Source organism: Paraburkholderia sp. HD33-4 (assembly GCF_021390635.1).
Taxonomy (GTDB): domain Bacteria; phylum Pseudomonadota; class Gammaproteobacteria; order Burkholderiales; family Burkholderiaceae; genus Paraburkholderia.
The window spans coordinates 3,028,457-3,085,388 of record NZ_JAJEJS010000002.1 but is presented as its reverse complement, the minus strand read 5'-3'; the positions used below and the strand labels follow the sequence as shown (position 1 = coordinate 3,085,388).

Genomic DNA, 56,932 nt, shown 5'->3' with positions numbered 1-56,932 from the left:
GCGAGGTGAGTTCGTTGTTCATATCGCGAGCTTCGAGTATCAGCTGAGCAGGTTAGCGCCGAACGGCAAACGTGCACAACGATTTGTTCCGCAATCCGGTTGACAGTAAGCGCACTGCAAACTGATCTGCGAAACGAAAGCGGGCAGCCCGAAGGCTGCCCGCCATGTGCGCGACCCGATGTGTACGCAATGCATCGCGCCACGCGTTACGCGTGGCGCGCAGCGTCATGCCATCACAGGTAGAACATCCGGTCTTCGTCCGACTTGACCGGATGTGCTTCGCCTTCCTCGCGGTCTTCGTAGAACTTGAGCACCGCTTCGAGCACCTGGTCGGGATTGTCGATCACCTGCATCAGATCGATGTCGGTCGGGTTGATCAAACCCATCGGGATCAGCGAGCTCTTGAACCACGCGAGCAGACCCTCCCAGAACTCGGCGCCGACCAGAATGATCGGCACGTGGCGCGACTTCTTGGTCTGGATCAGCGTGAGCACTTCGGCCAGTTCGTCGAGCGTGCCGAAGCCGCCGGGCATCACGATCACCGCGTCCGAATTCTTCACGAACGTGACCTTGCGCGTGAAGAAATGGCGGAAGCGCAGCGAGATGTCCTGCCACTGGTTGCCCGACTGCTCGTGCGGCAACTCGATGTTCAGACCGACCGACGGCGCCTTGCCCGCATGCGCGCCCTTGTTGGCCGCTTCCATGATGCCGGGGCCGCCGCCGGAGATCACCGCGAAGCCCGCATCCGACAGTTTGCGCGCGATCTGCGTGGCGAGTTTGTAGTATGGCGAGTTCGGTTTCAGACGCGCCGAACCATAGATGCTGACCGCCGGCCGAATCTCCGACAGGTACTCGGTCGCCTCGATAAACTCTGCCATAATCGTGAACATCTGCCACGATGCGCGGGCTTTCTTGGCCGTTGCGCGCTCTTGATCTGCGAGCGATCGCAGACTCGGAATCACTTTTCTCTTAGTCATAATGCCTGAAGAACGAAGCCTTGAAGGTAAGACCCTGCTGTTGGTCGACGGTTCGAGTTATCTGTACCGGGCCTATCATGCGATGCCTGATCTGCGCGGTCCCGAGGGCGGCCCGACGGGTGCGCTCTACGGGATGATCAACATGCTGCGGCGCATGCGCAAGGAAGTCACAGCAGAGTATAGCGCGTGCGTGTTCGACGCCAAGGGCAAAACGTTTCGCGACGACTGGTATCCGGAATACAAGGCGAATCGTCCGTCGATGCCGGAAGATCTTGCCCGTCAGATCGAGCCGATTCACGTCGCGGTGCGTGCGCTCGGCTGGCCGCTCGTGATGATCGAGCGCGTCGAAGCGGATGACGTGATCGGCACGCTGTGCACCGAGGCGGAAAAGCTCGGCATGAACGTGGTCGTGTCGACCGGCGACAAGGATCTCGCTCAGCTCGTATCGAACCGGGTCACGCTCGTCAATACGATGACCAACGAAACGCTCGATCGCGACGGCGTGGTCGCGAAGTTCGGCGTGCCGCCGGAGCGCATCATCGATTACCTGTCGCTGATCGGCGATACGGTCGACAACGTGCCGGGCGTCGAGAAGTGCGGCCCGAAAACGGCAGTCAAATGGCTGACGCAATATGACTCGCTCGACGGCATCGTCGAGCATGCGAGCGAGATCAAGGGCGCCGTCGGCGAGAATCTTCGCCGCGCGCTGGACTTTTTGCCGATGGCGCGCAAGCTCGTCACGGTCGAGCGTCATTGCGATCTGAATGGCCATATCGAGTCGATCGAGGAAAGTTTGCCGAGCCTTCCCGAGTCGCGCGAAGAGTTGCGCGACGTGTTCACGCGCCACGGCTTCAAGACGTGGCTGCGCGAAGTCGAAATTGCCGATGCGGTCGAAGGTCCGGAAACCGACGTGCCGCCCGCGCTCGCTGTCGATCACGAGCGCCACTACGAGACCGTGCAGACATGGGAGCAACTCGACGCGTGGCTCGATAAGATCAACGCGGCCGAGCTGACCTCGTTCGATACCGAGACCACCTCGCTCGATCCGATGGTCGCGCAGATCGTCGGCTTGTCGCTATCGGTCGAGGCGGGCCGCGCCGCGTACGTGCCGCTCGCGCATCGCGGCCCCGACGCGCCGGAACAGCTGCCGCGCGACGAAGTGCTCGCGAAGCTCAAGCCGTGGCTCGAAAGCGCGGAGCGCAAGAAGGTCGGCCAGCATCTGAAGTACGACGAACAGGTGCTCGCGAATTACGGCATCGAAATGCGCGGCGTCGAGCATGACACGCTGCTCGAATCGTACGTGCTCGAGTCGCATCGCACGCACGACATGGACAGCCTCGCGCTGCGTCATCTCGGCGTGAAGACGATCAAGTACGAAGAGGTCGCGGGCAAGGGCGCGCAGCAGATCGGCTTCGACGAAGTCGCGCTCGACAAAGCCGCCGAATATGCGGCCGAAGACGCCGACATCACGCTGCGTTTGCATCAGGCCTTATATCCGCAGATCGCCGCGGAGAAGTCGCTCGACCATGTGTATCGCGAGATCGAAATACCGACCTCGCGCGTGCTGCGCAAGATGGAGCGCACCGGCGTGCTGATCGACACGGAGAAGTTGCGTCAGCAGAGCAGCGAGATCGCCACGCGCCTGATCGAACTCGAGGGCGAGGCGTACGAATTGGCCGGCGGCGAATTCAACCTCGGATCGCCGAAGCAGATCGGTCAGATTTTCTTCGAGAAGCTCGAACTGCCGGTCATCAAGAAGACGCCGAGCGGCGCGCCGTCCACCGACGAAGAGGTGTTGCAGAAGCTCGCCGAAGACTATCCGCTGCCGAAGATCCTGCTCGAACATCGCGGCCTGTCGAAACTGAAGTCCACCTATACCGACAAGCTGCCGCGCATGGTCAATGCGCAAACCGGCCGCGTGCATACGAACTACGCGCAGGCCGTCGCGGTGACGGGGCGGCTCGCGTCGAACGATCCGAACCTGCAGAACATTCCGGTGCGTACCGGCGAAGGCCGGCGCATTCGCGAGGCGTTCATCGCGCCGCCGGGATACAAGCTCGTGTCCGCCGACTATTCTCAGATCGAATTGCGCATCATGGCGCACATCTCCGGCGACGACTCGCTAATGCGTGCGTTCTCGCAGGGCGAGGACATTCACCGCGCCACTGCGTCGGAAATCTTCAACGTGACGCCGCTCGAAGTGTCGAGCGATCAGCGGCGCGTCGCGAAGGTCATCAACTTCGGGCTCATCTACGGCATGAGCGCGTTCGGCCTCGCGTCGAACCTCGGCATCACGCGCGATGCGGCGAAGATGTATATCGACCGCTACTTCGCGCGCTATCCCGGTGTCGCGCGCTATATGGACGAGACGCGCTTGAGCGCGAAGGCGAAAGGCTACGTGGAAACGGTGTTCGGCCGCCGTCTGTGGCTGCCCGAGATCAACGGCGGCAACGGTCCGCGCCGCCAGGCCGCCGAGCGGGCCGCGATCAACGCGCCGATGCAGGGCACCGCGGCCGACCTCATCAAGATGTCGATGATCGCCGTGCAGAACTGGATCGAAGACTCGAAGATCGGCACGCGCATGATCATGCAGGTACACGACGAACTGATCCTCGAAGTGCCCGACGCTGAGTTGTCCGAAGTCCGCAAGCGCCTACCAGAACTGATGTGCGGGGTCGCCGCACTGAAGGTGCCGCTCGTCGCCGAAGTCGGCGCGGGGCTGAACTGGGAGGAGGCGCATTGACATGCCCGTGACACGCGCACGATAACGTCGTGCGCATGTCACACATGGGTTTTGGCGACTTGTGACTTCCCGGGCGGGTCGGGGACAATCGGTTCAGGACGGCGCATTCGTGCGCAGCGTCGCGACAGATAATTCATCGGCTACACGGAGAAGTGCAATGCATCGATTTATCGTCGTTGGCGGAGGTGCGGGAGGACTGGAACTGGCGACACGCCTTGGCGATCGCTATGGCGCGGGCAAGAAGGGCAGCCCCACGCAGGCTCAGGTCACGCTGGTCGACCGCTATCCGACCCATATCTGGAAGCCGCTGCTGCACGAGGTCGCGGCAGGCAGCATGGACCCGTTCACGCAGGAGCTCGAATACGCTGCGCAGGCGCGCTGGCATGGCTTCGAGTTCCAGCAGGGCGAGCTGACCGGGCTCGACCGCGCGAACCGGCGTATCACGCTCGGCATCGTGCTCGACGACGACGGTGCCGAACTGCTGCCCGAGCGCGAGCTCGAGTACGACACGCTGGTCATCGCGATCGGCAGTACCACGGCCTTCTTCGGCGTCAAGGGCGCGGCCGAATTCTCCATTGCACTCGATACCGTTGGCCAGGCCGAGCGTTTCCGCAAACGCCTGATCGCGGCGTGCATGCGCGCCGAGCATCAGGCGCACGAGCCCGTCGAATCGAGACCGGGACCCGGCACCTGGTCGTCCAGCGAGCCGCGCATTCAGGTGGCGATCGTCGGCGGCGGCGCGACGGGGGTCGAGTTGTCGGCGGAGCTGCGCAATACCGCGCAGGTTTTGTCCGCGTATGGCTTGCACAAGCTCGATCCGCGGCATGACGTCGGCATCGTGTTGATCGAGGCGGGTCCGCGTATTCTGCCCGCGTTGCAGGAGCGCGTTTCCACGGCAACCGCCGAACTGCTGACCAAGCTCGGCGTGAAGCTGATGATCGGCGAGACCGTGGCCGAGGTCGCGCCGGGCTACATCCGTACCGCGAGCGATCACACCGTGCGCGCCGATCTGACCGTGTGGGCGGCGGGCATCAGGGCGCCGGCGGTGCTGGGTCAGCTCGACGGCTTGCCGGTCAACCGGCTCGGTCAACTGCTCGTGCGCCGTACGCTGCAAACCGAAATCGACGACAACGTCTTCGCGCTCGGTGATTGCGCGGCCTGCGAGTGGCCGGGCAACGAGCGCAACGTGCCGCCGCGCGCCCAGGCCGCGCATCAGCAGGCGAGCTTTCTGCTGAAGGCCCTGGCGGCGCGCCTCGACAACAAGCCGCTGCCGGAATTCACCTATCGCGACTTCGGTTCGCTGGTCTCGCTCGGGCACTTCAGCGCGGTCGGCAATCTGATGGGCGGAGTGATCGGCGGCAATATGCTGATCGAAGGGCTGTTCGCGCGCTTCATGTACATGTCGCTGTACCGGCTGCATATCGCTGCGCTGCACGGCTATCCGCGCATGGTGCTCGACACCTTTGCGCACTGGTTGCGCCGTACCACGCTGCCGCGCGTCAAGCTGCACTGACGCGCGCGGACGCTCTCCTCAGTTGAATCTGCAACGGGATACGCGCGAGGCGTATCCTGTTGCCTCTAACAATTCATCGAGGAGCGCCACATGCTGAAGCCTGAAGTCGATTGTCTGGTCCCGCACGTTCCCTTCGACCGCCGCACCTTCATCAAAGCGGCGCTGGGCACCGGTTTCGCGGCGGCGGTGCTGCCGGTCTCGGCGCAGACCATCCATACCGACAGCGACGGCCTCGAAGCAGGAGAAGTGGCGTTCCATTCGGGCGGCACGCTGATCCCGGCTTATCGCGCGCAGCCGAAGGGCAAGACGCATCTGCCGGTGATCCTCGTCGTGCATGAGGCCTTTGGCGTGCACGAGCATATCGCCGACGTCTGCCGGCGCTTCGCGAAACTGGGCTATCTGGCGATCGCGCCGGACCTGTTCGAGCGCGAGGGCGATCCGATGGTCTACACGAGCATCCAGCAACTGAGCGAGCAGATACTGAGCAAGGTACCCGACGAGCAGGCGATGGCCGACCTCGACGCGGCCGCCGCGTGGGCCGGCGAAAACGGCGGCGACCTGAATCGGCTCGGCGTGAACGGCTTCTGCTGGGGCGGGCGCATTTCATGGCTATATGCCGAGCACAATCCGCGCGTGAAGGCGGGCGTCGCCTGGTATGGTCGCGTGACCGGCGCGAAGAACGCGATGACGCCGGCCAATCCGATCGATCTCGTCGCCGACCTGCATGCGCCCGTGCTCGGACTGTATGGGCGTCAGGATTCAAGCATTCCGCAAGACACGCTCGAGCAGATGAAGCAGGCGATCGCGCAAGGTCCGCAGGCGGGGCGCGGCTCGCAGTTCGTCGTGTACGACGACGCGGGCCACGCGTTTTTCGCCGATTACCGGCCGAGCTACAAGAAGGCCGATGCTGAGGATGGCTGGCGTCGCACGCTCGTGTGGTTCAAACAGCACGGCGTGGCTTGAGGCGCTGCTCGAAATCTTCACGGCTCGTTGAGCCAACGATAGATCCGATGAAAAAAAGGCCGTTGCCGCTTTCGAGCGGCAACGGCCTTTTTGCCTGGTTACGACTTGCAGCGGATCGCGCTCAAGGTTGCGCGCCCGTCGCCACCGGCCGTTTCGGATCGGAACTCCATTCGCTCCACGAGCCAGCGTACAACGCTGAACCATGCAGGCCGGCAACCTCCATCGCGAGCGAATTCACGCACGCAGTCACGCCCGAGCCGCATTGCAGCACCACGTGTTCCGGCGGCGTATCGCCGAGCAGCGCGTGGAATTCCTCGCGCAGTGTGTGCGCCGGCTTGAAGCGGCCGTCGGCGGTCAGGTTGTCTTTGAAGAAGCGATTCAGCGCGCCCGGGATATGGCCGCCGACGCGATCGAGCGTCTCGTTTTCGCCTCGATAGCGATCGGCCGCGCGCGCATCGACCACGGTCCGCTCCTTCGAGCCGAGATTGCGCTCGAGCGCCTGCACATCGATGGTCACGGCGAGCGGTGCAGCCGCCTTGAAGTCGCCGGTGTTCTGCGCTGGCACATCCTGCGTCAGCGGTTGGCCGGCCGCTTCCCACGCCTGCAGTCCGCCGTCGAGCAGCGCGACCGCGTCGTGTCCGAGCCAGCGCAACAGCCACCAGACGCGTGCCGCGTACATGCCGCCTTGCGCGTCATAAGCGACGACCTGCTGACCTTGCTTCAGCCCCCGCGACTCCAGCGTTTCGACGAGCCGCGCGCGATCGGGCAGCGGATGCCGGCCGTTCGTGCCGTTCTTCGGCCCGGACAGATCGCGATCGAGATGCAGATAGTGCGCGCCCGGCAGATGGCCGGCCAGCCAGGCTTTCTCTCCCGCGTCGGTATCGGCGAGGTCGAACCGGCAGTCGATCACGAACACGCTGCCCGGCGCGGCCGTGAGCCGTTCGGCAAGATTGGTCGCGGAGATCAGGGTGGTGTAATGAGTGTGGGGCATGAGCGTCTCCTCGATACGGGCGATGGCGGCTGCGGGCCGCGCCATTCACGCGGCTGGCGCATGGCCGGTCTATGTCGGTAGTCTAAACAAAAAAGACGGGTCGAAGCCCGTCTTTCCTTGAGTCGACCGATGCGCCTCGCGGCGCGGCTCAGATCGTGCCGAGTTCGCGCCGCAAAAACTCGTGGAAGTGCTGCATGCCGTCTTCCATCGGGCTCTGATATGGACCGACCTGCGATTCACCGCGCTCCATTAGCGCAAGACGGCCGGCGTCCATGCGCTCGGCGATCTCGTCGTCTTCGCGGGCCGTCTCCATATAGGCGGCGCGCTCTGCTTCGACGAATTCGCGCTCGAACAGCGCGATTTCCTCGGGGTAGTAGAACTCCACCACGTTGGTGGTCTTCTGCGGGCCGCGCGGAATCAGCCACGACACGACCAGCACGTGCGGATACCACTCGATCATGATGCCCGGGTAGTACACCATCCAGATCGCGCCGAACTCGGGCGGATTCCCGTCGCGAAAGCGCAGCACTTCGTCGTGCCACTTGCGATACGTCGGGCTGCCCGGTTGCTCGAGCGCCTTGTGCACCCCGACCGTCTGCACGCTGTACCAGTCGCCGAACTCCCACGTCAGATCGTCGCAATTGACGAAGCTGCCGAGGCCCGGATGGAACGGCGCGACGTGATAGTCCTCCAGATAGACCTCGATGAAGGTCTTCCAGTTGTAGTTGCACTCGTGGACTTCGACGTGATCGAACATGAAGCCCGAGAAGTCGAAGTGGCGCTTGGTGCCGAGGCGTGCGAGATCCTTCGCGACGTCGCGACCCTGGGTCTCGAACAGCAGCCCCTGCCAGTTTTGCAGCGGCGTGGCGCCGAGATTCAGGCACGGGTTGTCGGCGAAATGGGGTGCGCCGAGCAGTTCGCCCTTCAGGTCGTACGTCCAGCGATGCAGCGGGCAGACGATGTTCTGCGTCTGCCCGCGACCGTTGAGCATGATGGCTTGCCGGTGGCGGCACACGTTTGACAGCAAGTCGACTTGCGACTGCTGGTTACGGACGAGTACCCGCCCCTCGCGTTCGCTGGGCAAGGCAAAATAATCCCCTGCTTCGGGCACCATGAGATCGTGGCCGATGTAGCGAGGACCTTTCTTGAAAAGGGTGTCGATTTCGCGCGTAAGAAGCGCTTCGTCAAAGTAAGCCGTGACTGGCAGCTGGCTGTGAACAGACCGCAACTGCAATGCATTGCTCAGATTGGACATTCCCACTCCCGATGAAGACGTGAAAGCAGTGAACAACCCAACCATCGAAGATTCGATTTAGGGAGCCGGCGATTATACCCGTTTCCCTGTGACAGGGGCACTTAAGTCCCTGATTTGGGTTAAAAATGTCAAGAAAGTTCGGCATTTTCGCCGCAGACCTCGCGCTTTTTTTCTGCGAGACTTCAGGGTCGAAGCGGGGCAAAGGTAGGCATCCGCCAGGCTCGAAGCGATGTGGCACGGCGGGGCGCAGGCTGGCGAGCGGATCGAAAATGTCGCTTTTGCCGTAGAATGTCCGACTTGTTTTAATTTTGCGACTATTCATGGCGAAGACCGCATCGAACGATTCCGCCGCCGCGCCAGCCGAAAGCGGCGATAGCGCGCCGCTGCCGGCGAACTACGAGGCCGCGCAGGCGGAGCTGGAAGAGCTCGTCGCGCGCATGGAAGGCGGCAGCCTGAGCCTCGAGGAATCGCTGGCCGCGTACCGTCGCGGGGCGGCACTTGTCGCATTCTGTCAACAGCAGCTCGAAAAGGTCGAGCAGCAGGTGAGGGTCCTCGATGGCGAGACCCTCAAGCCGCTGCCCATGAATACCGCAGGCACAGCCGCGACTGAGAGCGGGGACGACCTATGACATTCGAACAATGGACGCGCTCGGTGCTCGAACGCGTCGAAATGGCTCTGGAACACTATCTGCCGGCCGAGACGACCGAACCCGCCAGGCTGCACGAGGCGATGCGCTATGCGGTGCTCGGCGGCGGCAAGCGGGTGCGGCCGCTGCTGTGCCACGCGGCCGGCGAGCTGACCGGCGCGCGCGCCGATTGCCTCGATGCGGCGGCGGCGGCGCTGGAAATGATCCACGTGTACTCGCTCGTGCACGACGACATGCCGTGCATGGACGACGATGCGCTGCGCCGTGGCAAGCCGACGGTCCACGTTAAGTATGACGAAGCGACCGCGCTGCTGGTAGGCGACGCGCTGCAGTCGCAGGCATTCGTGGCGCTGACGTCCGAGGTGATGGGCGTGGCGCAGCAGGCGTCGCTCGTGCGCGAACTCGCGCTCGCAAGCGGCTCGATCGGCATGTGCGGCGGCCAGGCCATCGACCTGGCTAGCGTCGGCCATACGTTGACCCGCCCGCAGCTCGAGACCATGCATCGCATGAAGACCGGTGCGCTGCTGCGCGCGGCCGTGCGCATGGGCGCATTGGCCGGCGAGACGCCGGACGCGCAGGCTCTGGCCTCGCTCGACGCCTACGCTGCCGCCGTCGGCCTCGCGTTTCAGGTCGTCGACGACATTCTCGACGTTACGACCGACTCCGCAACGCTCGGCAAGACTGCAGGCAAGGACGCGAAGGACGGCAAGCCGACCTACGTGTCGATTATCGGGCTCGACGCGTCGCGCGCGCTCGCGGCGCAACTGCGCAGCGACGCGCACGCCGCGCTTGCACCGTTCGGCGCTCGCGCGCAGCGTCTTGCCGAACTGGCCGACCTGGTGGTGAACCGGGTCAGCTGAACGCGAAAGCCCGCCGCCGCGCACCCTCCATCCCCGGGGTGCCTGTATGAAGTGCGGGCGCGTAAGTTTTCCTACAATGGAACGACGATGTACGACTTGCTGAAAACCATCGACGACCCGGCAGCCCTCCGCCGCCTCGATCGCCGCCAATTGCAACCGCTTGCCGACGAGTTGCGCGCCTTTGTGCTCGACAGCGTATCGCAGACGGGCGGCCATCTCTCGTCCAACCTCGGCACGGTCGAATTGACCATCGCGCTGCATTACGTGTTCGATACGCCGCACGACCGGATCGTCTGGGACGTCGGCCATCAGACCTATCCGCACAAGATCCTGACCGGTCGTCGCGACCAGATGCACACGCTGCGTCAGTTGGGCGGCATCTCGGGCTTCCCGAAACGCGACGAATCGGAATACGACACCTTCGGTACCGCGCACTCGAGCACGTCGATTTCGGCCGCGCTCGGCATGGCGGTCGCGAGCAAGCTGCAGGGCGACAACCGCATGGGCATCGCCGTGATCGGCGACGGCGCGATGACGGCCGGCATGGCCTTCGAGGCCATGAACAACGCGGGCGTCGAAGACGACGTGCCGCTGCTCGTGATCCTCAACGACAACGACATGTCGATCTCGCCGCCGGTCGGCGCGCTCAATCGCCATCTCGCGCGTCTGATGTCGGGTCGTTTCTATGCGGCCGCTCGCGCGGGCGTCGAGCGCGTGCTGCGCGTCGCCCCTCCGGTGCTCGATCTCGCGCGCAAGCTCGAGGAGCACGCGAAGGGCATGATCGTGCCGGCCACGCTGTTCGAGGAATTTGGCTTCAACTACATCGGACCTATCGACGGTCACGATCTCGATTCGTTGATCCCGACGCTGCAAAACATCAAGGAACTGCGCGGGCCGCAATTCCTGCACGTCGTCACGAAGAAAGGTCAGGGCTACAAGCTGGCCGAGGCCGATCCGGTGCTGTACCACGGCCCGGGCAAGTTCAACCCGGCCGAGGGCATCAAGCCGGCCGCGACGCCGTCGAAGAAGACCTACACGCAGGTGTTCGGCGAATGGCTGTGCGACGCGGCCGAACTCGACTCGCGCGTGGTCGGTATCACGCCGGCGATGCGAGAAGGCTCGGGCATGGTCGAGTTTGAAAAGCGTTTCCCGGATCGTTACTTCGATGTCGGCATCGCCGAACAGCACGCGGTGACGTTCGCGGGCGGCCTCGCCGCGGACGGCATGAAGCCGGTCGTCGCGATCTATTCGACATTCCTGCAGCGCGCGTACGACCAGCTGATTCACGACGTCGCGCTGCAAAACCTGCCGGTGGTGTTCGCCATCGATCGCGCGGGTCTCGTCGGCGCGGACGGCGCGACGCACGCGGGCGCGTACGACCTCGCGTTCATGCGTTGCATCCCGAACCTGACCGTGATGGCGCCGTCGGACGAAAACGAGTGCCGGCAGATGCTGTACACCGCGTTGCAGCAGTCGCATCCGACTGCGGTGCGCTATCCGCGCGGCGCGGGCACCGGTGTCGCCACCGTCAAGCAGATGACCGCGTTGCCGCTCGGCAAGGGTGAAGTGCGTCGCGAGACCTCGGCGCCGGCCGGCAAGCGCATCGCGATTCTCGCGTTCGGCACGATGGTCGCGCCGTCGCTCGCGGCGGCCGAGCAACTCGACGCCACTGTCGCGAACATGCGCTTCGTAAAGCCGCTCGACACCGAGCTCGTGCGCAAGCTGGCCGAGACGCACGACGCAATCGTCACCGTCGAGGAAGGCTGCATCATGGGTGGCGCGGGTTCGGCCTGCGTCGAAGCCCTGCTCGCAGGCGGGGTTATGCGCCCCGTACTACAATTGGGCCTCCCCGACCGGTTCATCGATCATGGGGACCCGGCCAAGCTGCTCGCCGCGTGCGGTCTCGACGCCGCGGGTATCGCCCGGTCGATCCGCGAACGCTTCCTCGCGAGCGGCGCGGTCGCCGGCCAGTCGTCGGTGAAGCGCGTCGCGTAAAGCGCTGTCGCCTGTCGTGCCGCCGTAGGCGCGACCCATGTCGCCGTCATGCGACGGCGGCTTCGGCAATCTCCAGTTTGAACCGACGGGCGTTGCGGCCCGTCACCCAACGCCGGCGCAGCCGGCGTTCGCCGTTATGCGCGCTGATCCGCACGGCCGCTGGGCGCTTCGAACTCGCTGCGCGATAGTCGCGGATGCAGCGAGACCTTGGCGCAGCCCGGCGCTTTCCAGAAAGGACAAAAGAATGAATCAGATGAATCCCGCCTTCGTGATGCCCGACGTGCAAAGCACCCCCGACACGCGCCAGATTCCGATCCAGCGAGTCGGCGTGAAGGGCGTGCGTCATCCGTTGACGGTTCGTACGCCCGTCGGCGAGGTGCGGCCGACGGTCGGCACGTGGAATCTCGACGTGCATCTGCCCGCCGAACAGAAGGGCACGCACATGTCGCGCTTCGTCGCGCTGCTCGAGGAGAACAAGGCGCCGCTCGAACCGGCCACGTTCCGCACGATGCTCGCGGCTATGCTCGAAAAGCTCGAGGCCGAGGCGGGTCGCATCGAAGTGTCGTTTCCGTACTTCGTGAACAAGACCGCGCCGGTGTCGGGCGTGCAGAGCCTGCTCGACTATGAAGTCACGCTGACGGGCGAAACTCGCAATGGCGCGACGCGGCTGTTCCTGAAGGTGCTGGTGCCGGTCACGAGCCTGTGCCCGTGCTCGAAAAAGATTTCGCAATACGGCGCGCACAACCAACGCTCGCATGTGACGATCGACGCCGAGCTTAACGGCGACGTCCCAGTGGAAGAGTTGATCCGTATCGCCGAGGAAGAAGCGTCGTGCGAACTGTGGGGCCTGCTCAAGCGTCCGGACGAGAAGTTCGTCACCGAACGCGCGTATGAAAATCCGAAGTTCGTCGAGGACCTCGTGCGCGACGTCGCGCAGCGTCTGAACGCCGATGAGCGCATCGTCGCGTATGTGCTCGAAGCCGAGAATTTCGAGTCGATTCACAACCACAGCGCTTACGCGGTGATCGAGCGGGACAAGCGCCTCGCCTGATACGTTCTACATCGCTCCACACCGTTTCGTTGCGGCAGCATCGAAGCAAAAAAGCCGCTTTAAAAGCGGCTTTTTTATCGTCTTGCGGCGTTGGCTCAGTGCGCGAGCGAAGTCAGATCCCAACGCGGCTTTACGGTGAATGCGTAGTCGTTGCCGGCCTGCTCGGGCCAGCGTTGCAGGCGCAGCGCGCCGGCCAGCGCGATCATCGCGCCGTTGTCAGTGCACAGCGACAGGTCGGGGTAGTGCACGTAGAAATTGCGCCTTTGCGCGGCGGCCGACAGCGCTTCGCGCAACTGCCGGTTCGCTCCGACGCCGCCCGCCACCACCAGCCGGTTCAGCTTCGTGCGCTTGAGCGCCGCGAGTGATTTCGTGGCCAGCACTTCGACGGCCGCATCGACGAAACCGCGCGCGAGATCGGCTTTCGCCTGCTCGCAGATGTTCGCGCCGCCGAGCCGGTTCGCGTGCGTGAGCACGGCGGTCTTCAGGCCGCTGAAGCTGAAATCGAGGTCGCCGGAATGCAGCATCGGGCGCGGCAGCACGACCGCGCCGGGGGTGCCAAACTCGGCCATGCGCGAAACTTCGGGGCCCCCCGGATATCCGAGGCCCAGCAGCTTGGCGGTTTTGTCGAAGGCTTCGCCGGCGGCGTCGTCGAGCGTTTCGCCGAGCGTCTCGTAGACGCCGACGTCCGTCACGCGCATCAATTGCGTATGCCCGCCCGACACCAGCAGCGCGACGAACGGGAACGGCGGTGGCTCGTCGACGAGCAACGGCGACAGCAGATGCCCTTCGAGATGGTGAATGCCGACGGTCGGCTTGTTCCACGCCATCGCCAGCGAATTGGCGACGCTCGCGCCCACCAGCAGCGCGCCCGCGAGCCCAGGCCCTTGCGTGTAAGCGATCGCGTCGATGTCGCCGGGCGCGACGCCGGCGCGCTCCATCACCTCTTCGAGCAGCGGCAGCGCGCGGCGGATATGGTCGCGCGATGCCAGCTCCGGCACAACGCCACCGTACTCCCGATGCATCGCAATCTGCGAATGCAGCGCGTGCGCGAGCAGGCCGCGCTCCGTGTCGTAGAGCGCGAGACCGGTTTCGTCGCAGGAGCTTTCGATGCCGAGAACGAGCATGATGAATCGCTTGAGACGGGCGCGCGCGACGCGCGTCCGAAAGTGAAAGGTAAGCCTCAAAGTATAGCAGCGCGGACCAGCAGGCGCAGGCGGCCGGCAAAGCGCGGGCCAGGGCCCGAGGGCCCGGCAGGTACAATGCGGCCCCATGGAATCCTTCGATATCGCGGTGATCGGCGCGGGCGCGGCCGGCATGATGTGCGCGGCCGTGGCCGGGCAACTCGGCCGGCGCGTGGCGCTGATCGACCACTCGCAACGTCTCGCGGAAAAAATCCGCATTTCCGGCGGTGGCCGCTGCAACTTCACGAATCTGTATGCGGGGCCGGCCAATTATCTGTCGGCGAATCCGCATTTTTGCCGCTCGGCGCTCGCGCGCTATACGCCGCGCGATTTCATGGCGCTGCTGAAGCAGCATCGCGTGACGTGGCATGAGAAGCACAAGGGCCAGCTGTTCTGCGACCAGTCGAGCGACGCTGTCATCGACGTGCTGAAGATCGAGTGCGACGCCGGTGGGATTGCATGGCGCACGCCGCTGTCCGTCGAAGAAGTGCGCCAGGACGCCGAAGGGCGATTCCTGCTCGACACGACGGCCGGCACAATCGCCGTCCGGGCGCTCGTGATTGCGACGGGCGGTCTGTCGATCCCGAAGATCGGCGCGACCGATTTCGCATACCGGATCGCCAAGCAGTTCGGCCATAAGTTGATCGACACGCGCCCCGCGCTGGTGCCGCTGACGTTCGCGCCGGCCGACTGGGAGCCGTTCGCGGCGCTGTCGGGTGTGTCGCTCGAAGTACAGCTGTCGACTGGAAATAAAAAGACCGGCACCGAGTTCACCGAGGATCTGCTGCTCACGCACCGCGGCCTGTCGGGCCCAGGCGTGCTGCAGATCTCGAGCTACTGGCAGCCGGGCGAGCCGATCCACATCAATCTGCTGCCGGAGCGCGACGCCGCGGCCGCCCTCATCGACGCGAAAAACGGCACCAGGCGGCAGATCGCCAATCTGCTCTCGGAATGGGTGCCGCAGCGGCTCGCGCATGCGTGGCTCGACACTCATCAGGTGGCCGCGGAGGCCCGCGTCGCCGATCTGCCGGACAAGACGCTGCGCCGCATCGGTGAAGCGCTGTCGCGCTGGACGCTCACGCCGAACGGCACCGAGGGTTATCGCAAGGCCGAAGTGACGCGCGGCGGTGTCGATACGCGCGGTCTGTCATCGACGACGATGATGAGCGCGCGGGTGCCGGGCCTGTACTTCATCGGCGAGGCGGTCGACGTGACAGGCTGGCTTGGCGGCTACAACTTCCAGTGGGCCTGGGCGTCGGGTGTCGCGGCGGGCGAGGCAGCCGCCGACTATGTCCGGGGGGCTTGACGGCGCAATGGCTTTGTGAGAAAGCTCTGCTATACTCCTGAACCTTTACAAAGTTCCGTTATTGAAAAATGACGACCATCCGCGTAAAAGACAATGAGCCGTTCGAAGTCGCCATGCGCCGTTTCAAGCGCACCATGGAGAAAAACGGCTTACTGACGGAACTTCGCGCTCGCGAGTTTTACGAGAAACCCACAGCTGAACGCAAGCGCAAGAAAGCGGCGGCGGTGAAACGTCATTTCAAGCGTCTGCGTGGCCAGATGCTGCCAAAGAAGCTCTACTGATTCTGATGTTGCCGCACTCCGCTTCGCACGGCGCGGCAGCATCCAAGCCGATGGCGGCACGACAGGTGTCATCACGGCAAACCCGGCCCATCGGGCCAGCCGGCAAGGTCGCATCCACTACGCACATTGCGCCAACCCGCTTGAGGAAGAAGTCCCAAGCGGGTTTTCGTGCTGATGCGCCGGTATCGCCGCCGTCGACCGGCCGGTTTTTCAACTTTTCAACGCAATTCAGGTGAGTGATGAGTCTCAAGGACCGGATCAACGACGAAATGAAAGCTGCCATGCGGGCGCGCGAGACCGAGCGTCTCGGTACGATTCGCCTGCTGCTCGCCGCGATCAAGCAGCGTGAAGTCGATGAGCGGGTCACGCTCGACGATGCCGGCATAACCGCCGTCGTCGACAAGATGATCAAGCAGCGCAAGGATTCGATCAGCCAGTTCGAGGCCGCCGGACGCACGGATCTCGCGGACAAGGAAAAGGCCGAGTTGGCCATTCTTTCCGCGTACATGCCCGAGCAGATGTCCGAAGCGGAAATCGTTGCCGAAGTGCAGGCGGCAGTCGCGCAAACCGGCGCCGCCGGCCCGCAGGACATGGGCAAGGTGATGGGCGTACTGAAGCCGAAGCTGGCCGGCCGGGCCGACATGACCGCGGTCTCGGCACAGGTCAAGGCTGCGCTCGCGAAGTAACTCTGTCGGTTTGTCCGGGTCGCGCGCGCCTCGCGAAGGCGACGCGCGGTGCCCGGTCGCGGTGTCGAGCCCGGACTCCGGGCTTGGATTTTGAAGCTTTCCAGGCAGCGTCATTTACTGTGATCCCACCGTCATTCCTGCAGGACCTGCTCAACCGCGTCGATATCGTCGACGTGGTCGGCCGGTATGTGCAGCTGAAAAAGGGCGGCGCGAACTTCATGGGGCTGTGCCCGTTTCACAACGAGAAGAGCCCCTCGTTTACGGTTAGTCCGACTAAGCAGTTTTATCACTGCTTCGGCTGCGGTGCGCATGGCACGGCCATCGGTTTCCTGATGGAACACGTGGGCGCGTCGTTTCCCGAAGCGGTCAACGAGCTCGCGCAATCGGTGGGTCTTACCGTGCCGAACGAGCCTTCGCCCGGATATGGCGGTGGTGGCGGGGCTGGCGGCTACGCGCCGGCGGCATCGAAGGCCGTCACCACGGCGCTGTCCGATCTCATGCAGACCGCCTGCGACTACTACCGTAAGCAGCTGCGCGGTGCGCCGGGCGCGATCCAGTATCTGAAGAAGCGCGGCCTGACCGGCGAAATCGCGGCCCGCTTCGGTCTCGGCTATGCGCCCGAAGGCTGGCAAAACCTCGAGGCGGCATTCCCGAATTATCGCGACGACGCACTGGTCGAAGCGGGTCTCGTGATCGTCAGTGAAAAGGCCGACGCGCAGGGTCAGAACCGCCGCTACGACCGCTTCCGCGAACGGATCATGTTCCCGATCCGCAACGTCAAAGGGCAGGTGATCGGCTTCGGCGGCCGCGTGCTCGACGGCGGCGAGCCAAAGTATTTGAATTCGCCCGAAACGCCGCTATTTAACAAGGGCAGCGAGCTGTACGGGCTGTTCGAGGCGCGTCTTGCGATTCGAGAGCAGCATTACGTGCTGGTCGTCGAAGGCTATATGGACGTGGTTGCGCTGGCCCAATTGGGCTTCCAGAACGCGGTCGCGACTCTCGGAACCGCTTGCACGCCGATTCATGTGCAGAAACTGATGCGCCAGACCGACACGGTCATCTTCAGTTTCGACGGCGACGCGGCCGGCCGGCGCGCGGCGCGCCGCGCGCTGGATGCGTGCCTGCCGCATGCCGCCGACAACCGGACGATCCGTTTCCTGTTTCTGCCGACCGAGCACGATCCCGACAGTTACGTGCGCGAGTTCGGCACCGAGGCTTTCGCCGAGCAGGTCGAACGGGCGATGCCGCTGTCGCAATTCATGCTCAACGAGGTGCTGACCGGCAAGGAGCTCGATCAGCCCGAAGGCCGGGCCCGCGCGCTGTTCGACGCGAAACCGCTGCTGCAGGCACTGCCGGCCAATGCGCTGCGCGCACAGATCATGCATATGTTCGCGGACCGGCTCGACGTGCCGTTCAGCGAAGTCGCGGCGCTGTGCGAGGTCGACGCGCGGATCGCGGCCGCGGCGCGCGAGGCTCCGGCACGCAAAGACCGGCGCAGCGTCACCGGCATCGAGGAAAAGACGCTGCGCAATCTGGTGATGTATCCGCGCACGGTCGCCATGCTCGACGAGGAGGCCGAAGAGGCGCTGCTCACCGTGACCCGGCACGGCGAATTGTTCGCCGAAGTGACGACGCACGCGCGCGCCCTCGGCGATTCGGCGGCGTTCCAGTTGTTGTCCGATCTCTTGCGAAATGGCGCGAACGCCCCAACTTTCGAGGAAATCTTTCGCAAAATTCTAGACTATGATGAAAACGTCCGGGATTTGCTGCTGAAAGACCCGCAGGACGCGGCCGTCATCGAGGAACGGCGCGAGCAGGAACGAATTGTCGGCGAGGAGCTGAAGGCCGCGATTTTGAAGATGCGATACGACGCTTATTGCGATCGTCTCGAGCAGCTTTCGCGACAGTCCCGGCATACGCCGGAAGAATTTGCCGAGTTTTCGGAGCTCAACCGGAAGCGGGCCGACATGAAGCGTCAACTCGGCCTGTAGCGGAGGGGCCAAAACCTCGGGTGGTATAATCAAAAGTTTCTAGCGGTTTGTTTTTTCAAGGGTTTTCCTTCCTAGCAAAGGCGAAAGGCGATGCGATGGCAAAGACGACAGGCGGAAATCAGGCAACAGGCTCACGCGCCAAAGAGCGCACCGGAAAAGTTACCGAAGCCAAGCTGACTGCATCCGCCAGAAGAACGTCTGCCGTTAGTGTTGCACCGGCTGCCGGGAAGAAGTCGTCGACCACTGCGGCCGCGCAGGCCGCACCGGTTCGGGCGGCGAAAGCTGTAGCACCGCCGGCTGTCAAGCGGGCGGGTATCAGAAGCGCCAGGGAAGCGGCTGCCGTTGAGGACGATTCGGCAGCGCGCGTGACTTCAGTATCCACGGTTCATCCGGCTGTTGTCCAACAGCCGGGGGTCGAGACTACAGCCGGTACGGCGAACTCCATGACGAAAAAGCTGAATGAAGTACCCGTCGATGACGATGCAACCCAGACCGAAGAAACCGCTGCCGCCGCGCCGGGCAAGGTGGAAAAGGTCAAGGCTCGCGACCGTCGTGCCAAGGAAAAAGCGCTGCTGAAGGATGCGTTCGCGTCGTCTCAGCCGGGCACGGTGGAGGAACTCGAAGAGCGTCGCTCGAAGTTGCGCGCGCTGATCAAGCTCGGCAAGGAACGCGGCTTCCTCACGTACGCTGAAATCAACGATCACCTGCCGGACAACTTCACCGAGACCGAGGCGATCGAAGGCATCATCAGCACGTTCAACGACATGGGCGTCGCGGTCTACGAACAGGCCCCAGACGCCGAGACGCTGCTGCTCAACGACAACGCGCCCGCGGCTTCGTCAGACGATGAAGTCGAAGAGGAAGCCGAAGTCGCACTGTCCACCGTCGATTCCGAATTTGGCCGCACCACCGATCCCGTGCGTATGTACATGCGCGAAATGGGCACGGTCGAGCTGCTCACGCGCGAAGGCGAAATCGAAATCGCCAAGCGCATCGAAGACGGCTTGAAGCACATGGTGATGGCCATCTCCGCGTGCCCGACCACGATCGCCGACATCCTCGCGATGGCCGAGCGCGTCGCCAACGACGAGATTCGCATCGACGAACTCGTCGACGGTCTGATCGACGCCGACGCGGAAGACGCCGACGGCTTCTCCGCGCAGGAAGCGGAGGCGATCGAGAACGAAGACGAGGAAGCCGAGGAAGAGGACGAAGAGGACGAGGAAGAAGACGATGGCGCGGCGCAAGCCACCGCCAACGCGGCGCAGCTCGAAGCGCTACGGCGCGCGTCGCTCGAAAAATTCGCATCGATCAGCGAATGGTTCGACAAGATGCGTCGCGCGTTCGAGAAGGAAGGTTACAAGTCCAAGTCCTACCTGAAGGCGCAGGAAACCATCCAGAACGAGCTGATGACGATCCGCTTCACCGCGCGCACCGTCGAGCGTCTGTGCGACACCTTGCGTGCGCAGGTGGATGAAGTGCGCCAGGTCGAGCGTCAGATCCTGCATACGGTCGTCGACAAGTGCGGCATGCCGCGCGCGGAATTCATCGCGCGTTTCCCGGGCAGCGAGACGGACCTCGAATGGGCCGACAAGATCGTCGCCGAGGGGCATGCGTATAGCGCGATCCTCACGCGCAACATTCCGGCGATCCGCGAACAGCAGCAACGTCTGCTCGATCTGCAGGCGCGCGTGGTGCTGCCGCTGAAGGACCTGAAGGAAACCAACCGTCAGATGGCGGCCGGCGAACTGAAGGCGCGCCAGGCAAAGCGCGAGATGACCGAGGCGAACCTGCGTCTCGTGATCTCGATTGCGAAGAAGTACACGAACCGCGGTCTGCAGTTCCTCGACCTGATTCAGGAAGGCAACATCGGTCTGATGAAGGCGGTGGACAAGTTCGAATACCGTCGCGGCTACAAGTTCTCCACGTATGCGACGTGGTGGATTCGCCAGGCCATTACGCGTTCGATCGCCGACCAGGCGCGCACGATCCGGATTCCGGTGCACATGATCGAAACGATCAACAAGATGAACCGCATCTCGCGTCAGATCCTGCAGGAAACCGGTCTCGAGCCGGATCCGGCAACCCTGGCCGAGAAGATGGAAATGCCGGAAGACAAGATCCGCAAGATCATGAAGATCGCGAAGGAGCCGATCTCGATGGAAACGCCGATCGGCGACGACGACGATTCCCATCTGGGCGACTTCATCGAAGACACGAACACGGTCGCCCCGGCGGATGCGGCGTTGCATGCGAGCATGCGCGACGTCGTGAAGGACGTGCTCGACTCGCTGACGCCGCGCGAAGCGAAGGTGTTGCGCATGCGATTCGGTATCGAGATGAGCACCGATCACACGCTCGAAGAAGTCGGCAAGCAGTTCGACGTGACGCGCGAGCGGATTCGTCAGATCGAGGCGAAGGCGCTGCGCAAGCTGCGTCATCCGAGCCGTTCGGACAAGCTGAAGTCGTTCCTCGAGGGGAATTGACCGCGGCGGCCGCGGCTGGCCGCAAATGATGCGATCAAAGGGGCCTCCCGGTCGTTTCGCAGAAGCGAAGCGGTTGCGGAGGCCCCTTTTTCGTGTAGTATGTCGGCCAATCGACGAAACGGGCCCGGCCTTCACGACCGGGTCTTTTTTCTTGGGCTGGACGCCGTGTTGGTTGCAGGCAGTGGACTCATAATCCACCTCCGAAAGGACATCGTGGGTTCGAACCCCACCCGGCCCACCAAAGTATCGAAGAAAGGGTTCCGAATTCCGGAACCCTTTTTGTTTTTTGGGCGACCGCAAGCTGCCTCAACTGGGCGGCCCAGCGCACAGAATGGGCGCCCTCGCGCCAGTACTCTCGTTTCAAGTCGGGACGGAATCTTTTCGCCACAGCGGCATGTCGTTTGCTGTAGGTCGGCTTCCACACCCCATCTAATAACGAGAACTATCATGCGAACCGACCACACCGCTGCTGAGCTAGCCCAGCCACAACCCCTGCCAGGCGCGTCGCTCGACGATGCCAACGAAGCCCTGCCGCAGCCTCCGGTGCGAGCGCTGACGCGGATCGCATTCTGCTTCGCATGGCTATTCGGGCTGGAGCCGTTCCTCGCGGCATCGTCCGATGATGCGGCGGACTCGCGCCTGGGGCGTCACTGAGCCGTCGGGCGTTGCAAATTCCGTTTCGCGTCGGCGTAACTTCTTCAGCGGCGTCGCGGGGGCGATCTGCGACTCGAGGCGCTGGCACGTTCGGGTGGCTGGAAGCGGCGCTCGCCTCGCCGTTCGTCAAGGGCCGCCAGCGAGCCCAGGAATAGCCGTTACGCCTCGAGGGCGGGGAGACCTTTCCACCCCCGCCTGGAGGCCGTCATGCAAACCGACCCAACCACCAATCCCGCAGCGCCTCCTCATGAGCCGCTCGACGAACCCGACGGCGAGCCGCGCCCGTTACCGATGCCGACCCGCTTGCGCCGGATTTCTCACCCGAAGACGAGGGGGCGCTCAAGCGCGTCCCACGAAACTCATAAGGAGCGATCACGCGTAATCAGGGAAACTCCGTGGGAACCCGGGCGCAGCCTCGCCATTAATTGACTTGGGAAGCTTTGTTGATACATGCCGCCCGCTTTCGGCACGGGACTTGTCACGCGGCGGTCGGCGCCGCAATTCATCTCCGGGCAACGTCTGCGCTAAAGGCTTCTTCGAGCCGCGTGCGCATCTAATAAAGAAGTGAGCGAGGTGCTCGATAAATCGAGAACTCAGAAGATCGCCGCAATGGCGGTATCTCAATAGCGAATGCTGATTCGGAACGGAAGGCTAGGACCATTGTGCTGCCTGGTGGCGGCAGCGATCGCTTGCGTCGGCCAATAGAGATTAGGCGAATAAACCGTCTTAATCACTCGACAAGCTAATCGCGTCACGGGAAATGATTAATTGCCGGACGCGCGAGAAAAGACTGCATTAACTCAATTAAGTTCCGGCGATCGAAAAATAAATTTCAAGCGACGCGCAAAACCATCACTTCAACCGTTCGATTACAAAAAATATCGACAGTCTTTTCGTCAATTTGCTCCGACCCGATTACGTCAGGCGTATTAAATCACTGTTGCAAACGCACAACTTTGAATATTGACACGTTGCAAATTCGTTTTGGATGGAGATGGTGATCCGGCACTTGGATCTTGCAATAAACGTTGTAAAAACAAGAAGTTATACCCATCGGCTCCAGCATTGTTGCGAATTTCGAAAAATCCTGTTGCGTGAATTGTCGGCGCCGCTACCAGGGTGTCCCCCTACACTCACGCTTCGCTTCAAGGGTGCCCGGTCGATCCCAACGGTTCGGCCACGCGGGCGGTGGCAGATGCGATGCATCGGCTGCTGAGGCAGGTCCTGCTCCCCGTCTAAATTTTTCGAATTGGAGTTCCCATGAAAAAGAGTCTCATCGTCGTTGCGGCTGCCGCATCGTTCGCTTCGGTTGCTCACGCACAAAGCAGCGTGACCCTGTACGGTCTGCTCGACGCAGGTCTGACGTACACCAGCAACGTTGCAGGCAGCTCCAAGTGGGCAGCAGGTAGCGGCGGCATCAACCAGAGCATGTTCGGCCTGCGTGGCTCGGAAGATCTGGGCAACGGTCTGAAGGCAATTTTCACGTTGGAAAGCGGCTTCAACATCAACAACGGCAAGTTCGCTAACAACAACGGCATGTTCAACCGTCAGGCGTTCGTCGGTCTGTCGAGCTCGCAATTCGGTACGGTCACGCTGGGTCGCCAGTACGACGCATCGCAGGACTACCTCGCGCCGCTGACCGCAACGGGCAGCTGGGGCGGCACGTACTTCGCGCACCCGTTCAACAACGACAACCTGAACACCAACGGTGGTCTGTCGGTCAACAACTCGGTCAAGTACTCGAGCGCTAACTACGCTGGCTTCACGTTCGGCGGCACGTACGGCTTCTCGAACCAGGCTGGCGGCTTCGCAAACAACCGTCAGTACAGCTTGGGCGCCGCGTACCAGTGGCAAGGCCTGCACCTCGGTGCTGCCTACGTTCAGCAAAACAACCCGGCTGCTAACACGAGCGGCGCGTCGGACGGCGTTCTGGCGAACACCTCGGGCGTTCTGACCGGCAACTTCCGTCAGCGTCAGTTCGGCGCAGGCGCTTCGTACGGCTTCGGCCCGGCGCTGGTCGGCGTGGCCTGGACGCAATCGCGCGTCGACAATCTGGTTGGTGCAGCAGCTGGTCAGCGTCAAGGCCATACCAACAACTATGAAATCAACGGCAAGTACAACGTGACCCCGGCGATGGCTCTCGGCATCGCGTACACGTTCACCGACGCAAGCGGCTACGGCATCAACGCCGACGGTAACGACATGAAGACCCGTTACCACCAGATCGGCCTGCAGGCTGACTACTCGCTGTCGCGTCGCACCGACGTCTACGCTCAGGCTGTGTACCAGCACGCAATGGGCGACGGCGGCGTGGCTTCGATCTACAGCGGCGACAACACGGTTCCGACCTCGTCGTCGAAGAACCAGACGGCTGCTACGGTCGGTCTGCGTCACCGCTTCTAAGCTTCAGCAGAAGCTGCCTGTAGTACGAAAAGGTGCCGTTCGCGGCACCTTTTTTTATGCGCGCGGCAGACCGGTAAGCCGGTTTCCGTACGCGAGGCGAAGAAAACGGGCGTCCCTTGGGATGCCCGTTTTGCCATGACGATGTGGAACGATCCAGAAAATCGCCCGCAGACCGAGCGCAACGCCGGTCTGGTTGTCGCGGCCCGGCAGTTCGACCGAGGCCGCGCCCGACATCTAGTCGAAATCGACGGTGTCGTACATCTCGGTGCGCTTCGACCGCGCGTACTCGGCCAGTGCGACGAACGTGCAGCGATCGCCGCTGCCGAGCTGGCCGGAGCCTATCGCCGCGTGGACATGGCGGCGCCCGTCAGCGTCAACGCACGCGTGGCCTGTCACCCATATGACAAAAGTTGACTTTCTCCGAGCCGCGCTTCGAGTAGTCTCGAACGAGCCGACGTATTGACACTACTTTCGAAGCGACGCCAGCACGCGTTTCACGCGTGCCCTTTCACGTATGAATAGTCCATCTTCCAAATCCGTCGCGACGTGGCCAGTCGTTCAGGAACTGACCGACGAGCAATGGCAGCGGGTTGCGCCGCTGTTGCCTGAAACGCTGCACGACGACGGGCCGCGCAGGGGGCGTCCGCCAATCGATATTCGTCACGTTCTCGATAGCGTGATGTGGGTACTCCACACGCGCGCGCCGTGGAGCGCGATGCCCGGGCACTACGTGCCGTACCAGACCGCGCATCGCTACTATCTGCGCTGGAAAAAATCGGGCGTGATGACCGCAATCATGCTCTCGCTGTTCAAGACCGACGACGCTGTCGAAACGCGCGCAACGCGCAAGGGCGGCGTGCGCGCCGGATAGCGCGGGCCGGTGGCGCCGCTAGATCTGTTCTCGCCCGTACGCACCTAGCCGCTCGAGATCGAGCACCTCGATCTGGTTATACGACAGCCGCAAAATCCGCAGCTTCTCGAGGTTCTGCAGCGCCTGATTGATGCGCTGCCGCGACACCCCCGCAAGCAGGCCGACTTCTTCCTGCGAAATCGCCAGTGTGCGGCCCGTGTCCGGATACAGATCCGGGTTGAACAGCTGCGCGAGCGATTGCGCGACGCGCGCGTCCACGTCGAGCAGCCGGCTGTTCTGAATCGACGCGATGAATTCCCCCATGCGGTTGTTCAACTGCCGGATCACGAAGCCCGTGAACGGCAGGCTCGACTCGAGCAGCGCATGGAAGGTCGCGGACGGCACGAACATCACGAGCGACGGCTGGATTGCGGCCACGTCGTACTTGCGCAATTCGCGCTTGATCACGCTGCCTTCGCCGAACCAGCCGCCTGGAGGCACGCCCGACAGCGTGCAGCTGCGGCCCGACGCGTTGTAGATAGCGAGCTTGATGAGTCCCGAGTGCACGCCGATCCAATAGTCGGACGGTTGCTGGCGGCGCGCGATCCACGCGCCGCCTTCAAAGTGCTCGGCGTGCGCGCTGGCGAGCACCATCGCCTGATGATCGGCGGCGAGCGCGCGAAACCACGCGCACGTGACGAACAGCCGCGCGAGGTCGGCGGGCGCGACACGTTGGGGCGAGCGGGTGTCGGCGCGGTCAGAGAGCGGAGCGTCGGTCATCGGCGATAAGCGGCTTAAAGCGGTTCCGGCTGAGCCAGATCAAGGCGGGGCGCGAGCCGCGCCACTCTGTCATTTGAATGACAGACAGTTCATGACGACAATTGTTAGGCTAGGTCCTGATTCTTCCATCAGAACACGATCACAACAATCGGCGGCGCGGCTCGCGCCTCAGGAGACGAAGCAATGACACAGCACATGTTCGACGAAGGCCTCGGGCGGCGCGAGGCCAATTATGTCCCGTTGACGCCGATCGATTTCCTCGTGCGCGCAGCGCAAGTGTATGGCGAGCGGCTCGCGATCGTACACGGGGAGATTCGTCGTAACTGGCGCGAGACGTACGAGCGCGCGCGGCGGCTCGCTAGTGCGCTGCGCGAGGCCGGCATCGGCCGCGGCGACACGGTCGCCGCGTTGCTGCCGAACATCCCGCCGATGGTCGAGGCGCACTTCGGCGTACCAATGGCCGGCGCGGTGCTGAATACGCTGAACACGCGGCTCGACGTCCCGACGCTGCTGTTCATGCTGCGTCACGGTGAAGCGAAGGCGCTGATCGTCGATACCGAGTACGGCGAGTTCGCGCATCGCGCGGCGCTTGAATTTCCGGATCTGCGCGTGATCAGTGTGGCCGATGCGCAACCCGCCGACCCTGCGCAATTCGTTCGCGCGACGGACTACGAGCAGTTCCTGCAAACCGGCGACCCGTCCTTCGCGTGGACCCCACCCGCCGACGAATGGGATGCGATCGCGCTGAACTACACATCGGGCACGACCGGCGACCCGAAGGGCGTCGTCTACCATCACCGTGGCGCATATCTGAACGCGCTGAGCAACATTCTCGAATGGGACATGCCGAAGCACGCTATCTATCTGTGGACGCTGCCGATGTTTCACTGCAACGGCTGGTGCTTTCCATGGACCGTGGCGGCGCGCGCGGGCGTCAACGTCTGTCTGCGCAAGTTCGACGCGAAAACCGTGTTCGAGCTGATTCGCCGCGAGCGCATCACGCACTACTGCGGCGCGCCGATCGTGCAGAGTTCGCTCGCGAATGCGCCGGCCGAATGGCGCGAGGGCATCGCGCATCGCGTGTCGACGATGGTCGCGGGCGCCGCGCCGCCGCCCGCGGTGATCGCGAAGATGAAGCAGATCGGCTTCGATCTGACGCACGTGTACGGGCTCACCGAAACCTACGGGCCGGCGGCCGTCTGCGCGAAGCAGGAGGAATGGGACACACTCGATGATCAGATCAGCGCCGACCTGACTGCGCGCCAGGGCGTGCGTTATCACCTGCAGGCGGCGGTCGCGGTGCTCGATGCGGACACGCTCGCACCGGTGCCGGACGACGGCGAAACGATCGGCGAGATCATGTTCCGCGGCAATATCTGCATGAAGGGCTATCTGAAGAACGAGCGCGCGACCGACGCGGCTTTCAAGGGCGGCTGGTTCCATACCGGCGATCTCGGCGTGCGCACGGCTGATGGCTATATCCGCATCCGGGACCGCAGCAAGGACATCATCATTTCGGGCGGCGAGAACATTTCGAGCATCGAGGTCGAGGACACGCTGTACCGGCATCCGGCGGTGTCGGTGGCGGCGGTGGTCGCGATGGCCGATCCGAAATGGGGCGAGGTGCCGTGCGCATTCATCGAGCTGAAGGAAGGCGCGCAGGCGACCGAGGAAGAAATCATCGCGCACTGCCGGCTGTTTCTCGCCGGCTACAAGTTGCCGAAGGCAGTGCGCTTTGGCGAGTTGCCGAAGACGTCGACGGGGAAGATCCAGAAGTTCGAGTTGCGCGCGCGGATCAAGGCGGAGGGGAAAGGGTAACGCGCCGCGATTAGCGCTGTTTCAGCGTGGCGCGAGTGATGCGCATCGAGACACGACGGTGCGCACCGCTTCGCGTTGCCGTCAAATCCCCACCTTGTGCGCGTTCAGAATCAGCCGCAAGCCCAGCGCGGTCACCGCGCTCGCGGCGATGCGATCGATCCACGCCTTCCAGCGCAGATAGATTTCGCGCGGCCGTTGGCTCGAAAAGCACAGTGCGACGATCGTGTACCAGCCCGCTTCGATCGCGAAGATCGCCGGCGGCAGCGCGAAATAACACCACACCGGCGGATGCTGCGGCAGCAGCGCGGCGAAGATACTGCCGTAGTAGACGGCCGTTTTCGGATTGCTGAGTTGCGTGCTCAAGCCGATCCAGAACGACTTGCGCGGATTGCCTCCGCTGCCGGTTTGGGTTTCGCTGAACGCGAGCGGCTTCGCGGCGCCGCGCCAGATTTTCGACGCCAGATAGACCAGGTAGACGCCGCCGGCCACTTTCAGCCCGACGTAGAGCCATTCGACCGTCGCGAGCAGCGTGTACAGCCCGAGCAGCGCGATGCCGCTAAAAAACACGCCGCCGATACCCATGCCGAGCGCCGTCGCGAGACCGTCGCCGCGCGACAGGCCGATCGCGTTGCGCGCGACGATGACGAAGCTGGGCCCCGGACTCATCGCGCCCAACAGCAGCGCGGCGAGAATCGTGAGGATGGCGGTCGAGGCGGGCATGGTGGAGTCTCCTTGTGTCGGGCAGATGCCAGAAGTCCTGGCGAATACCGAGCCCGCATTGTCCGCCAATCGCGCGGCGGCCGCCACGGATACCGAAAAGTCGGAAGTCCCGCAATCAGTACAATTAGAAAAACTTCTTTGCTGCGACCAAAATGCATCGAATGCTAGAATGACTTTCCATACGCTGAAGTTCCCTCAGTCACAACGAGGCGACACATCAGGCGAAACACGGGCGCAATTCCAGCCACGTCGATTCTTCGAGTAGCCGATTCGCTTGATCTCAGCGCCTCAACTCAGGCGCTTTAATTCAGGGATTTGACAGGTATCGCATTGCAAATGCGGGTTTTCACGCATTTGCAAGGATCGCGTGAATTCGTCGAATTGCTTCCGTTCAAATTGAATTACGCAAGAGCCTCGCGTTGTCATGCGAGTTGCCAGTTTGTCTAATGCCAGCAAGAGCTGCGACACCATTACGTTATGAAAGACCGAGAATCACAACAACGCCTGTTCGAACGCGACGAGAACCTGCGCGAGCGCATGATCGCGTGGATCCGCCGGCGCATGGACGACCACAACATCACACTCGAAGCGCTGGCCGAATCGCTCGAAGCGGATGCGAACGCGGTGGCCGCGGTGCAGTATCGCGACGCGTTCGGTAACACGTGGGACGGCCGCGGCGATAAACCAACGTGGCTCGCGCGCGCGATTCACGCCGGACAAAGCATCGATCATTTCCGCTGCTGAGCGCGCGCAGGCGCGCCGCGAACCGCCCGTGCGAAAAAAAGCCCGCGCAAGGCGGGCTCGATCTTTACTGCTCGGCGTTTCGCGACGAATCGCCCATCACAGGTCGAAAAACACGGTTTCCTGATCGCCCTGCATGTGGATGTCGAAGCGATATACGTTGGCCGTGCCGGCAACGCGGCGCGCGATCAACGTGCCGCGGCGCTCGGCCGGAACCGACGCCAGCACGGCGTCCTGCTCGTTCGTCTGTGCTTCGTCCTCGAAATAGATGCGTGTGAACGTGTGCAGCAGCATGCCGCGCATCGTCAGGATCACCTCGATGTGCGGCGCTTCGTCGGGGTTCGCGCGGCCCGGCTTCACCGTCTCGACGATGAACCGCTTATGCGGATCCGTACCGGTGCCGACACGTGCAAAGCCGTGAAAGCCGGTCTTCAGGATTTCCTCGCGCGATTCCGGATAGTGGCCGTTCGAGTCCACTTGCGACATCTCGATCATCGCGTCGCCGACCACCTTGCCGTCGCCGTCGAACACCTGACCGACGATCGTGATGTGCTCGCCGGCCGCTTCCATGTCCGCCAGAACGTTCGTGAACAGGCTCTTGTAGTCGAAATCGTATTGCTGCGGGCAAAGACCGTAGGCGAAGTACGGACCAACGGTTTGCGAAGGCGTTTGCTGGAAGGTCGTCATGGCTTAGCGCTCCATCGGGGTTTCGTTCGGGCCGCGCAGCACGATGTCGAAATCGTAGCCGAGCGCGTAGGCCTCTTGCGTGGTGTCGAGCGAGAACTTCGAGATCATGCGCTCACGGGCATGCTCGGGCGTGCCTTGATAGATCGGGTCGAACGCGAGCAGCGGATCGCCGGGGAAGTACATCTGCGTGACGAGACGCGAGCCGAAATGGTTGCCGAACAGCGAGAAGTGAATGTGCTGCGGACGCCATGCGTTCGGATGGTTGCCCCACGGGTACGCGCCCGGCTTGATGGTCATGAAGCGATAGCGGCCATCGTTGTCGGTGATGCAGCGGCCCGCGCCGAGGAAGTTCGGGTCGAGCGGCGCGTCGTGCTGGTCGGCCTTGTGCACATAGCGGCCGGCGGCGTTCGCTTGCCACACTTCCACCAGCGTGTTGCGCACCGGGCGGCCGCCTTCGTCGAGCACGCGGCCCGTGACGATGATGCGCTCGCCGAGCGGTTCGCCGTTGCGCGCCGCGTTGCGGGTCAGGTCGTTGTCGAGCGGGTCGAGGTCGTCGGTGCCGTAGACCGGCACGCGCTGGTCGCGCAGCCGTTCCTTCAGCGGAATCAGCGGACGCGTCGGACCGCGTTTGACCGACGAACCGTACGGCGGATAGATATACGCGGGATGGGACGCGAAGTCTCGCGGGGCAAGAATTGAATCTTCCATGAAGTGTCTCCGTTGGAGGAATCGTGGGGGATGCGACGTTATGACTCGCACTTTATACAAAGCCTGCGGTTATGAAAAATGACCTTTTTGCCGGTTTCGTATAACCTTCCGTTATGCAACGCAGTCTCGCGGATAGCCGCGTCAAATTCCGTCATCTTCAGTGCTTTCTGGCCGTCGCGCAGTTCGGCAGCGTCCAGCGGGCGGCGGACAGTCTGTCCATCACGCAGCCGGCGGTGTCGAAGACGGTCGCCGAACTGGAGGCCATTCTCGGCGTGAAACTGTTCGAGCGCGGCCGTCACGGCGCGGTGCCGACGCGCGAGGGGCAGCTTTTCATGCCGCACGCGAGCGCCTGTGTGAGCGCGCTGCGTCAGGGCGTCGATCTGCTCGCGCGCGCCGAAGGCGCGGCCGCCGCGACGCTCGAAGTCGGCGTGCTGCCGACCGTCGCCGCGGTGCTGGTACCGCCCGTGCTGAGACAGTTCGCGACGCAGTGGCCGCGCGTGATCGTGCGCCTCGCGACCGGCGCGAACCCGGAATTGCTCGAACGCCTCAAAGCGGGCTCGATCGAATTTGCGATCGGCCGCCTCGCGGACCCGGAGCGGATGGTCGGCCTGAGCTTCGAGCAACTGTTTACAGAGCCGCTGATCGCGGTCGTGCGGGCCGGGCATCCACTCGCCGAAGGAACGGCGTTGCCGGCTACGTCGCTGGAAGAATTTCCGATCGTGCTGCCGCCGTTCGGCACGCTGATCCGCCAGTCGGCCGAGAGCCTGCTCGGCGCTTGGGGCGTGCCGCCGCTGTCGGCGTTCGTCGAGGTGTTGTCGGTATCGACCGGGCGCGCGCTGACGCTGGAGAACGGCGCGGTGTGGTTCGTGCCGCAAAGCGCGGTCGAATACGAGCTCGCGCACGGCATGCTGGTGCGCCTGCCGTTGCCGTTCGCGGGAACCGGCGAGCCGGTGGGGCTGATTCGCCGCTCGGATACGCAGCCGTCGGCGGTGGGGCGCGCGTTCATCGAGGCGGTGCGCGAGGTCGCGCGGAGCAGAATGGCTGCGGCGTCGGGCAAGGATGCGGGCAAAAGCATCGGTAAAATCGCCGGCAAAACGGCGCGCAAAGGCAGCCCGGGCGACGCGTCGCTCGAGTGATACGGCACCTTGCCGCACGCATGCCCGCGAGCACCGGCCGGCGTGCCGTTCGACGGATGAACCAACCAGTACAAAAGGACGGTTGCGAATGCCCCGCGACCCGGTGTAAAAACACGGTGCGAAAGCCGCTGCAGCCTCTTTTTTCCGCGGCACACCGCGTGCGCGCCACGAGCGGGCACGTACCACGCAGCCATCGCGAACGGCCGGAACGGATTGCGCCGAACCCCGGAAAGACCGACCACCGCATTGAAAGACCGTACAAGGAGATTGCCATGACCAGCGACTTGCCCACTCCAGAGGCCGCACAGCGCGCCGTGTTGGCGCCGGAGCACAATCCGCTCGGCACGGCCGGCCTCGAGTTCGTCGAGTTCGCCGCGCGCGATCCGCAGATGCTCGGTGAGACCTTCACGCACCTCGGCTTCAAGGCGATCGCGCGTCATATCAGCAAGAATGTGACGCTGTATCGCCAGGGGGAGATGAATTTCCTGATCAACGCCGAGCCCGATTCGTTCGCGTCGCGCTACGCGGAGGAATACGGGGTCGGCATCTGCGCGATCGGGATTCGCGTCGCCGACGCGCAGCGCGCGTTCGAACGCGCGGTGGAACTCGGCGCGTGGGAGTTCGAGGGCGAGCGCCTCGGTGCCGGCGAATTGCTGATTCCGGCGATTCAAGGCATCGGCGATTCCCATATCTATTTCGTTGATCGTTGGCGCGGGCGTGGCGGTCAGCGCGGCGGCCTCGGGGATATCTCGATCTTCGACATCGACTTCCGGCCCATCGAAATCGACACGGCCGAAGCCGATCTGAGTCACGCGGGCAGCGGCCTGGTCGCGGTCGATCATCTGACGCAAACCGTCGGCGAAGGTCGCATGCAGGAGTGGATCGACTTCTATCGCGACCTGCTGAATTTCCGCGAGATTCACGAGTTGCACGCGAACTGGCACGTGTCGGCGGAATCGCGTGTGATGGTGTCGCCGTGCGGCGCGATCCGCATACCGCTGTACGAGGAAGGCACGCGCCGGACCAACCTGATGCACGAGTATCTGCCCGATCATCCGGGCGAGGGCGTGCAGCACATCGCGCTTGCCACCGACGACATCTTTGCGTGCGTCGAGCGTCTGCTCGCGGACGGCGTCGAATTCGTCGAGCCGCCGCCGCGCTACTACGATCAGCTCGATGCACGTTTGCCGGGCCACGGGCTCGATGTCGAACGGCTGCGTCGCACGCACGTGCTGGTGGATGGCGAGATCGGCGCGAACGGCGCGCCGCTGCTGTTTTTCCAGACCTTCGTGCGTCGCCGGGCCGGCGAGATCTTCTTCGAGATCGTGCAACGCCAGGGGCATCACGGCTTCGGCGAAGGCAATCTGGCCGCATTGGCGCAGGCGCGCACCGGCAGCTAGGTTTTGCGCGCAGTCGCAGGTGTGATTGATTCGATCACGCAGGCGACTGGCGTTTCCTCACGCCCCCTCGGGCCGCTCCGCCAACTCCGGATAAATCGCGCCGTACGCGGCCGCCTCATGTAGCAGCCACTCGCGGAAACTCGCGAGCGGTTTGCCGTGGCTCAACTCGGTCGGATACACGAGGTAATAAGCGGCATCGGCGACGGCGGGTGCGTCGAACGGAATCACGAGACCGAACTGCTGCAACTGCGTGTCGACGAAAAAGCGCGGCACCAGCGCAATGCCGAGTCCGGCCGCGGCCGCGCTGATCAGCATCGTGTGCAGTTCGTAGCGCACGCCCTGCATCGTGCGGTTGTCGTCGACGCCGAGATTCGCGAACCAGCTCGCCCAGCCATCAGGGCGCGTCGTCGAATGCAGCAGCGGATAGTTGAGCAGTTCGGCGACGTTGCGGACCGGCCGCTTCAGCAGACTCGCCGCGCAGACCGGCACCACTTCCTCGCAGAACAGAAAATCGGCCGACGTACCCGGCCACGTCGGCTTGCCATAGTGAATCGCCGCTTCGAAATGCGTGTCGGCGAACGGGAACGTCGCGGTACGCACGCCCATGTTCACGCGCACATCCGGGTATTGATTGTTGAATGTGGCCATGCGCGGAATCAGCCATTGCGACGCAAAAGTCGGCAACACCGCGAGTTCCAGATAACCGCCGCCGCTGCCGTGCGCGATGATGGACAACGTGTCGCGATCGAGGTGTTCGAGCGAGCGTCGCACCTGCGCGCTGTAGACCTTGCCCGCGCGCGTCAGCACCACGCGTTGCTTGACGCGCACGAATAGCCGCACGCCGAGATTGCTTTCGAGCGTATTGATCTGTCGCGACACCGCGCTTTCGGTAAGGAACAGCTCGCGCGCCGCATGCGTGAAGCTTTCGTGCCGCGCGGCAGCTTCGAACGCGAGCAGCGCGCCCATGTTGGGAATCTTGAACTTTCGCACGTTAATTCCAAAAACGCATCAAGTGGCGATTTTATCTCGCTTTACGGGGGCGCAGCGGATTTTGAATAATCTCGCCCGTTATGAGGCGCTCGTGCGGGCGCTCAACTGATAGCGCGGAGAAGCCTGATGCTCAACCTGAAGAATGCGAACGTCGAACAACTGCTGCAGAAGTTGCTGGGCGCGGAGAAAACCGCGCGCCTGTTTGCGACGCTGAATCATCCGCATGTGTTGAACGAGTGGGAAGGCGGTAGCGTCACGCGTGCCGAACTCGCACAGGCGATGAACATGGCGCTGTTCGACGATCTGCTCGCGCGCTCGGCGAACGGCCGCCGCTATACGGAGGAAACCGTCTCCGCCGGCGGCAGCGTGTACTTCGATCATGGCGCGCTGCGCACCGTGCGCTGGCCGCACAGCGGCGCGTTGCCGCCCGGCGAGGCCGCGTTCGCGCGCATCCTGCGACCGCTTGGCTTTCGGATCAATGGCCGCTATCCGCTCGATCGTCTCGGCATGACCGGCCGCGCGTGGGCACATGAAGACGCACCCGACGAGATCGCGCAGTTCTTCGTCAGCGAACTGCATCCGGAGCGTTTTTCGGCGGCGTTCCAGCAGGCGGTGACGAACGTGATCGGTGCCTCGCGCGATCCGTTGACGCCGCGCGCCCATGGCCTCTTGTGGGAACTCGAACGAGATGGCGTGCTGCCGCTCGATGCGGCGCAGGAGTTGCTGCCGGTGATCGTCGATGCGTTCGCGCGTCAGCACGAGATGCCACGCGAAGCCGATTACGAAGTATTGTTGAAGGAATCGGCGGAAATGGCATGGATCGCGACCGAAGGCAACGCGTTCAATCACGCGACCGACCGCGTCGCGGATGTGTTCGAGCTGTCGGACGAACAGAAGGCGAAGGGTCGGCCGATGAAGCCGGAAGTCGAGCATTCGCGTTCCGGGCGCGTGTTCCAGACCGCGTATCGCGCGGATCTCGTGCAGCGTGAATTTCGCGCGGCCGACGGCAGCATCGTCACACGCGACGTGCCGGGCTCGTTCTACGAATTCATTACGCGCAAGCGCAGTTTCGATCAGGATGCGCGCCGCTGGGAAACGGACCTGCGTTTCGACGCGGGCAACGCCCAGGGCATCTTCCGGATGACCGCAAGCCAGGCGGCCTGAGCGGATTCGGGCGCGCGAGCGCCGGCATCGCAGACGAGGTACGCAGTGGGGACGTCATTGTCATTGGATGAAGAGCGGCGGGTTGGCGTGCAGCGGCGCGTAGTGGGCGAGCGCGGCGCTTCGAATGAACCGCGTGCCGCCACGCCTTTCGCGGCCAGCGCCGCGCTATTGCAGGCGCTCGAACGCGACCTGCGCCAGCATGTGCGCGGCGAAGTGCGATTCGATCAGGGTTCCAAAGCATTGTATGCATCGGATGCGTCTAACTATCGACAAGTCCCGCTTGGTGTGGTGGTGCCCGCCGATGTCGACGATCTGCTCGCGACGCTCGCGGCATGCCGTCGCAACGACGTGCCGTTTCTCCCGCGCGGCGGCGGCACGTCGCAGAACGGTCAGTGCGTGAACGTCGCGGTCGTGGCCGACGCGAGCAAGTATCTGAACCGCGTCGTCTCGATCGATCCGCTCGCGGGTGTTGCGATCGTCGAGCCGGGCGTCGTGTGCGACTCGTTGCGCGATGCCGCCGAACAGCACGGCCTCACGTTCGCGCCCGATCCCGCCACGCATAGTCGCTGCACGCTGGGCGGCATGATCGCGAACAACTCGTGCGGCGCGCATTCGGTAATGGCCGGCAAGACCGTCGAGAATATCGAGGCGCTCGAAATCGCGACCTTCGACGGCGCGCGTTTCTGGGTCGGCCCAACCTCCGAGGAAGAACTCGAACGCATCATCGCGGCGGGTGGTCGTCAAGGCGAAATCTACGCGGCGCTCAGGCAGCTGCGCGATACGTACGCGGAGCGGATTCGCGCGAAATTCCCGCAGATCAAGCGGCGCGTGTCGGGCTTCAATCTCGATCAACTGCTGCCCGAAAACGGCTTCAACGTCGCGCGTGCGCTGGTCGGCAGCGAAGGCACTTGCGCGGTTACGTTGCAGGCGAAAGTGCGTCTCGTGAAGAGTCCCGCGAGGCGCGTGATCGTCGTGGTCGGCTTCACCGACATCTATACGGCGGCGGACGCCGTGCCGCATTTCATGCGCTGCGGGCCGATCGCGGTCGAGGGACTTGACCGCGCGATCATTCGCGGCTTGCAGGCGCGCGGCCTGAAGAAGGATGAGATCGCACTGCTGCCCGAAGGCGATGCGTGGGTCGTGCTCGAATTCGGCGCGGACACGCAGGACGAAGTGCTGCAACAGGCACGCGATGCCGCCGCGTATTTCCGGTCGGGCGCGGCGGGGCCGGAAATCTCGACGATGCTCGTCGAAGATCGCGCCTTGCAGGCGAAGGTGTGGTCGATTCGCGAGACGGGTGCGTCGGCGGTCGCGCTATCGGTGGATCGCGACAAGCCCGATCCGGTAGTCGGCTGGGAAGATGCCGCGGTCGATCCGCTGCGGCTCGGCGACTATCTGCGCGCGTTTCAGGCGCTCGTCGATCGCTATGGCTACGAGACGAGCCTGTACGGCCATTTCGGCGACGGCTGTGTGCACGCGCGCATCACGTTCGATCTGCGCAGCGCGGAAGGTATCGCGACGTGGCGCGGGTTCTTGCGCGAAGCGGCGGAACTGGTGGTCGAATTCGGCGGCTCGCTGTCGGGCGAACACGGCGACGGCCAGGCGAAGGCCGAGTTTCTGCCGATCATGTACGGCCCCGAACTGATGCAGGCGATGGAGCAGTTCAAGACGATCTGGGATCCGGCGAATCGTTTGAATCCGGGCAAGGTCGTGCACGCATACCGCGCCGACGAAAACCTGCGCATGGGGCCCGCATACAAGCCGGTGACGCTGCACACGAAGCTCGCGTTCGCGAGTCAGGAGGGCGACGGCTTTCAGCGTGCGATCGAACGCTGTATCGGCATGGGCAAATGCCGCTCGCTCGACGGCGGCACGATGTGTCCGAGCTATCGCGGCACGCGCGAGGAAAAGTACTCGACGCGCGGGCGTGCGCATCTGTTCTGGGAAATGCTGCAAGGCGACGTGATCGCCGATGGCTGGAACAGCCGCGAAGTGAAAGAAGCGCTCGATACCTGCCTCGCGTGCAAGGGCTGCAAGTCCGATTGCCCGACGCATACGGACATGGCGTCGTATAAGGCGGAATTCCTGTCTCACTACTATGAGAACAATCGTCGGCCGCGTCAGGCGCTGTTCATGGGGCGGATCGGCGAATGGGCACCTTGGGCCGCGCGCTTTGCGCGCGTGACCAACTTTCTGACGACGGCACCTGGTTTGTCCGCGCTCGGCAAGTGGATGGCCGGTGTGGCGCGCACGCGTGCGTTGCCGCGATTCGCCGCTACGACTTACCGACAGAGCGCGTCGTCGCAAGCATCGGCAACACACACGCGCGGCGGCGGCGCGAAGAAGGTGATCCTGTGGGTCGACACGTTCAACGACCACTTCACGCCCGAGATCGCGCGGGCCGCCGCTGATGTGCTGACGCAACTCGGCTGGCACGTCGTGCTGCCGAAGAATCGCTTGTGTTGCGGGCGTCCGCTGTACGACTTCGGCCTGCTCGAACGCGCGCGTGAACTGCTCACGCATATCGTCGACGACCTCGCGGACGAGATCGCCGCCGGCGTGCCGCTGGTCGGTCTGGAGCCTGGCTGTCTATCGGTCTTCAAGGACGAGTTGCTGAAGCAACTCCCCGATCATGCGTTGGCGAAGAGACTGTCCGCGCAAACGTATCTGTTTGCCGATTTCGTCGCGCGTCAGCCGTTCGAGTGGCCGACGCTCGCGGCCGATGTGATCGTGCATGGCCATTGTCATCAGAAGGCGCTGTTCGGCATGCAGGGCGACACGGCGTTGCTGAACAAGCTCGGCGTGAAATGGAAGCTGCTCGATACCGGCTGTTGCGGCATGGCCGGATCGTTCGGCTTCAACGTCGAGCATCATGCGTTGTCGGAAAAGATCGGCGAGGACAAGCTATTTCCGGCTGTGCGCGATGCGATGGCGGCGAATGCGGAAACGATCGTGCTGACCAACGGCTTCAGTTGCCGCGAGCAGATCGAGCACGGCACGGGGCGACACGCACTGCATATCGCGCAACTCGCGCAACGGGCGCTGGCGGCGCGCTGAGTCTGCGCGCGCCGTGCAGGGCGCGCTATTTCTTCGTTGACTCGTTCGCGACAGGCGGCGTGTGCGGAAGGTCCGCATTGGTCGCCATCCACAACACTTCGGCGTCTTCGTCGCTGGTCGACACCGCCGCGTGGCCCGTGCGGCTGTCGAAGTAGAGGCTGTCGCCCGCGTTCAGATGCGTCGGGGCGTACAGCTCCGAATAGAGGCACACGCTGCCGCTGATCACGTAGAGAAACTCCTCGCCTTCGTGGCGGCCCCAGTCGTCGAATGCGTCGAGCGTGTGCGCCGAGATGCGGATGCGAAACGGCAGCATCGCCTTGTGCGCGAGATCGGTGGCGAGCAACTCCATCTGATAGCCGCGATACGCGTGGCGCTGGCCTTCGTTCCTGCGCGTCAGCGCACGCCGGCCGCTCGCGCTGACTTTCGGCGTCGAGCCGAACAGTTCGCCGATTTCGATCTTCAGACCCAGCACGATTTTTTGCAGCACGTCGAACGTGGGGGACATCAGGCCGTTTTCGACTTTCGACAGCGTCGAGCGGGAGACACCGCACAGGCGGCTCGCGGTTTCGAGCGTCAGATCCTGCGCCTGACGGGCGGCGCGCACGCGCCGGCCGAGATCGGTGGAGGACGTGTCGGCGGATTTGGTGAGGTGGGTGTCCATGAGGCTGGCTGATGGTCGGGAAGGCGCTTTCGATCGGGCGAAATGATGTTTCCGATCATAACATTTGGCGCGACAAGTGCCTCTATGAGGCCGTTCAGGCGTTCGCGGGCCTTTCTGATCGGAAACGCCAGCGGCTTCCGACAAGCTCGCCGCGGTGTGCGAACGCCTGTGTACGCAGCCTGCGGGCCGCTTATTTGACGGCTGCAATGCAATCGATCTCGATGTCGAAATGCGCGAACCATGCGGGCACAGCGACGAAAATGCGCGCCGGCGGATCGACCGGAAAATAGCGCTTGTAGATCGCGTTGACCGCGGCGAATTTGTCCACCGACGTGCAATAGACGTTGCACTTGAGCACGTGATCGAGCGACGAGCCGGCCGTCTCCAGACACAGCTTCATCTGCTCGAGCACGAGTTCGGTCTGCCGTTCGATCGGCGCATCGACTATTTCACCGGTCTCGGGATCGAACGGCGGAAAGCCCGACACGTAGACCGTATCGCCGTGGCGCGTGACGGCTGAGGTCGGTGCCTTGACCTTTTCGAGGTAGGTGGACAACGGTTCGACCCGAATGATTTCGCGGGGCATGGTGATCTCCAGTTAATGGCTTTACGCGTGTCGATTGAAAAGCTCATTGAGCTGCGTGCCCGCGGTCGCGCCGGTGAAGTCGAAACGGCCATCGGCCAGCGCCTGAGCGGCGTGCATGAAGCCACCCCAAGCCGCGCGCGCCAGCCCCCCGCCGACGCTGATCCGCCGCACGCCGAGCGCGGCCACGTCCTGCAACGTCAGCGTCGATGTCGAGCCGATCAGCAGATTGACCGGCTTCGGCGCAACGGCGGCGACCACCGCTTCGATCTGCTCGCGCGTCTGGATGCCGGGCGCGTACAGGCAGTCGGCGCCCGCCGCCGCGTAGGCCTTCAGACGTGCGATCGCATCGTCGAGATCGGGCTTGCCGGCGAAGTAATTCTCCGCGCGGCCGACGAGCAGCGTATCGCCGCCGCTCTGATCGATCGCCCGGCGCGCCGCGCTGAGCCGCTGCACTGCGACGTCGATCGGAAACAGCGGCGCGGCGGCGTCGCCGGTGGAGTCCTCGATCGACAGGCCCGCGACGCCCGTTGCCACCGCGAGCGTGACGCTCTCGGCCACTTCTTCCGGATCGCGGCCGAAGCCGTTTTCGAAGTCGGCGTTGACCGGCAGATCGGTCGCGTCGACGATCGCGCGCAGGTGGGCGAGGATCGCTTCGCGCGGCAGCGTGTTGTCCGCATGCCCGGTCGACCACGCAAAACCGGAACTCGTGGTGGCGAGCGCCTTGAAGCCGAGCGTTTGCAGATAACGGGCGCTGCCCGCATCCCACGGATTGGGCAGCACGAAACAGCCGGACGAATGCAGCGCGCGGAAAGCGGCGCGTTTTTCAGCGGCGGTGCGGGGCATCGCATTTCTCCTTGGAGTGAGGGAGCGCGGCTCCCTCGTTGAGGGGAAAACGTCGGGTCAACTGATGCGCGGGCAAATCGGCATTCACCAGGGGAAAGTCTATGTCCGGATCGAAAGCATGGTTGATGAAATTGATGGCGACTTTCGCACGCGTTTCCAATAATTGAAAGTGACGACAGGCGAACAAGCCGGCTCGGTGAGGCGAACGGCCGCGTGGGAAGACGGCATTCGCGATGAGGTCACTTTCCCCAAAGGAGGCACGATATGAACATCGCGACGCAGACGCGCTCGATCGCCGCCGCGTTGGTGCTCACGCTCGTTGGCTGTGCCGCGGGCGGCGGAAATGGCGGCGCGCAAACCCATCTGAGCGCAACGCAATGCCAGGATCTGACCGATCTCAGGAACAAAGCGCCGGCCACGCACCAGCGGAGCATGAGCGAGCTGTCGGCGCTGCAGCAAGCGGGCTACCACCCTGAACGACGCTTCGATCCCGACTATCCGGCGAGTCTCGAGCGCGCGCAGCGGCAGGTGGACATCTGGTATCAGACCGAATGCCCGCAGGCGCGCTCTGGCTGAAATCTGCGGCGGCGTCAGAATCAGCGGTACGTTCCTCGCGCCGAATAAACGCAAAAAGCGAGCGCATGCCTTGAAAACATGCGCTCGCTTTATATTCGATCGAAACGGCGAAAACCGCAAAGATGGAAAAAGACCTGCTAATTCACGAACCTTACCTCCCTACGGAAATTCGCAATACGTTCCGTTCGCGACTCGTTATTGACCGTCCGGATTGACCACCATCGGATGATGGCCCGCTTGCGACGATCCGCCCATCGGCGACCCATACCCAGACGTATCGCCCTGGCCCTTCGCGTTCATCGCGGCGACGCGTGCCTCGGCCGCCTGAATGTCCGCGGGATATTGGGCATCGAGCGCGGTGGCCGGGTTATAGCCGTTCTGTTCGAGTTGCTGCACCTCGGCCTTGACTTCGGCGCGCGTGACCGGCTGTTCCGATTGGGCGAATGCCGCGACCGGCGCGGCGATCACGGCCGCCAACGCAACTGCCTGGATAAGCGATTTCATGATGTTTCCCTCCGTAGTTGTCTATCCGGCACCGCAGTAATACCGGTGCGATATAAGCAGTCTAGAAGGGAGCGAATTTGGGGAAAACCACTAGCCGACTAATTCAGTATTGCCGATAACGGATAGTCGGCGAGCTGTAATCTCGCCGTCGCGGTGTTCGAAAATCAGCGGAAAAGCACCCGTAAATCTGGTCAAACACCTTTGCGCACATCGACGCGATAAGTCGTGATTTGCCGGTAAGTATCGCCGGGTCGCACGATCACTTCGTCCTGGCCGGCCATATTGACCTCGTTCGGAAAGCCGCCCGCCTCGAGGCACAAGCCGGCGTGCCGCTGATAGCGAACGCCGCCGCGTCCCGGATTGCCGTTCAACGCGTTGCCGGTATAAAACTGCAAGCCCTGCTGATCGGTCGTTACGGTCAATTCGCGTCCGCTGCCTGGATCGTAGGCGCAGGCAACTTCGCGCAGCGACGCTGCGTCGCCGTCGTTGCCGTTGATCGAGTTTGCCGGCGCCTCGCGCAGCACGTAGCAATGATCGAAACCGCCCGCGCGCGCGAGTTGCGAGTGCGGCCAGTCGAGCCGTGCGCCGATCGGTGCGCTCTGCCGGAAGTCGAATGCGTTGCCCGCGACGTCGGCGAGCTTGCACGGGATCATCGTCGCGTCGACCTCGAAAAAGCGCTCGGCGTCGATCGACAGCACGTGGCCGCGAATGTCGGTGCCCGCGCGCCCGGTCAGGTTGAAGTACGGATGGCTCGTCAGATTGAGCGGTGTAGGTGCGTCGGTAATCGCTTCGTAGCCGATCGTCAGCGTGCCGTCGTCGTCGAGCGAATAGCGCACCTGCACCGTCACGTTGCCCGGGAAGCCGGCATCGCCTTCGGGCGACTCGAGCCGCATCAGCAACGCGCCGTCGTCCTCGGCGACGTCCCACAACGCGCGATGAAAACCGACCGTGCCGCCATGCAGCAGGTTCGGACCTTCGTTGCGATCGAGCGCGTACTCGATGCCGTCGAGCGAAAAGCGCGCGCCCGCAATGCGATTCGCCCAGCGGCCGATCAGTCCACCCATGTAGGTCGAGGCCGCCACATATTCGGCGGGCGTGTCGTGGCCGAGCAGAATATCGCCGAGCCGGCCGGCGCGATCCGGCGCGTGCCACGAAACCAGCGTCGCGCCGAGGTCGCTGATGGCGACCTTCATGCCGTGCGCGTTACGCAGCGTGTAGAGCCGGACGCGATCGCCGCCGTGCAGTGTGCCCCATGGCTCGGAAGAGAGTTGTGCGATGCTGATCATGTGGTCAGTGCGAAGAAAAAATAGAAAGCATGCTCAGCCAGCGGTTTTGGTCTTCGGCCCCACGCGCTCCTGGTATTCGCGCGGCGTGCAGCCGAGTTCGCGGCGAAACACCGCGTACATGTATTGGAGCGACGTGAAGCCACAACGGATCGCGACTTCCGCGCTCGACGCATCGCGTTTCGCGAGCAGCGACTTCGCGACGTCGAGCTTGTGACGCAGGATCTCCTGGTGCACGGTGCACTGCCGCTCGCGCCGGAAATACTCTTCGAGCGACGAACGCGACACGCCTACATAGTCGGCCACCTGCTCGGTGCGGATCCCCTGGCACGCGTACTGACGAATGAAATGGCGCGCGCGCATCACATACGGACTCGCGAGCGGCTGATGCCGGGTCGATTCGAGCACGTTGATGCCGACCGGCGGCACCAGAATGCGACGCCCCGGAAAACGCGCGCCGTGCAGCATCTGATGCAGGATGTGCGCGGCGGTGCGACCCATTTCCTCGGTGCCCTGGATCACCGACGACAGCGGAATGCGCGTCAGCGTACGCGTGAGCGGATCGTTGTCGATACCGATAATCGCGACTTCCTCGGGCACCGGAATGCCCGCGATCAGACATGCCTGCAGCAAGTGCCGTGCACGCGCGTCGGTGACCGCGATGATGCCGACCGGCTTCGGCAGTTGCCGCAGCCACGTGGTCAGCTGTTCGATCGCCTGGTTCCAGGACGGCGCGCTCGTCGACAGACCGCGATAGATCTCACTATCGATCTGCGCGGCGCTGCGTCCGTCCGCGCTGCGCAGATGCCCGAACGCCAGTTCGCGCTGTTGCGCCCAGCGGTTTTCCTGTGCCTGCGGCAGGCTGTACAAGGCGAAGTTTTCGAGGCCCGCGCCGATCAGATGCGTGTACGCGAGCGACACGAGCTTGCTGTTGTCGGTCGCGATATAGGGTAAATCCGGGGGGTACTGCGTTGGGTCCTCGTACGACGAACCGACGGCGACCACCGGCAGTGGACAGTCGCGCAGGGCTTCGTCGACGGCGGGATCGTCGAAGTCCGCGATGATGCCGTCGCCGTCGAAGCGCTGGATACCCGCGAGCCGGCAGCGAAAGTCTTCTTCGAGGAAGAGATCCCATGCGACCCGGGTCGACAGCAGGTAGTTGCCGATGCCGGTGATGATCTCGCGATCGTAGACCTTGTTCGCGTTGAACAGCAGCGCGATCCGATGGGTTGTCTGAGGTGCTTGCGGACGGGTCATGGCGGTAAGCGGCGGGTGGATCGGTAGATCACACGCCTTTGTCTCCATCGTGTCGGGTGCGTTGGCGGCAACCCCGTTTTTAAGCGTCTGGTTATTCTAGGCGGCGAATCGCGCGACGGCAGTAAACAAACGCGCGGGCGGTAAGAAACATCAAGCCTGCTGTGAAATTTCGCAATTGCGGGCACATCTTGCAAGCGGCAGCATGGCGTCACCTCGTCGGCCAGCAAGGCCAAGCCGCGCGGATTGCGGTGAAGAATGCAAAGAAAACCTTTGATTGGACCCGGGTAAGTGCTTTGCACCAACACCAGCCCGGGCCGACAGGAGACGCCGATGTCCTATTTCGAACACATTCCCGAGATTCGTTATGAAGGCCCGCAATCGGACAACCCGCTTGCGTACCGTCATTACGACAAAACGAGGAAGGTACTCGGCAAGACGCTCGAGGAACATCTGCGTATCGCCGTGTGCTACTGGCATTCGTTCGTGTGGCCCGGCGTCGATATCTTCGGTCAGGGCACGGTCCGGCGGCCGTGGCAGCAACCCGGCGACGCTATGGAGCGGGCGCTACAAAAAGCCGACGCCGCGTTCGAATTCTTCTCGAAGCTCGGCACCCCGTACTACACGTTCCACGATACCGACGTCGCGCCCGAAGGCGCGAGCGTCAAGGAATACAGCGAGAACTTCCTGCGCGTGTCCGACTACCTCGCGCGCAAGCAACAGGATACCGGTATCAAATTGCTGTGGGGCACGGCGAACCTGTTTTCGCATCCGCGTTACGCGGCCGGCGCCGCGACCAATCCGAATCCGGAGGTGTTCGCCTTTGCCGCGACCCAGGTGCGTCATGCGCTCGACGCGACGCTGCGCCTGGGCGGCGAAAACTACGTGCTGTGGGGCGGCCGCGAAGGCTACGACACGCTGCTGAACACCGACCTCGTGCGCGAGCGCGAGCAGTTTGCGCGCTTCCTGCACATGGTGGTCGAGCACAAGCACCAGATCGGTTTCAAGGGCACGCTGCTGATCGAGCCGAAGCCGCAGGAGCCGACCAAGCATCAATACGACTACGACGTCGCGACCGTGCACGGCTTCCTGCTGCAGCACGGTCTCGACAAGGAGATTCGCGTCAACATCGAGGCCAATCACGCGACGCTCGCGGGGCACTCGTTTCATCACGAGATCGCGACCGCGTTCGCGCTCGGGATCTTCGGCAGCGTCGATGCGAATCGCGGCGATCCGCAAAATGGCTGGGATACCGATCAATTTCCCAACAGCGTCGAGGAATTGACGCTGGCCTTCTACGAGATCCTGCGCCACGGCGGTTTCACCACCGGCGGCATGAACTTCGATGCGAAAGTGCGGCGCCAGAGCGTCGATCCGGAAGACCTGTTTTATGGCCACATCGGCGCGATCGACAACCTCGCGCTTGGCCTCGAACGCGCCGCGGTACTGATCGAAAACGAACGCCTCGGGCAGTTCAAGCGGCAACGCTACGCGGGCTGGGATGACGAGTTCGGCCGCAAGATCCTGTCTGGCGACTATTCGCTGTCGACACTCGCGGCAGAAACTGTCGCGCGCGACCTGAACCCCCGGCATGTGAGCGGGCAGCAGGAGCACATGGAAAACATCGTAAATCAGGCGATTTATAGCGGACGTTGAATAAAGATCGCGCGGCCATGTCGACCGCGCGCACCAGCAAGCTGTGGGTTGTCGCTTGTCCGAGTCTGCGGCTCGCAGCGCAGACCGATACGTCCGGTATTCCGGCTATCACTACACAAAGGAGACACAAATGAAATTCGCAATGCGTCGTAACGTCCTGAGTTCGCTGTTGTGCGGAGCGGTACTCGCCAGCCTGTCGCTCGCCGCGCCGCTCGCGCACGCCAGCAAGGATCATCCGGAAATCGGCTTCTGTATCGACGATCTGCGCGTCGAGCGCTGGTCGCGCGATCGCGACTATTTCGTCGCCGCGGCGGAAAAGCTCGGCGCGAAGGTGTCGGTGCAATCGGCCGATGCGAGCGAAGAGCGTCAGATCTCGCAGATCGAAAACCTGATCTCGCGCGGCGTCGACGTGATCGTGATCGTGCCGTTCAACTCGAAGACGCTTGGCAACGTCGTGGCCGAAGCACGCAAAGCGGGCATCAAGGTCGTGTCGTATGACCGCCTGATCCTCGACGCGGATATCGATGCCTACATCTCGTTCGACAACGAGAAGGTCGGCGAAATGCAGGCGCAGGGCGTCTACGACGTGCGTCCGAAGGGCAACTACTTCCTGCTCGGCGGCGCGCCGACCGACAACAACGCGAAGATGCTGCGTCAGGGCCAGTTGAAGGTGCTGCAACCGGCGATCGACAAGGGTGACATCAAGGTGGTCGGCCAGCAGTGGGTGCCGGAGTGGAGCGCATCGACCGCGCTGCGCATCATGGAAGACGCGCTGACCGCGAACAACAACAAGATCGACGCAGTCGTCGCATCGAACGACGGCACCGCCGGCGGCGCGATCCAGGCGCTCGCTGCACAGGGTCTCGCAGGCAAGGTACCGATCTCGGGTCAGGATGCCGACCTCGCGGCTGTGAAGCGCGTGGCGGCCGGCACGCAGACGATGACGGTCTACAAGCCGCTGAAGCTGATCGCGGGCGAAGCGGCGAAGCTGTCGGTCGCGCTGGCCAAGGGCGACAAGCCGGCGTTCAATGCGCAATACGACAACGGCAAGAAGAAGGTCGATACGGTGCTGCTGCAGCCGACCAAGCTGACGAAGGCCAACCTCGACGTCGTCGTGAAGGACGGCTTCTACACGCAAGAGCAACTCGCGAGCAAATAACACAGAGACGGGTGTGATGTGATCGCCACGCTCCCGGGTCATCGCGCCCGGGAGCGTGATCGGACATCGGCCCAACTTGCAGCGAGGCATAGCGAATGACGCAACCTCTTCTGACGATGCGCGGCATCGTCAAGGCTTTTTCCGGCGTAAAGGCACTCGACGGCATCGATCTGACCGTATCGCCGGGCGAATGCGTGGGCCTGTGCGGCGAAAACGGCGCGGGCAAATCGACGCTGATGAAGGTGCTCTCCGGCGTGTATCCGCACGGTACCTGGGATGGCGAAATCACCTGGGAAGGCGAGACGCTGAAGGCCGCGAGCGTACGCGACACCGAACGCGCGGGCATCATCATCATCCACCAGGAATTGATGCTCGTGCCGGAGTTGTCGGTCGCGGAAAACATCTTTCTCGGCAACGAAATCACGCTGCCCGGCGGGCGCATGAATTACGCGGCGATGTACCAGCGCGCCGACGAACTGTTGCGCGAGCTTGGCATCACCGGCATCAACTCGGCGCAGCCGGTGATGAACTACGGCGGGGGCCATCAGCAGCTGATCGAAATCGCGAAGGCGCTGAACAAGCGCGCGAAGCTGCTGATTCTCGACGAACCGTCGTCGTCGCTGACCGCCTCTGAAATCGCGATTCTGCTCGACATCGTGCGTGATCTGAAACGGCGCGGCATTGCCTGCGTGTACATCTCGCACAAGCTCGACGAAGTCGCGGCAGTCTGCGACACGATCAGCGTGATTCGCGACGGCCGCCATGTCGCGACCGAGCCGATGCACGCGCTGACGACCGAGCGGATCATCTCGCTGATGGTCGGCCGCGAGATCAAGAACCTGTTTCCGCGCGAACCGCATCCGATCGGCGACGTGATCTTCGAAGCGCGCAACGTCACCTGTTTCGACGTGACGAATCCACGCCGCAAGCGCGTGGACGACGTGTCGTTCTCGTTGCGGCGCGGCGAAATTCTCGGCGTCGCCGGGCTCGTCGGCGCGGGCCGCACCGAGCTGATGCAGGCGATTTTCGGCGCGTACGCCGGTATCAGCGAGGCGCACGTCCTGCTCGACGGCAAGCCGCTGAAAATCCGCGCGCCGATCGACGCGATTCGCGCCGGCATCGCGATGGTCCCCGAGGACCGCAAACGCCACGGCATCGTGCCGGGCATGAGCGTCGGCCATAACATCACGCTTGCCGTGTTGCAGCGTTTCGCGTCGGGCGGCCGCATCGATTCGGCGGCCGAACTCGACACGATTCACACTGAAATGAAGCGGCTTTCCGTGCGCGCCGCCAATCCGATGCTATCGATTGCAAGTCTGTCGGGCGGCAATCAGCAGAAGGCCGTGCTCACGCGCATGCTGCTGACCAACCCGACCGTGCTGATTCTCGACGAGCCGACACGCGGCGTCGATGTCGGCGCCAAGTACGAGATCTACAAGCTGATCTTCCAACTGGCGCAGAAGGGCATGTCGATCGTGATGGTGTCGTCCGAATTGCCGGAAGTGCTCGGCATCAGCGACCGGGTGCTCGTGATCGGCGAGGGCGAGTTGCGCGGCGACTTCGTCAACGACGGTCTCACCCAGGAAGACATTCTCGGCGCCGCGATCCGCCCGGTGCATCTATCTTCGAACCCAACCGCAGCGAGTGCCGCATGACTCCCGAAGTAACTTCCCAACGCACCGACAACGCCGCGCCGCGAGGCGCCTTCGGCGGCACGCAACGGATCCAGCAATTGTTCGCGCGCTACAAGATTCTCGCGCTGCTGATCGCCGTCGCCGTGATCTGGATTTTCTTTTCGGTGCTCACGCACGGCGCGTTCGTCACGCCGCGCAACCTGTCGAATCTGCTGCGGCAGATGTCGATTACCGGCATGCTCGCGTGCGGCATGGTGTTCGTGATCATCGCCGGTGAAATCGATCTGTCGGTCGGTTCGCTGCTCGGTTTGCTCGGCGGCGTCGCGGCGATTCTCGACGTGAACCGGCACTGGCCGATCGGTGTGACGATTCCGGTCGTGCTGCTGCTCGGCATCGCGGTCGGCGTGTTCAACGGCTGGTGGTCGACGTATCGGCGCGTGCCGTCGTTCATCGTCGGGCTCGGCGGCATGCTCGCGTATCGCGGCATTCTGCTCGGCATTACCGGCGGCTCGACGATCGCGCCGGTGTCGGATAGCTTCGTGTTCGTCGGCCAGGGCTATCTGCCGCGCTTCGCCGGCGACACGCTCGCCGTCGTGCTGTTCGTGCTGCTGGCTTTCCTGACGATCCGCCAGCGCGCGAATCATCAGCGCTATCAGTTGCGCGTCGTGCCGCTCTGGCAGGACATCGCGAAGGTGATCGGCGCGGGCGTGATTCTCGCCGGCTTCGTCGCGATGCTCGACAACTACGGCGGCATTCCGGTGCCGGTGTTGCTGCTGCTTGCGCTGCTCGGCATCTTCACGTGGATCGCGACGCAGACCGTGTTCGGGCGCCGCATCTACGCGGTCGGCTCGAACCTCGAAGCGACGCGCCTGTCGGGTGTCAATACCGACCGCGTGAAGCTCGCGATCTTCGCGCTGATGGGTCTGATGTGCGCGTTCGCTGGCATCGTCAACACGGCGCGGCTTGCGGCCGGTTCGCCGTCGGCGGGCTCGATGGGCGAACTCGATGCGATCGCCGCGTGCTTTATCGGCGGCACGTCGATGCGCGGCGGCTCCGGCACCGTGTACGGCGCGCTGATCGGCGCGCTCGTGATGGCGAGCCTCGACAACGGCATGTCGATGCTCGACGTCGACGCGTACTGGCAGATGATCGTGAAGGGCGGCATCCTGGTGCTGGCCGTGTGGATCGACGTGGTGTCGGGTTCGAACCGCCGTTGATCGGATCGCATGCTCGCCTGAGCTCCTGATCGAATCAGGCGCGAGGTTGGCGGTGTGCCGGCGATGACTGACGCCGGCACACCGCCGCCCGCGCGATCGCAGTTAATGAAATACCCCACGATTTTCCCCCGCCGCTTTCAGTCCCCGCCTTCCCACGCCGCACGGCCGCTCCAGGTTCACGCGCGCATTTAAGACTCACGCTCGCAAATTCGTCTTATTAGTATCCGCAGACAAAGACGGATGCATTGGCGCTGTCGCCGCTTTCCCACCATCGAGCCAGCCGAGCGAGCCATGCCATGTTGACGCGCAGAACCTTTCTGCTGGGCGGCGCCAGTGCGTTGGGCGGCCTGCTGGTCGGCTGGGGCGTGCTGCCGCCACGGCAGCGCCTGATGACGTCGACGCCGCTGCCGACACAAGGCACGCAAATCGCGCTGAACGGCTGGGTCAAGATCGATGCCGACAACCGCGTGACGATCATCGTGCCGAAGGCCGAGATGGGGCAGGGCATCCATACTGGACTCGCGATGCTGCTCGCCGAGGAGCTCGACGCCGACTGGTCGCAGGTGCAAGTCGAAGAGGCGCCGATCGACCGGATCTACAACGCGGTGCAGGCCATCGTCGGCGATCTGCCGTTTCGCCCTGACGACGACAGCTACATCCGGCGCGGCACCGTGTGGATCACGAGCAAGGCGGTGCGTGAGATCGGCACGATGATGACGGGCGGCTCGTCGAGCATGAACGACCTGTGGACGCCGATGCGCGAGGCCGGCGCGTCGGCGCGGGTGATGCTGATCGAGACGGCGGCCGGGCGCTGGGACGTGCCGGTCGGCGAATGCCGCGCGGAAAAGGGCTACGTGCTGCACCCGTGGGGGCATAAGGCGACCTTCGGCGAGTTGTCGTCGATGGCCGCTCGACAGCCGCTGCCGCGCAGCGTCGTCCTGAAGCAGCCGGCCGACTTCAAGCTGATCGGCCAGCCCGTGCGGCGCATCGAAGCCGCGTCGAAAATCGACGGTGCGGCGCGCTTCGGCATCGACGTGCTGCCCAACGGTCTGGTCTATGCGAGCGTCGTGATGTGCCCGACGCTCGGCGGGACGGTCGCGCATTTCGACGCGACGCCCGCGCAAAAAATGCCGGGCTTCATCAAGGCGCTCGCCGTGCCGCCGTTCGCGGGCGGCACCGGCGGCGTGGCCGTGATCGCGGACAACGCGTTTCGCGCGATGAACGCGGTCGAGGCGATCAACGTGAGCTGGCACGACGGCGAGGCCGCGAAGCTGTCGAGCGTGGAGGTCGACCGCCGCCTCGTCGACGCGCTCGACCATACGGACGGTTACGTGTATTACCACACCGGCAACGTCGACAACGCGATGAGCCGGGCGACGCGCAAGATCGAAGCGGTCTATCACGCGCCGTATCTCGCGCATGGCGCGGTTGAACCGCTCAACTGCACGGTGCAGTTCGCCGACGGCGCGGCGACCGTCTGGGTGTCGACGCAAATGCCGCGGCTTGCGCGGCATCATGCGGCGAAAGCGCTCGGCCTCGACGTGGATGCCGTCGATGTGCAGACACAGTTCGCGGGCGGCGCGTTCGGCCGACGCCTCGAACTCGATTTCGTCGCGCAGGCCGCGGCGATCGCGCGCGAGGCCGATGGCCGTCCGGTGCAAACCATCTGGTCGCGCGCGCAGGATTTCACGCACGATTTTTACCGGCCCGCCTGCGTGGCATGGCTTCAGGCCGGCTTCGACGAGCACGGCAAGCTGGTTGCCTGGCACGCGAAGTCGGCGGGCCAGGCGATCGTGCCGGATGCGCTCGCGCGCTACTACGGCGTGCCGCACATCCCGATCGACAAGACCACCTGCGAAGGCGCGTTCGATCAGCCGTACGAGTGGCCGGCCGCGCGCGTGTCGCACAAGATCGTCGAATTGCCGGTGCCGATCGGCTTCTGGCGCTCGGTCGGCCACTCGCATCAGGCGTTCTTCACCGAGAGTTTCACCGACGAAGCCGCCGCCGCCGCCGGCCAGGACCCGATCGCGTTTCGCGCGATGCTGCTCGCGCAACATCCGCGTCATCTGGCGGTCCTGAAGCGTGTCGAGACGTTGTCGGACTGGGGACGTCCGCTCAAACCCGCCGCCGATGGCGCGCGCTGCGCCCGTGGCGTCGCGTTGCACGAGGCGTTCGGCAGCGTCGTCGCGCAGGTCGCGGAGGTGTCGATCGGGCCGAACCGGCAGATTCGCGTGCATCGCGTGGTGTGCGTGATCGATTGCGGTTTGCCGGTGAATCCGAACCTGATTCGTCAGCAGATGGAAGGCGGCATCGTGTTCGGGCTGTCGAGCGCGCTGCAGAACGAGATCACGATCGTCGACGGCCAGGTGCAGCAGAAGAACTTCGTGGACTTTCCGGTCGTGCGGATGAACGTGTGCCCGGCGATCGAAGTCGACATCATGCCGAGCCAGCTGCATCCGCAAGGCGTCGGCGAACCGGGCGTGCCGCCGGTCGCGCCGGCAGTGGCCAATGCGGTGTGCGCGCTGACTGGGCAGCGGTTGCGGACGTTGCCGTTGCGGCTCGCATGACGGACGGTGGATCAGCAAAAGCTTGCGGTGTAGCGCGGCGATTCAGGAGGCGAGCATGGCATTACTGAATATCAACGGACGCAACGTGAAGGTCGATGCCGATCCGGACATGCCGCTGCTATGGGTCCTGCGCTGCGCTCTCGGCATGACCGGCACGAAATTCGGCTGCGGGGTGGGCATCTGCGGCGCGTGCACGATCAATCTCGATGATGCCGCGTGCCTCGCCTGTCAGACGCCGATGTCGACCCTGCAGAAGCAGAAGATCACGACGATCGAAGGTTTGCAGGGACGCGAGGCGCAGGCGTTGAAGGCCGCGTGGATCGAACTCGATGTGGTGCAGTGCGGCTATTGCCAGAGCGCGCAATTGATGGCGGCTTGCGCGCTGCTGAAGCACAAGCCCGAGCCGACCGATGCCGATATCGACGAGGCGATGACGCCGGTGGTATGCCGTTGCGGCACGTATCCGCGGGTGCGGGCGGCGATCCATCAGGCGGCGGCGAAAGTGCGGAACAGCTGAGCCGCTCTCCCGGTGCGCCGCCGGCCCGACTCAATTCGCCAACATTTCCACCACGGCGACCACCGCGGTGAAGATACCAATGCATCCGCCCAACGTGACTACACCCTGCATGAATGGCGACATACGAGACCCCGTAGCGTGAAGTGGTGTCTCGTATTTAACCGAAATCGAAAGCAAAAAGAAAGTTTGTCAAAAATAAATCGTAAGGTTGGCGTTCAGGGCGCTTTCGCCGTCGCGGCCGTCGATGCTCCCGACTTCACGGTCGGCTTGGCCGCCACAGGCGTTGCCTTCAGTTGCGGCGGCGTTTCTCCCGGCGTGGCTTGACCGCCGACTTCCCAGCCGCCGCCGAGCGACAGGAACACATTCACCTGATCGATCGCCACCTGGCCTTCGGCCACCGCGAGCTGCGACTTCGCGGCCGTCAGCGTGCGCGTCGCGTCGAGATCGGCGATGAACGACTCGCGCCCGGCGCGATACAGGCGATGTGTTTCATCCGCCGATTGCGCCGCCGACTTCAGCGCCGCGCGCAGCGATTCGGCGCGTGCGTAATCGGATGCGTAGGTCGCGAGGTTGGTCTCGGTCTCGCGCAGCGCGCTCAGCACCACGCCGTCGAACTTCGCGAGTGCGACCTGGCTCGACGCTTCGGCCTCGCGTACCCGTTGGCGCGCGCCATTGATCGGGAAGTTCCAGCTGATCAGCGGACCGAAGGCCCAGCGCGCCGTCGGCGAGGTGGGAATGTCTTCCAGAATGCCGGTGAAACCCGCCGACGCACCGATGCTGATGCTCGGATAAAGCGCCCCGGTCGCGACGCCGATGCGCGCGGTCGACGCCGCGAGCTGACGCTCGGCTTCGTGCACGTCCGGGCGGCGCCGCAGCAGTCCGGCGCCGTCGCCGATCGGAATCGGCTGGTGGATTTGCGGCAGCCGGTCGCAGGCGAGCACGGCCGGCGACAATTGCGACGGCGCTTGCGCGAGCAGCATCGCGAGCCGGTATTGCGCGATCTGGCGGCGCGCGGTGTAGCGCGGAATATCGGCGTTCAGATTCTCGACCTGGGTCTGGCCGCTCGTGACCGCCGTCTGGTTGCCGCGGCCCGCGTCGCGCAGACGGCGCGACAGATCCACGCGCTGCTTCTGCAACGCGAGCGATTGCTGCGCGATGCGGAGCTCCTCGGCCGCCGAGCATTGCTCGACGTACGAGCGCACCACGTCCGCGACGACGGTGATGCGCGCGAGGTCGCCCGCGGCTTCCACGGCCTCAGTGTCCGCCGCCGCCGCTTCGACGCCGCGGCGCAGCTTGCCGAACAGATCGATTTCGTACGAGACGTTGATGCCCATGTCACCCAGGTTGGCGACCGGCAGTTTCTCGAACAGCAGGAATTGCTCGGCCGATTCCTGCGCGCGCTGGATCCCCACCGACGCGTCGCCCGAGAAACCGCCCTGCGCTTGCGCAACGCCCAGCGCCTCGCGCGAGCGCGCCAGATTCGCGGTCGCGACGCGCAGGTCGGTATTCGATTTCAGCGCCTGGTCGACCAGACCGTTCAGCACCGGATCGTCGTAGAGCTTCCACCAGACGGTCGGCGTGTTGAGGGTCGACGTCAGCCTGGGATCGGCGCCCTCGATCGCTCCGTTCGCGAGCGGCGCATTGACGAGCGCCTGTTTCGGCAGCGTGTAGTTCGGCCCGACGTTGATGCAGCCGTTCAGCGCGACGATGAGCGGCAATAACGGCAGCAGCGGCAGCAGCGGCAAGCGCGGCGCCGGCGAGGACAAGGTACGCACGAACTTCATTGCGACGCGCCCGATGCTGCGTTGGCCGTTGCCGCGGCCGACCCGGCGGACCCGCCCGCCACCGACGAACCTGGCGCCACCGGCGCGGCCGAAGCGGGGACCGTGCCGGATGCACCGCCCGTGCCCGACACGGCTCGGGTCCTGACCGGCGACAGGTCACGCACCGACACCGTCGCGGTCCGGCCCGCGATCAGGCGGAAATCAGCGGGCACTTCGTCGAGCGCGACCCGCACCGGAATGCGCTGCGCGAGCCGCACCCAGCTGAACGCCGGGTTCACGTTCGGCAGCAGATTGGCACTTTGCGTGCGGTCGCGGTCTTCGATACCGGCGACGATGCTCTGCACGTGCCCGCGCAGCGGCTTCGGCTCGCCCATCACGATGATGTCGACCGGCTGGCCGATGTCGATGCCGCGCAGCTTGGTTTCCTCGAAGTAGCCGTCGACGCGGAACGAATGCATGTCGACCACCGCGACCACCGCGCGGCCGGCCGCGACGAATTCGCCAGCGCGCGGCGCGCGGTCGTTCAGATAGCCGTCGACCGGGCTTTTGATCGTCGAGCGCTCGAGATTCAGCTTCGCGGTGTCGATCGCGACGTTCGCGTCGGCGAGCGCGGCTTCGCCCGCGTCGACGCGCGAGCGGCTTTCTTCGAGCACTTCGGCGGCGACGAGGTTGCCGAGCTGACGGTTGCGCGCGTATTCACGGCGCGCCTGATCGAGCGTCGCGCGGCGCTGCTGCGCCGTTGCCTCGGCCTGACGCAACGCCAGCGTGTAGCGGGCCTGATCGATCCTGAACAGCACCTGGCCCTGCTTGACCTGCTGGTTGTCCATGACCTCGACCGATGAAATCAGTCCCGACACGTCGGGCGCGACCTGGATCACGTCGGCGCGTACGTGCCCGTCGCGGGTCCACGGCGCGAACATGTAGTAGTTGACGAGCTTCCACAGCACGAATGCCGCGACCGTCACGACGATCAGGGTCAGCAGGATCTGACCGACGGAGAACCAGGTTTTTTTCACGTTATTAGTCTGTGCGAAACGACGACGACAAGGCCCAGCACCAGCACGTAGATGCCGAGATCGAAGATGGAGCGATGCCAGACGAAGCGGTAAAAGCCGGCGTAATCGAGCACGGTGCGAATGCCGAGGTTGATCAGATACGCGATCAACATCAGGACCAGCACGGACGGTACGAACACGCCGAAGATATCGATTTCACCGATCATCGCGGGAGCTGGAAAAGAGGGGAGCGGGGTGCGGAAACTGGCGCACGAATGGGGACATCACGCGCGGGCCTCCGGTTCGGTCGGCGTCGGTTTCGTGAGGGTCGCCGGAAACAGCGAAAGACGCAAGCCAACCAGCGCGTGCAGCGCATCGCGCAACTGGCGCGCCGAAGTCTGCGAGGTCTCGGTAGGCGCCGCGGCGTTCGCGAGCCCCTGCGCGGTGACGCGCGCGACGGCCACGTCGATCAACGACATCAGACTGTCCGGCACCGGCAAGCGATGGCGTCGATCGACGCAGCTTTCGTAGTATGCATGCACTCCATCGAGAACATGGTCGATCGCGCCGGCCGCTTCGCCGCCGAGCTTGCGTGTGAGGCGGCGCAGATCGAGCGCGTTGAACGCGATGCGCAGATCGCGGAAGCTTTCGATCGACGGATGGCGGTGATCGTCGGTGGCCGCAAGGCGCGGGATCAATTGCATCAGCCGGTCGAGCATGCGCGCGGCGAGATTGCGCGGATCTTGGATGGGTCGCGTGGACGCGGTCAGCGCGACGTCGGCCCAGCTCGAGCGCAGCAGGCGCGCCGCGGCGAGCTCGGCGCCGAACGGGCGCGTCACGCGGGTCCACAGGTACGCGTACAGCAGGCCCGAGAGGCCCGCGAGGTTGGCGTTCATGAAGGTCAGGAAGTTCGCGTCGTACGCGTCCTGAATGCTGATGAAGGTGGCGGTGTTCACCGCGACCAGCACCGTCACCATGTTGAACTGCGGGCGCGGAATCAGCGTGCCGACCAGAATGAACGGCGCCGAGAACAGGATCACCAGCATCGGGAAGTCGTGCACCTGCGGCAGCACGACGAACAGATAGAGGCCCGCGGCCACCACGCTGACGGCAGTCGCGAGGAAGAAGCGGAACACGAACGGCGCGGGCTCGTCGAGCGCGGCGAAGAAGCAGCAGGCGACCGCCGCGAGCGTGACCGCGCTCGCGCCGTCGTTCCAGCCCGAAGTGATCCACAGCACGCACGCGAGCACCACGGCCGCGGCGGCCGACACGGTCGCGAACAGCATCATGCCGCGATCGTAGAAGCGCTCGGTGCCGCCGAGCCGCCAATGACGGAAATGCGGCCGCCACGAACCTTCTTCGCGCGTGATGATGATGCGCAGCGAGCGGCAGTCCTGCCACACGTCGATCACTTGCCCGAGGCGCCACAGCGCATTCGACAGCAGCGCGCCGTCCCAATGCTGGAGCGCGGCGGCGGGCGGGCGCATCGCGGCGATGCGCGCGCGCAGCGCGTTGGCGGTCTCGTCCGCGTGGTAGCCCCCGCGCGGCGCGGGCAGCGGCTGATTGAACCACTTGATGACGTCGGCGATCAGCGTCTGGAGTCCCTCGGGCCAATGTTGGGGGCCGTTGTTGTAGAGCGCTAGCAGCGGATCGGCGAGCGAC

48 protein-coding genes, 1 tRNA gene and 1 pseudogene (2 of these 50 cut by a window edge) are annotated in these 56,932 nt (G+C 63.9%); 29 read left to right on the top strand and 21 right to left on the bottom strand.

Annotated elements, in window-relative coordinates; translation table 11 throughout:
- Positions 1-22: the beginning of a chromate transporter gene (locus L0U84_RS33850; RefSeq protein ID WP_233856357.1), read on the bottom strand. It extends 548 nt beyond the left edge of the window; only the first 22 of its 570 coding nucleotides appear in the window; its start codon is at positions 20-22; the stop codon falls past the left edge of the window.
- Between the two features lie 211 nt (positions 23-233).
- A complete protein-coding gene (locus L0U84_RS33845) occupies positions 234-977 on the bottom strand; it encodes a TIGR00730 family Rossman fold protein (protein WP_013092994.1) in 744 nt (247 codons plus the stop codon).
- A gap of 1 nt (position 978) precedes the next feature.
- Between L0U84_RS33845 and polA the strand changes: the two genes are divergently transcribed.
- From polA to L0U84_RS33830, 3 genes are all read left to right on the top strand, one after another.
- Positions 979-3,720 carry a DNA polymerase I gene (polA, locus tag L0U84_RS33840; RefSeq protein ID WP_233856356.1) on the top strand — a complete coding sequence of 914 codons (2,742 nt, stop codon included), beginning with the start codon at positions 979-981 and terminating at the stop codon, positions 3,718-3,720.
- A 157-nt stretch (positions 3,721-3,877) separates the two neighbouring features.
- Complete coding sequence (locus L0U84_RS33835; protein ID WP_233856355.1) at positions 3,878-5,233, top strand: NAD(P)/FAD-dependent oxidoreductase; 1,356 nt, start codon at positions 3,878-3,880, stop codon at positions 5,231-5,233.
- A 90-nt stretch (positions 5,234-5,323) separates the two neighbouring features.
- Entirely contained in the window at positions 5,324-6,196 is an 873-nt protein-coding gene (locus L0U84_RS33830; RefSeq protein ID WP_233856354.1) for a dienelactone hydrolase family protein, read from the top strand.
- A gap of 121 nt (positions 6,197-6,317) precedes the next feature.
- On the opposite strand, the gene L0U84_RS33825 is transcribed toward L0U84_RS33830, so the two are convergent.
- Complete coding sequence (locus L0U84_RS33825; protein WP_233856353.1) at positions 6,318-7,187, bottom strand: sulfurtransferase; 870 nt, start codon at positions 7,185-7,187, stop codon at positions 6,318-6,320.
- A gap of 148 nt (positions 7,188-7,335) precedes the next feature.
- Entirely contained in the window at positions 7,336-8,442 is a 1,107-nt protein-coding gene (locus L0U84_RS33820) for an aromatic ring-hydroxylating oxygenase subunit alpha (protein ID WP_233856352.1), read from the bottom strand.
- Positions 8,443-8,762: 320 nt separating this feature from the next.
- Here L0U84_RS33820 and L0U84_RS33815 point away from each other — a divergent pair, with 320 nt between their 5' ends.
- The 4 genes from L0U84_RS33815 (at position 8,763) to folE2 (ending at position 12,995) form a co-directional block, all read left to right on the top strand.
- Positions 8,763-9,071 (top strand): exodeoxyribonuclease VII small subunit, encoded by a 309-nt coding sequence (locus L0U84_RS33815; RefSeq protein ID WP_233856351.1) that lies wholly within the window; start codon positions 8,763-8,765, stop codon positions 9,069-9,071.
- Positions 9,068-9,949 carry a polyprenyl synthetase family protein gene (locus L0U84_RS33810; protein WP_233856350.1) on the top strand — a complete coding sequence of 294 codons (882 nt, stop codon included), beginning with the start codon at positions 9,068-9,070 and terminating at the stop codon, positions 9,947-9,949. The genes L0U84_RS33815 and L0U84_RS33810 overlap by 4 nt, the downstream gene beginning before the upstream one ends.
- Before the next feature lie 87 nt (positions 9,950-10,036).
- Positions 10,037-11,944 (top strand): 1-deoxy-D-xylulose-5-phosphate synthase, encoded by a 1,908-nt coding sequence (gene dxs / locus L0U84_RS33805; protein ID WP_233856349.1) that lies wholly within the window; start codon positions 10,037-10,039, stop codon positions 11,942-11,944.
- 244 nt (positions 11,945-12,188) lie between these two features.
- Entirely contained in the window at positions 12,189-12,995 is an 807-nt protein-coding gene (gene folE2 / locus L0U84_RS33800) for a GTP cyclohydrolase FolE2 (RefSeq protein ID WP_233856348.1), read from the top strand.
- Positions 12,996-13,090: 95 nt separating this feature from the next.
- On the opposite strand, the gene tsaD is transcribed toward folE2, so the two are convergent.
- The gene (gene tsaD, locus L0U84_RS33795; protein ID WP_233856347.1) at positions 13,091-14,119 is read right to left on the bottom strand and encodes a tRNA (adenosine(37)-N6)-threonylcarbamoyltransferase complex transferase subunit TsaD; all 1,029 of its coding nucleotides are present in this window, start codon (positions 14,117-14,119) and stop codon (positions 13,091-13,093) included.
- A gap of 145 nt (positions 14,120-14,264) precedes the next feature.
- Here tsaD and L0U84_RS33790 point away from each other — a divergent pair, with 145 nt between their 5' ends.
- The 8 genes from L0U84_RS33790 to L0U84_RS33755 all read left to right on the top strand — a co-directional run bounded on the left by L0U84_RS33790 (position 14,265) and on the right by L0U84_RS33755 (position 23,983).
- Positions 14,265-15,482 (top strand): NAD(P)/FAD-dependent oxidoreductase, encoded by a 1,218-nt coding sequence (locus L0U84_RS33790; RefSeq protein ID WP_233856346.1) that lies wholly within the window; start codon positions 14,265-14,267, stop codon positions 15,480-15,482.
- A gap of 68 nt (positions 15,483-15,550) precedes the next feature.
- On the top strand, positions 15,551-15,763 hold the full coding sequence (rpsU, locus tag L0U84_RS33785; RefSeq protein WP_008919901.1) for a 30S ribosomal protein S21: 213 nt from the start codon (positions 15,551-15,553) through the stop codon (positions 15,761-15,763).
- Between the two features lie 239 nt (positions 15,764-16,002).
- Positions 16,003-16,449: a GatB/YqeY domain-containing protein gene (locus tag L0U84_RS33780; RefSeq protein WP_129962535.1), complete on the top strand. Its 447-nt coding sequence runs from the start codon at positions 16,003-16,005 to the stop codon at positions 16,447-16,449.
- A 119-nt stretch (positions 16,450-16,568) separates the two neighbouring features.
- Positions 16,569-18,440, top strand: a complete 1,872-nt coding sequence (gene dnaG / locus L0U84_RS33775; RefSeq protein ID WP_233856937.1) for a DNA primase — start codon at positions 16,569-16,571, stop codon at positions 18,438-18,440.
- A 95-nt stretch (positions 18,441-18,535) separates the two neighbouring features.
- On the top strand, positions 18,536-20,926 hold the full coding sequence (rpoD, locus tag L0U84_RS33770) for an RNA polymerase sigma factor RpoD (protein ID WP_233856345.1): 2,391 nt from the start codon (positions 18,536-18,538) through the stop codon (positions 20,924-20,926).
- Between the two features lie 153 nt (positions 20,927-21,079).
- Positions 21,080-21,167, top strand: a tRNA-Ile gene (locus L0U84_RS33765).
- A 206-nt stretch (positions 21,168-21,373) separates the two neighbouring features.
- Positions 21,374-21,580, top strand: a complete 207-nt coding sequence (locus L0U84_RS33760; RefSeq protein ID WP_233856344.1) for a hypothetical protein — start codon at positions 21,374-21,376, stop codon at positions 21,578-21,580.
- A 1,260-nt stretch (positions 21,581-22,840) separates the two neighbouring features.
- Entirely contained in the window at positions 22,841-23,983 is a 1,143-nt protein-coding gene (locus L0U84_RS33755; protein WP_233856343.1) for a porin, read from the top strand.
- Positions 23,984-24,139: 156 nt separating this feature from the next.
- Here L0U84_RS33755 and L0U84_RS33750 read toward each other — a convergent pair.
- Positions 24,140-24,375 (bottom strand): annotated as a pseudogene (locus L0U84_RS33750) (porin); the annotation flags it as partial.
- Between the two features lie 122 nt (positions 24,376-24,497).
- On the opposite strand from L0U84_RS33750, the gene L0U84_RS33745 reads away from it, so the two are divergent.
- Positions 24,498-24,854 (top strand): transposase, encoded by a 357-nt coding sequence (locus tag L0U84_RS33745; RefSeq protein ID WP_233856342.1) that lies wholly within the window; start codon positions 24,498-24,500, stop codon positions 24,852-24,854.
- Positions 24,855-24,872: 18 nt separating this feature from the next.
- Here L0U84_RS33745 and L0U84_RS33740 read toward each other — a convergent pair whose 3' ends face one another.
- A complete protein-coding gene (locus tag L0U84_RS33740) occupies positions 24,873-25,613 on the bottom strand; it encodes a Crp/Fnr family transcriptional regulator (protein ID WP_233856341.1) in 741 nt (246 codons plus the stop codon).
- 183 nt (positions 25,614-25,796) lie between these two features.
- Between L0U84_RS33740 and L0U84_RS33735 the strand changes: the two genes are divergently transcribed.
- Positions 25,797-27,431 (top strand): acyl-CoA synthetase, encoded by a 1,635-nt coding sequence (locus L0U84_RS33735; protein WP_233856340.1) that lies wholly within the window; start codon positions 25,797-25,799, stop codon positions 27,429-27,431.
- 81 nt (positions 27,432-27,512) lie between these two features.
- Here L0U84_RS33735 and L0U84_RS33730 read toward each other — a convergent pair whose 3' ends face one another.
- The gene (locus L0U84_RS33730; protein WP_233856339.1) at positions 27,513-28,151 is read right to left on the bottom strand and encodes a LysE family translocator; all 639 of its coding nucleotides are present in this window, start codon (positions 28,149-28,151) and stop codon (positions 27,513-27,515) included.
- A gap of 477 nt (positions 28,152-28,628) precedes the next feature.
- Here L0U84_RS33730 and L0U84_RS33725 point away from each other — a divergent pair, with 477 nt between their 5' ends.
- A complete protein-coding gene (locus L0U84_RS33725) occupies positions 28,629-28,895 on the top strand; it encodes an H-NS histone family protein (protein WP_233856338.1) in 267 nt (88 codons plus the stop codon).
- A 96-nt stretch (positions 28,896-28,991) separates the two neighbouring features.
- Here the strand turns inward: L0U84_RS33725 and pcaG are convergent, their stop codons facing one another.
- On the bottom strand, positions 28,992-29,579 hold the full coding sequence (gene pcaG / locus L0U84_RS33720; protein ID WP_233856337.1) for a protocatechuate 3,4-dioxygenase subunit alpha: 588 nt from the start codon (positions 29,577-29,579) through the stop codon (positions 28,992-28,994).
- Between the two features lie 3 nt (positions 29,580-29,582).
- Entirely contained in the window at positions 29,583-30,287 is a 705-nt protein-coding gene (gene pcaH, locus L0U84_RS33715) for a protocatechuate 3,4-dioxygenase subunit beta (protein WP_233856336.1), read from the bottom strand.
- Positions 30,288-30,400: 113 nt separating this feature from the next.
- Between pcaH and pcaQ the strand changes: the two genes are divergently transcribed.
- On the top strand, positions 30,401-31,423 hold the full coding sequence (pcaQ, locus tag L0U84_RS33710; RefSeq protein WP_233856335.1) for a pca operon transcription factor PcaQ: 1,023 nt from the start codon (positions 30,401-30,403) through the stop codon (positions 31,421-31,423).
- A gap of 272 nt (positions 31,424-31,695) precedes the next feature.
- The gene (locus L0U84_RS33705) at positions 31,696-32,823 is read left to right on the top strand and encodes a 4-hydroxyphenylpyruvate dioxygenase family protein (RefSeq protein ID WP_233856334.1); all 1,128 of its coding nucleotides are present in this window, start codon (positions 31,696-31,698) and stop codon (positions 32,821-32,823) included.
- 57 nt (positions 32,824-32,880) lie between these two features.
- Here the strand turns inward: L0U84_RS33705 and L0U84_RS33700 are convergent, their stop codons facing one another.
- Positions 32,881-33,813, bottom strand: coding sequence for a LysR substrate-binding domain-containing protein (locus L0U84_RS33700; protein ID WP_233856333.1), 933 nt, complete (start codon positions 33,811-33,813; stop codon positions 32,881-32,883).
- A 126-nt stretch (positions 33,814-33,939) separates the two neighbouring features.
- On the opposite strand from L0U84_RS33700, the gene L0U84_RS33695 reads away from it, so the two are divergent.
- Positions 33,940-34,977: a DUF1338 domain-containing protein gene (locus L0U84_RS33695; RefSeq protein ID WP_233856332.1), complete on the top strand. Its 1,038-nt coding sequence runs from the start codon at positions 33,940-33,942 to the stop codon at positions 34,975-34,977.
- Positions 34,978-35,064: 87 nt separating this feature from the next.
- Entirely contained in the window at positions 35,065-38,034 is a 2,970-nt protein-coding gene (locus L0U84_RS33690) for an FAD-binding and (Fe-S)-binding domain-containing protein (RefSeq protein ID WP_442794093.1), read from the top strand.
- Positions 38,035-38,059: 25 nt separating this feature from the next.
- Here L0U84_RS33690 and L0U84_RS33685 read toward each other — a convergent pair whose 3' ends face one another.
- From L0U84_RS33685 to L0U84_RS33675, 3 genes are all read right to left on the bottom strand, one after another.
- A complete protein-coding gene (locus L0U84_RS33685) occupies positions 38,060-38,695 on the bottom strand; it encodes a helix-turn-helix domain-containing protein (protein ID WP_233856330.1) in 636 nt (211 codons plus the stop codon).
- A 190-nt stretch (positions 38,696-38,885) separates the two neighbouring features.
- Positions 38,886-39,281 carry a RidA family protein gene (locus L0U84_RS33680; RefSeq protein WP_233856329.1) on the bottom strand — a complete coding sequence of 132 codons (396 nt, stop codon included), beginning with the start codon at positions 39,279-39,281 and terminating at the stop codon, positions 38,886-38,888.
- 21 nt (positions 39,282-39,302) lie between these two features.
- Positions 39,303-40,124, bottom strand: coding sequence for an isocitrate lyase/PEP mutase family protein (locus L0U84_RS33675; RefSeq protein ID WP_233856328.1), 822 nt, complete (start codon positions 40,122-40,124; stop codon positions 39,303-39,305).
- 264 nt (positions 40,125-40,388) lie between these two features.
- Here L0U84_RS33675 and L0U84_RS33670 point away from each other — a divergent pair, with 264 nt between their 5' ends.
- Positions 40,389-40,700 (top strand): DUF4148 domain-containing protein, encoded by a 312-nt coding sequence (locus tag L0U84_RS33670; protein ID WP_233856327.1) that lies wholly within the window; start codon positions 40,389-40,391, stop codon positions 40,698-40,700.
- A 195-nt stretch (positions 40,701-40,895) separates the two neighbouring features.
- Here L0U84_RS33670 and L0U84_RS33665 read toward each other — a convergent pair whose 3' ends face one another.
- The 3 genes from L0U84_RS33665 to L0U84_RS33655 form a co-directional block, all read right to left on the bottom strand.
- Positions 40,896-41,204 (bottom strand): DUF4148 domain-containing protein, encoded by a 309-nt coding sequence (locus L0U84_RS33665; RefSeq protein WP_233856326.1) that lies wholly within the window; start codon positions 41,202-41,204, stop codon positions 40,896-40,898.
- A 191-nt stretch (positions 41,205-41,395) separates the two neighbouring features.
- A complete protein-coding gene (locus L0U84_RS33660; protein ID WP_233856325.1) occupies positions 41,396-42,490 on the bottom strand; it encodes an aldose epimerase family protein in 1,095 nt (364 codons plus the stop codon).
- A gap of 33 nt (positions 42,491-42,523) precedes the next feature.
- Positions 42,524-43,744, bottom strand: a complete 1,221-nt coding sequence (locus L0U84_RS33655) for a XylR family transcriptional regulator (protein ID WP_233856324.1) — start codon at positions 43,742-43,744, stop codon at positions 42,524-42,526.
- Between the two features lie 330 nt (positions 43,745-44,074).
- On the opposite strand from L0U84_RS33655, the gene xylA reads away from it, so the two are divergent.
- The 6 genes from xylA to L0U84_RS33625 all read left to right on the top strand — a co-directional run bounded on the left by xylA (position 44,075) and on the right by L0U84_RS33625 (position 52,491).
- Complete coding sequence (xylA, locus tag L0U84_RS33650) at positions 44,075-45,397, top strand: xylose isomerase (protein ID WP_233856323.1); 1,323 nt, start codon at positions 44,075-44,077, stop codon at positions 45,395-45,397.
- A gap of 130 nt (positions 45,398-45,527) precedes the next feature.
- A complete protein-coding gene (gene xylF, locus L0U84_RS33645) occupies positions 45,528-46,556 on the top strand; it encodes a D-xylose ABC transporter substrate-binding protein (RefSeq protein ID WP_233856322.1) in 1,029 nt (342 codons plus the stop codon).
- Between the two features lie 95 nt (positions 46,557-46,651).
- Positions 46,652-48,211, top strand: a complete 1,560-nt coding sequence (xylG, locus tag L0U84_RS33640; protein ID WP_233856321.1) for a D-xylose ABC transporter ATP-binding protein — start codon at positions 46,652-46,654, stop codon at positions 48,209-48,211.
- A complete protein-coding gene (locus L0U84_RS33635; RefSeq protein ID WP_233856320.1) occupies positions 48,208-49,407 on the top strand; it encodes a sugar ABC transporter permease in 1,200 nt (399 codons plus the stop codon). Before xylG ends, L0U84_RS33635 begins: the two co-directional genes overlap by 4 nt.
- A gap of 296 nt (positions 49,408-49,703) precedes the next feature.
- Complete coding sequence (locus tag L0U84_RS33630; protein WP_233856319.1) at positions 49,704-51,974, top strand: xanthine dehydrogenase family protein molybdopterin-binding subunit; 2,271 nt, start codon at positions 49,704-49,706, stop codon at positions 51,972-51,974.
- A 55-nt stretch (positions 51,975-52,029) separates the two neighbouring features.
- The gene (locus L0U84_RS33625) at positions 52,030-52,491 is read left to right on the top strand and encodes a (2Fe-2S)-binding protein (protein WP_233856318.1); all 462 of its coding nucleotides are present in this window, start codon (positions 52,030-52,032) and stop codon (positions 52,489-52,491) included.
- 215 nt (positions 52,492-52,706) lie between these two features.
- Here the strand turns inward: L0U84_RS33625 and L0U84_RS33620 are convergent, their stop codons facing one another.
- The 4 genes in view from L0U84_RS33620 to L0U84_RS33605 are tightly spaced (at most 57 nt apart) and all read right to left on the bottom strand, a layout consistent with a single transcriptional unit that may run on beyond the window.
- Positions 52,707-54,275: an efflux transporter outer membrane subunit gene (locus tag L0U84_RS33620; protein ID WP_233856317.1), complete on the bottom strand. Its 1,569-nt coding sequence runs from the start codon at positions 54,273-54,275 to the stop codon at positions 52,707-52,709.
- Positions 54,272-55,291, bottom strand: coding sequence for an efflux RND transporter periplasmic adaptor subunit (locus L0U84_RS33615; RefSeq protein WP_233856316.1), 1,020 nt, complete (start codon positions 55,289-55,291; stop codon positions 54,272-54,274). Before L0U84_RS33615 ends, L0U84_RS33620 begins: the two co-directional genes overlap by 4 nt.
- Positions 55,288-55,497, bottom strand: coding sequence for a DUF1656 domain-containing protein (locus L0U84_RS33610; protein WP_176107261.1), 210 nt, complete (start codon positions 55,495-55,497; stop codon positions 55,288-55,290). The genes L0U84_RS33615 and L0U84_RS33610 overlap by 4 nt, the downstream gene beginning before the upstream one ends.
- Before the next feature lie 57 nt (positions 55,498-55,554).
- Positions 55,555-56,932: the 3' portion of an FUSC family protein gene (locus L0U84_RS33605; protein ID WP_233856315.1), read on the bottom strand. Its footprint extends 725 nt past the window's final position; only the last 1,378 of its 2,103 coding nucleotides appear in the window; the start codon falls outside the window, past its right edge; it ends in the stop codon at positions 55,555-55,557.

What these genes read in the sequence shown, in the direction of transcription:
- L0U84_RS33845 (WP_013092994.1), bottom strand. Translation starts at nt 977, where the DNA reads ATGACTAAGAGAAAAGTGATTCCGAGTCTGCGATCGCTCGCAGATCAA.
- polA (WP_233856356.1), top strand. Translation starts at nt 979, where the DNA reads ATGCCTGAAGAACGAAGCCTTGAAGGTAAGACCCTGCTGTTGGTCGAC.
- L0U84_RS33835 (WP_233856355.1), top strand. Translation starts at nt 3,878, where the DNA reads ATGCATCGATTTATCGTCGTTGGCGGAGGTGCGGGAGGACTGGAACTG.
- L0U84_RS33830 (WP_233856354.1), top strand. Translation starts at nt 5,324, where the DNA reads ATGCTGAAGCCTGAAGTCGATTGTCTGGTCCCGCACGTTCCCTTCGAC.
- L0U84_RS33825 (WP_233856353.1), bottom strand. Translation starts at nt 7,187, where the DNA reads ATGCCCCACACTCATTACACCACCCTGATCTCCGCGACCAATCTTGCC.
- L0U84_RS33820 (WP_233856352.1), bottom strand. Translation starts at nt 8,442, where the DNA reads ATGTCCAATCTGAGCAATGCATTGCAGTTGCGGTCTGTTCACAGCCAG.
- L0U84_RS33815 (WP_233856351.1), top strand. Translation starts at nt 8,763, where the DNA reads ATGGCGAAGACCGCATCGAACGATTCCGCCGCCGCGCCAGCCGAAAGC.
- L0U84_RS33810 (WP_233856350.1), top strand. Translation starts at nt 9,068, where the DNA reads ATGACATTCGAACAATGGACGCGCTCGGTGCTCGAACGCGTCGAAATG.
- dxs (WP_233856349.1), top strand. Translation starts at nt 10,037, where the DNA reads ATGTACGACTTGCTGAAAACCATCGACGACCCGGCAGCCCTCCGCCGC.
- folE2 (WP_233856348.1), top strand. Translation starts at nt 12,189, where the DNA reads ATGAATCAGATGAATCCCGCCTTCGTGATGCCCGACGTGCAAAGCACC.
- tsaD (WP_233856347.1), bottom strand. Translation starts at nt 14,119, where the DNA reads ATGCTCGTTCTCGGCATCGAAAGCTCCTGCGACGAAACCGGTCTCGCG.
- L0U84_RS33790 (WP_233856346.1), top strand. Translation starts at nt 14,265, where the DNA reads ATGGAATCCTTCGATATCGCGGTGATCGGCGCGGGCGCGGCCGGCATG.
- rpsU (WP_008919901.1), top strand. Translation starts at nt 15,551, where the DNA reads ATGACGACCATCCGCGTAAAAGACAATGAGCCGTTCGAAGTCGCCATG.
- L0U84_RS33780 (WP_129962535.1), top strand. Translation starts at nt 16,003, where the DNA reads ATGAGTCTCAAGGACCGGATCAACGACGAAATGAAAGCTGCCATGCGG.
- rpoD (WP_233856345.1), top strand. Translation starts at nt 18,536, where the DNA reads ATGGCAAAGACGACAGGCGGAAATCAGGCAACAGGCTCACGCGCCAAA.
- L0U84_RS33760 (WP_233856344.1), top strand. Translation starts at nt 21,374, where the DNA reads ATGCGAACCGACCACACCGCTGCTGAGCTAGCCCAGCCACAACCCCTG.
- L0U84_RS33755 (WP_233856343.1), top strand. Translation starts at nt 22,841, where the DNA reads ATGAAAAAGAGTCTCATCGTCGTTGCGGCTGCCGCATCGTTCGCTTCG.
- L0U84_RS33745 (WP_233856342.1), top strand. Translation starts at nt 24,498, where the DNA reads ATGAATAGTCCATCTTCCAAATCCGTCGCGACGTGGCCAGTCGTTCAG.
- L0U84_RS33740 (WP_233856341.1), bottom strand. Translation starts at nt 25,613, where the DNA reads ATGACCGACGCTCCGCTCTCTGACCGCGCCGACACCCGCTCGCCCCAA.
- L0U84_RS33735 (WP_233856340.1), top strand. Translation starts at nt 25,797, where the DNA reads ATGACACAGCACATGTTCGACGAAGGCCTCGGGCGGCGCGAGGCCAAT.
- L0U84_RS33730 (WP_233856339.1), bottom strand. Translation starts at nt 28,151, where the DNA reads ATGCCCGCCTCGACCGCCATCCTCACGATTCTCGCCGCGCTGCTGTTG.
- L0U84_RS33725 (WP_233856338.1), top strand. Translation starts at nt 28,629, where the DNA reads ATGAAAGACCGAGAATCACAACAACGCCTGTTCGAACGCGACGAGAAC.
- pcaG (WP_233856337.1), bottom strand. Translation starts at nt 29,579, where the DNA reads ATGACGACCTTCCAGCAAACGCCTTCGCAAACCGTTGGTCCGTACTTC.
- pcaH (WP_233856336.1), bottom strand. Translation starts at nt 30,287, where the DNA reads ATGGAAGATTCAATTCTTGCCCCGCGAGACTTCGCGTCCCATCCCGCG.
- pcaQ (WP_233856335.1), top strand. Translation starts at nt 30,401, where the DNA reads ATGCAACGCAGTCTCGCGGATAGCCGCGTCAAATTCCGTCATCTTCAG.
- L0U84_RS33705 (WP_233856334.1), top strand. Translation starts at nt 31,696, where the DNA reads ATGACCAGCGACTTGCCCACTCCAGAGGCCGCACAGCGCGCCGTGTTG.
- L0U84_RS33695 (WP_233856332.1), top strand. Translation starts at nt 33,940, where the DNA reads ATGCTCAACCTGAAGAATGCGAACGTCGAACAACTGCTGCAGAAGTTG.
- L0U84_RS33685 (WP_233856330.1), bottom strand. Translation starts at nt 38,695, where the DNA reads ATGGACACCCACCTCACCAAATCCGCCGACACGTCCTCCACCGATCTC.
- L0U84_RS33680 (WP_233856329.1), bottom strand. Translation starts at nt 39,281, where the DNA reads ATGCCCCGCGAAATCATTCGGGTCGAACCGTTGTCCACCTACCTCGAA.
- L0U84_RS33675 (WP_233856328.1), bottom strand. Translation starts at nt 40,124, where the DNA reads ATGCCCCGCACCGCCGCTGAAAAACGCGCCGCTTTCCGCGCGCTGCAT.
- L0U84_RS33670 (WP_233856327.1), top strand. Translation starts at nt 40,389, where the DNA reads ATGAACATCGCGACGCAGACGCGCTCGATCGCCGCCGCGTTGGTGCTC.
- L0U84_RS33665 (WP_233856326.1), bottom strand. Translation starts at nt 41,204, where the DNA reads ATGAAATCGCTTATCCAGGCAGTTGCGTTGGCGGCCGTGATCGCCGCG.
- L0U84_RS33660 (WP_233856325.1), bottom strand. Translation starts at nt 42,490, where the DNA reads ATGATCAGCATCGCACAACTCTCTTCCGAGCCATGGGGCACACTGCAC.
- L0U84_RS33655 (WP_233856324.1), bottom strand. Translation starts at nt 43,744, where the DNA reads ATGACCCGTCCGCAAGCACCTCAGACAACCCATCGGATCGCGCTGCTG.
- xylA (WP_233856323.1), top strand. Translation starts at nt 44,075, where the DNA reads ATGTCCTATTTCGAACACATTCCCGAGATTCGTTATGAAGGCCCGCAA.
- xylF (WP_233856322.1), top strand. Translation starts at nt 45,528, where the DNA reads ATGAAATTCGCAATGCGTCGTAACGTCCTGAGTTCGCTGTTGTGCGGA.
- xylG (WP_233856321.1), top strand. Translation starts at nt 46,652, where the DNA reads ATGACGCAACCTCTTCTGACGATGCGCGGCATCGTCAAGGCTTTTTCC.
- L0U84_RS33635 (WP_233856320.1), top strand. Translation starts at nt 48,208, where the DNA reads ATGACTCCCGAAGTAACTTCCCAACGCACCGACAACGCCGCGCCGCGA.
- L0U84_RS33630 (WP_233856319.1), top strand. Translation starts at nt 49,704, where the DNA reads ATGTTGACGCGCAGAACCTTTCTGCTGGGCGGCGCCAGTGCGTTGGGC.
- L0U84_RS33625 (WP_233856318.1), top strand. Translation starts at nt 52,030, where the DNA reads ATGGCATTACTGAATATCAACGGACGCAACGTGAAGGTCGATGCCGAT.
- L0U84_RS33620 (WP_233856317.1), bottom strand. Translation starts at nt 54,275, where the DNA reads ATGAAGTTCGTGCGTACCTTGTCCTCGCCGGCGCCGCGCTTGCCGCTG.
- L0U84_RS33610 (WP_176107261.1), bottom strand. Translation starts at nt 55,497, where the DNA reads ATGATCGGTGAAATCGATATCTTCGGCGTGTTCGTACCGTCCGTGCTG.